The organism is Dyadobacter luteus (genome assembly GCF_003383615.1).
Taxonomy (GTDB): domain Bacteria; phylum Bacteroidota; class Bacteroidia; order Cytophagales; family Spirosomataceae; genus Dyadobacter; species Dyadobacter luteus.
This window is the reverse complement of sequence record NZ_QNUL01000001.1, coordinates 115,343-173,013: the sequence shown is the minus strand read 5'-3', so window position 1 is coordinate 173,013 and position 57,671 is coordinate 115,343. Positions and strand designations below refer to the sequence as shown.

The window sequence follows — 57,671 nt, the reverse complement described above, 5'->3', positions numbered from 1 at the left end:
ATTAATAATACATTTCCAATGTAGAATTTATTTTTACTATATATCGTATTAATGCAATTCCCTTCCTCGAAAAAATAGTTAACAAAAATCGAGAAATCTGATTTTTTTTCGGAGTTAACTGGACAATTTTACTGATATTCACAGAAATTTTCGCCCGATTACACTACCATAGTAGCGATATTCTCAACGTTATGCGTCTTTCCTTTCAGCAACAGGTCCTGGCCGGGATCTCATTTTCTATTATTCTGGTAATCATAGTAGGGGTTACTTCCTACGAAGCACTGGTTCTGCAGCAACAAAACGGAGCTTTGGTGAATCATACCAGAGAGGTAATGAATTCTTCGACTTCTGTCAAAAACCTGCTACTTACAGCCGAATCAAATATTCGAGGTTATGCATTAACCAAGACAAATACCTTTGAGAATTCATACCAGATGGCCGTTGAAAGCATTTGGGATGAAGTAGACGATCTGAGGACGCTTGTCAATAACAATCCCGAACAAACAGTGAGAATTGATTCTCTCAGCCTTGTCTTAACCGGGAAGCTTGACGTGATGAACAAGCAGCTGGATATGATCAGCAGTAACAATTTCGATAGAGATTCACTAAGGTCATTCATCCTGCAGGGCAAAATGCTTACGACCAGAATTGACTTCCTGTTCAACAGGATCAGCAATACGGAGCAGGCACTATTGATAGAGCGGGAGGAAAAGGCGCGTGAAAGTGCCTCTTATGCCAAACTGTTTATTATCTGCGGAACGGGCATATTCATGTTGGTGATCTTCGTGATGTTTTATTTTATAAGACGGACCTACAACGCACAGATTCTTTCAGAAAAGAAGACCAGTGATCTGAATACACAGCTTGAAATAATTTCTGTTCAGGATAAAGAGAAAAACTGGATTTTGAGTGCTGCAGCTGAAGCGGGTGTTGCAATCCAGGGGCAACCTTCCACGGTTGGGCTGGCGGCTAGTCTGATCAGGAAAGTAGTGGAGCTGACTGATGCACAGGTTGCCGTTATGTATCTGCGTTCTCCCGAAGGAGACTTTTATGAATTGCTGGTATGCCATGGAATTCAAAATCAGGAAATTGTACCATCTGTTATACAATCAGGTCAGGGAATTCTTGGTCAGATGGCTGTGGATAAGACCGCTTTCAAAGAGCTGGATGTAGCGCCGGAATACCTATCAGTACGTACTGGTTCAGGAAGTGGTGAGCCAGGCAAGGTGATGATCAAATCGTTGATGTTTGAGGGAGGAGTAATAGGGTTTATTGAACTGGCCTTTTTACAAAAACCTGCTAATAATATAGTTGAGTTGCTACATATTGTCGGAGAAAATGCTGCTGTAGCGTTGGTAGCTGCCAAAGCCAGGGAAATCATGCAGGAATTGCTGGAAAAAACCCAGAAACAGGCAGAAGAACTGGAGACCCAACAGGAAGAATTGAGCGTTACAAATGAAGAATTGACACGCCAGACTTCTCTGTTACAGGTTTCAGAGGAAGAATTAAGAGTACAGCAGGAGGAACTCAGACAGCTCAATACAGAGCTTGAAGAAAAGGCGGTTTTTCTTGAAGAGCAGAAAAGTACGTTGGAAGAAGCGCGCAATCAGCTTCAGACCAAAGCCGATGAGCTTGAAAAAAGTGGTAGATTCAAAAGCGAGTTTCTGGCCAATATGAGCCACGAACTCCGCACGCCTCTCAACAGCATACTCATCCTTTCTAGGATTCTGCAGGAAAATAAGGCGGCGCGACTGAGTGATGAAGAGCAACGGTACGCATCAGTAATCCACAATTCCGGTAGTGATTTGCTTACGCTGATCAATGATATTCTGGATCTGGCAAAGGTTGAATCAGGTAAAATTGATCTGCACCTCGAAAAGGTTTCAACTGAGGTAATTATGCTGGAAGTAAAAAATACCTTCCAGAAAATAGCTGAAAATAAAGGTCTCGTTCTTAAAATTGGTAAAGCTGCGGATGCTCCTTCCGACTTATTTACGGATCAGGTACGTTTGCTGCAAATACTACGAAATCTGCTTTCGAATGCTGTGAAGTTTACAGCTGCTCCGGGCGAAGTAGCGCTTCATATTGCTCAGCGTAAAGACTCATGGATTTTCACTGTCAGCGATACCGGCATCGGTATTCCGCTTGAAAAACAGCAAACCATTTTCGAAGCTTTTCAGCAGGCCGACGGTTCTACCAGTCGCAAATACGGAGGTACCGGACTTGGATTATCTATCACAAGAGAACTTACTCATCTGTTCGGAGGCTCGGTTTCACTGGAAAGTCAGCCTAATAAAGGATCAGTATTTACCCTGACAATCCCGGTGGTAACAGAAGAAGAGAAAGCGTTCAGTAATGAGACTGAGCAGCGTACAGTCTTCATTAATCAACCTGAAAATGACACCACAGAACACCGCCTGTTGCTTATAGAAGACGATTCACTATTTGCTACTGATATGGCGCACCGTGCCAAAAACAGCGGTTTCGAAGTAGTGGTGGCAGAAAATGGGGCACAGGCATTAGAACTGGTTACCAGCTTCAAACCAACAGCTATTATCCTGGATATGCATCTTCCTGATATGGATGGTGCGGAAATTCTGAGAATTTTAAAATCCAATGTTAAAACCAGTTTGATTCCGGTACATACGGTCTCTGCGGGAGAAGAAAGTGACTTTAATGCGGAAGGGGCAATCGGTTTTATACAGAAGCCAGTTGACAGAAAGTCAGCGGAAGGCATTTTTTCACTTTTAAAAATGGAAGGAAAAGATCTGAATAAGCAAAGGTTATTGCTCGTGGAAGACGATGCGTACCAAAGCAAATATCTTGGTGATTTCCTGACAGACAACAATATTTTTGTTTTGTATGCCTATTCAGCTGCTGAAGCCAAGAATGTTTTGGCCACAGAATCGGTCGATGGAATTATTCTGGATATCCGCCTTACTGACGCAAACGGGCTGGACTTTCTGGATGAGATTAAGCTGGAGCCAGCTTATCGGAATATCCCCGTCGTTGTGAATACTGCGGAAGATCTCTCTCAAAATGATCTGACGCGCGTGATGAAGTATGCACACCCCGTGGTAATGAAAACCCGCAAGTCAAATGAAAGGCTACTGGACGAGGTGAAATTATTCCTGAAACAGATTAAGCCTGAACCAATTGCAACACCTGTATTTGAAAAAGAAGCCGTACACGTCCCGGCAGCTACACCTGTACTTTCGGTAGGAGAGAAGATATTGCTCGCCGACGATGATATGCGTAATATTTTTGCGCTTAGCGTGGTTCTTGAAGAGGCTGGTTTCTCTGTGATTATTGCTTCCAACGGTCGTGAGGCTATTGAGAAACTGGAAGAAACGAATGATATCTCCCTGGTGCTGATGGACGTAATGATGCCTGAAATGGATGGAATTCAGGCAACAAAACAGATCAGAAAAGAGCCAAAGTGGGCTGATCTGCCCATTATAGCAGTTACGGCGAAAGCCATGCGCGGGGACAGGGAGGAATGTATGGAAGCAGGAGCCAACGACTATATATCAAAGCCTGTCGATATTGATAAGCTTCTTTCACTTATCAAAGTCTGGATTCATGCTTCCTGATATGATGACATTGGATAATTCCGTTATAGAAGAGTTGATTGTGCGTATTCGTGAGAATTCAGGTTTTGACTTCTCCGGATATAGCCGTCCTTCGCTATTAAGACGGACCGAGTCTTATTTGCATAAGCATGGGATCGGCCTGGAGGAGCTGATTAGTTATGTCGGTCAGGGGAGCAGGGAAGCGTCTGGTTTCGCTCAGGATCTTACAGTCAATTATACAGAAATGTTCCGGGATCCTGATTTCTATAAATTGTTAAAATCTGCTGTTTTTAGCTATTTGGAATCCTATGCAGAACTACGCTTCTGGGTTGCAGGATGTGCCTCGGGAGAAGAGGCGTTTTCATTGGCCATTATGCTCAGAGAGTGTAGCCTGAAAGACCGCAGCCTTATTTATGGGACAGATATCAACCAAAAGGTACTTGCGATAGCGAGGGATGGAGCCTACCACGTTTCTGCTATGCGCAGTTTTTCCGAAAACTATTTGCAGGCAGGTGGGAAAACTTCATTATCAGATTATTATCATGTATCCTACGGAAAGGCGGCGATAGATCCGGAGATCAGAAAACAAATCATATTTGCCAGTCATGATTTGACTGGCGACGGTATTTTTAACGAATTTCAATTTATCAGCTGCCGTAACGTATTGATTTATTTTACCCTTGAACAGCGCAAAAAAATATTCAGAAAGCTGTATGACAGTCTCGCACCTCTTGGTTTTTTGTGCCTGGGTAAAAGAGAAACATTACGCGACTCAGGTTTACAGGATTGTTTCAGAGTAGTGAGTGAACCTTTGAATATCTATCAACGAATAGTGTAAGGCCAGAGGAGAATTTTTAATCGAGCTCAAACAAAGGGGTTGTCCGCAATTCCGAATCTAAATAAATGGATAAAACAAAAATATTACTTCTGGATGATCGGGAAGAAAACCTTCTTTCATTAAAGGCCATTCTCGACAGGGATGATATTGCGATATATGAAACTACCTCGCCCAATGAGGCACTCAGAATCGTATGGGATAACGATATTGCGGTGGCTTTGGTTGATGTTCAAATGCCCGGTATGGATGGATTTGAATTTGCAGAAACCCTGGCCTCCAATCCTAAGACCAAAGAAATCCTTATCATTTTTGTTACAGCAATATCCAAAGAGACTACCTACGCGGTTCGCGGGTTGAAATCAGGTGCAATAGATTATCTGTACAAACCACTTGATCCCTACATCACGAACGCAAAGGTTGATGCGCTTATCAGGCTGTCAAGAAGTCAGCGCGAGGTAAGAGATAAGAACCGGCTTCTGGAAAACTATGCAACAGTGGTCACCAATTCTCCTGATATTATTGCCACAATAGAACCGGAAACAGGGAGAATCAAATCTATCAATCCGTCCGTGAATACGATTCTGGGTCTTTCACCTGCAGACCTGATCAATACTTCTATGCTGGATCTTCTTGTTGAGCCCAGGTCATCCAATTTGCAGGAAGTACTCGTAAAACGGTCGTATACTGAGGGTAATACCATTGTGATCGAAGACCGCTTTGTGGGAATGCTGCGGCAGCCCGTTTGGCTGGAGTTGCGTTTGATGTATAAAAACAGACTCCTGTTCGTCAACCTGCATGATATTGGTAAACGAAAAGCGTACGAAAGAGACCTGGTAGATGCGCAACAAGTGGCGGAAAGGGCAAGAAAAACTAAAGAATCGTTTTTGGCCAATATGAGCCATGAAATACGGACGCCTTTGAATGGAATTATCGGTATAGCGAATGTATTGGAAGCGACTGAGCTGGATTTTTCTCAACGGAATCTGCTGGAAATGCTCACCCAGTCTTCAGCGTCATTGCTGAATATTCTCAATGATATACTCGATATTTCGAAGATAGATGAAGGTAAATTTTCCATCGTTCTCCAGTCAGTTGATCTTAGAAATCTGATTAAGGGAATACTTGATTTGCTGAAGTTTAAAGCAGATGAAAAACAAATCGCGCTACGCAGTTATGTCGATCCCAATGTACCTGAATGTGTCATGGCAGATGGATTGAGGCTTAATCAGATATTGATGAATCTTGCTGGTAATGCGCTCAAATTCACGGCATCAGGTTCGGTGGAAGTTCGTGTTGAGAATACAGGAAGTGTAGGTCAGTTTCATCAGATCCGGTTTTCCGTGGTTGATACGGGAATAGGAATTTCTCAGGATGCGATGGCCAATATATTTTCGGAGTATGGACAGGCGACTGATAAAACAGCTCATTTGTACGGAGGAACAGGCCTGGGACTCACTATTTCAAAAAAACTGGTTGGGTTGATGAATGGTGAGCTGAAAGTGGAAAGTGAGATCAATAAAGGAAGTGAATTTTACTTTACATTTAACCTCGCAGAAGAGAAAAGGGTTGTTGCCAGCAAGGAAAGTGTACCATTTAATGAACTGGCACCGTTTACCGGCAAAAAAGTGTTGGTGGCGGAAGATAATAAAGTGAATGCGCTATTGATCAGAAAGTATCTGACCAGCTGGAATGTGGATCTGACAATGGTTGAAAACGGACAGGAGGTTATCGATGCGCTCAGCGATGGGAAGTTCGATATACTTATTCTTGATACGCGGATGCCCGTCATGGATGGTTTTGAAGCGGCACGCTTTATCAGGCAAAATATGAAACTGGACATCCCCATTTTGTCACTTTCAGCAACTGTCTTGGCCGAGGAGGTGCAAGAGGCGCTTTCTGCAGGGATGAACGACACATTAGCAAAGCCCTTCCAACCGGCAAAACTTCACGAAAAAATTGAAGCATTAATCTGAATTCGCAACTGTTCGGCAGTACCCGGCGCAACGATTTAGTCGCTGCTCTCGTACTGTAATCTGTAGCATTTACGTTAGAATACCAGTTGTTTAATATTAAGATTTGCTCTGTCAGATGAAAAATAGAAGTAAAGCACTTGTGCTTGTATTGTTTGCCGCATTAGGTGGGTGTAGCTCCTCAAAAACGGTACCTTACGAATCAAAATGGAATGCGCCATTTTCGTATGTAGATGAAATTAAACCAGATCAGCAGGATCAGAAATCCCGGCTTCGTTATGGGATTATAAATGATGATCAGTATGTGTACATCACATTAAAAACCAAAGATCCGGTTACAATCCAAAAAATAGTTACCAACGGACTTAAAGTGGGATTTAGTCCTGAGGGGCAGAAAAAAAACGCTTATTACCTGTTGTTCCCGGTGGTTTTGAAAGAAGATCGCAAGGCTTTGAAACGCATTGATACAGACATGCCCAATAGTTTGGGACTGAATTTGCTACTTGATTCATACAATAAGGAAGCAGTTTGGAAGGACAAAGCAGGGCAGCATTCGATCAATCTGGTGATCGGTGACGGCAGTATCAAGTCCCGCATTTCCATGGATCAAAACGGAGAGCTTACCGAGCAGATCGCGATACCGCTGGGATTGATGGCGGTAACCCCTGGAAAACAATCTACACTGGGAGTTAACATCTCCATCGAAGGCCAGTCTTCTCAATCCGGTTTCTCTCCGAGCATTGGCATCGGCATGGGCGGAGGAATAGGAATGGGCGGAGGTATGGGTGTTGGCATAGGCACGGGCAGGAATCGCTATGGCAACGACGACAGAGGTGTTGACATACGCCTGGAAGTTAAGCTTGCCAGTGCGCACTGAAATAGTTGTTATCACCTAAATGCCATAAGCGCCTGTTGGTTTTGAGCCGGCAGGCGTTTATGATTTCGAGATTACCATAACTAGTAACTGTGTGCTTATTTGTTTGCGTATCCTCCCTCTATTTATTTTCTTGCATGTCCTTTCAATTTGGAATGATATTTACAACGATTTCTATTCATAGAAAATCACTCAAAACGCATTGGTGTGAAGAAAGACACAATCCGGAAATTTTATAGCTTTCTCCGCTTCAGGCGCAATTTTTCAAGATATAGCCTCGAAAAGGCAAGGAGCTTTGAGATTGTTATTTTCTGGCTGAAAAGTGTATTGTCGCGGTCTCAGTTCCTGATTCTGTCGGGTATTCTGGTAGGTTTTACGTGTGGATTTGCCGGGGTGGTTCTTAAATCACTTGTCCATAAAATTCACTATCTGATCACACACAAAGTGTATTTTGAAGACCAGGTTTTTTTCTATCTGATCTTTCCTTTTCTGGGTATTGTCATTACGAGTTTATTGGTTGTTGTGATTTTTAATGGCCAGGATAAAAAGGGAATCCCGGTTATTCTGTATGAAATCGCGAAGAATTCCAGTGTGGTTTCTTCTGTGAAAATGTATTCTCAAATTATTCAAAGTGCAGTGACAGTTGGTTTGGGAGGGTCGGCCGGATTGGAGAGTCCTATTGCTGTAACAGGTGCTGCAATTGGATCAAACTTTGCACAAACGTATAAGTTGAAATATAAAGAGCGCACTTTGTTACTGGCAGCAGGTGCAACCGCAGGTATTGCTTCAGCATTTAATGCACCTATTGCAGGTGTTATGTTTGCCTTTGAAATTTTACTTGTCGGTGTTGTTTTTTCAGATTTTATTCCGCTCGTGGTTGCGGCAGTTTGTGGCAGTCTTGTTTCTAAAATATTACTTCAGGAGACCGTATTATTTCAGTTTACAAGCCGCTCTGCATTTGATTATCGCAACCTTGGATTCTACTTTTTGCTGGCAATTTTATGTGGACTCTACGCGCGCTATTTTGTTTTGATAACTAAATATGTAGAGGAATTTTTCAAAGAATTGAAATGGCACAGACTACAAAAAGCAGTACTAGGTGGGGCAGTGTTGTCTCTGTTGTGCGTACTTTATCCACCCTTATTTGGAGAAGGCTATGAGACAATAAAGTCGCTCACAAATGGAAATGTCAGAGAAGTGATGGAGAATAGCTTCTTTCGTTTTATTGGCTACCGCGATTGGGTAGTGCTGGTATTTCTTGCAGTGATTTGTCTGCTCAAAGCTTTTGCAAGTTCCATAACTATTTACAGCGGAGGTAATGGAGGAAACTTTGCACCTTCTCTTTTTTCAGGTGGTACTTTGGGTTTTGTATTTGCACTGTTTTGTCAGCAAATCGGACTGGAACATGTACCTGTTGAAAACCTTGTATTGGTAGGTATGGCAGGAGTAATGAGTGGTGTTTTATATGCACCTCTGACTGCTATTTTTCTTATTGCTGAATCAAGCTCAGGATACGATCTTTTTATTCCGTTAATGCTGGTAAGTGTGATGTCATTTCTGATTGCAAAATGGTTCTCTCCCAACTCCCCTGACCTTCAAAAACTGGCTGATGAAGGTAAGATTTTTACCCGTGAGCACGACAGGAATTTGTTATCTATGCTGCACACTTTGGACCTGATAGATCAGGACGTGCAGGTACTTTCTATAAATAGTACTTTTCCTGATTTGCTGAATTTACTGAAATGTGGGAAGCGTAATATTATCGCTGTAACCCGAGAGGATGGGGGCTTGTCCGGGATTATCACAATTGATGATTTGAGGCCTTATCTTTTTGATAAAGATGCCTTGGATTCACTCACAGTTTCAGGACTCATCAAAGAGCCCAAAGCGCTCATCTACGAGTTTGACGACGTGGCGTCTGCTGTTCGCAAATTCGACGAAGCAGGCGTGTGGAATCTTCCTGTTGTGAAGGCCGACGGCACCTATGTAGGCTTCATTTCCAAATCCGGAATCCTTAATCGCTACCGTGAATTGCTCCGCGCTTATTCTGAATAAAAGAGCCCTGAGTGGCCATCAGGCGTTATTCAAATAAATTCTTGTGATAAGCACCATAGGGATAGTGCTATTTTCTTTTCTGTATCCGGTTCACACTCTGCAACGGTACTTGTACAGCCAATTCTCAGCGGCATCCTGCGGCAATGTTTATCTACTATCTGTTTTATAGATTTTGTATCAATGCTCTGTTTCAAAATTTCTAAATAATTTATTAACAGACACTTGCATCAGTAATTTATTTGATATATATTTGAACAGTCAAGTATATATCAAATAATAATCAAATATATGTCAAGTTTATCTTCTACTTTAAAGTTCTTTTTGAACCTGAATGTTGTGCAGTCTGTTGCTTCCAAACGCTTTGATACAAAGCTGCATAGCCATGGAATCAGCCTGAATGATTTCCTTATCCTTTATCATATCGCCAACGAGCCGGACGAGAAGTTACGCCGCACAGATTTGGCGGAGAAAATCGGATTGACTGCGTCGGGCGTTACGAGAATCTTATCGCCACTGGAGAAACTGGGCTTTGTGAAAAAGGAAGTGAATGCACGGGATGCGAGAGTGAGCTATGTTAAATTATCTTCCGCAGGGAAGCGTATTCTTAATGAAGCACTTGCCACCGCAGAAGCCACAGCTGAACAAATATTGCCAGAGTCGAAAGCAAAAAAAATGGAAGAGTTTGTGAAGTTTCTGAATGAACTTGGGGGTACGGTTCAGTGACATGAACGGAAGTATGCTGGTGTCAGTTTGCTACCTGAGATGTGGATCAGTGATAAATTTTAATTGTACTTTACTGTTATTTTCCAACATCGGCTCATAGGTGTGGATCGCTTTCTTACTTCAGTAACTGTTGAGAGAATTGTCTGTAAGAAAAAATTTCAGGCTCAGCATAAACAGTTGCACAGGTAACGGATTCAGGAATTTAGCAGCTCTCATATTGAAGCTTTTTTTGCAAGGCTGAAAGGTGTATTTTCATTCATATTCACAGCCATATTTATCTGACTTTGCGCGGATGTTTTTTGGAAAAATAATCGGGTTGTCAAATGTTAAACTAAGCAATCACATCATGCGAAGAATATAATCTGGTCTAATTTGACATTACCACGAATAGAATTATATGAGGATATTTGCTACCGGCTGTCAGCTATCGGCTATCAAACCTATCCAGAAAACCACTTTTTAGCCGATTGCCAGCAGCCGAAAGCCAATTGCAAAATACGCTTGCAAATTGATTCGTGATAATGTTTAATTGGCTAATTTTGCCGGTCAGTTTTAAATTGGGAAATGCCCGATATTTCGGGAAATAATATTTATTTAATCAACACACTTCAATAAGTATCCAGTCAATGCATGCTAATAATTTTCACTTTCTAAGATTTCTTGCTGCTGTTTTTGTGATTTATGGTCACTGCTTTCCTTTGTCGGGACGGAGCAATTTTGACGACTTGCAAATACTCACAGGTGGGCTCTTTCCAACAGCGCACATGGGAGTATGTATTTTCTTTTCTATCAGCGGATATTTAATTGCAACCAGTCTGGTCAGAAGCACCGGATATATCCGTTTTATCTGGAAGCGGTTTATCCGAATAATGCCGGGACTTATTGCAGCTACTATTTTTACAATTCTGATTGTTGGTCCGCTGGCAACAACACTTGGTTTGAAGGAATATTTTACTTCCATGGAAACCTACCGTTATCTGAAATGCCTCAAACTTTTTCCACCATATCCCGACGCGCTTCCCGGAGCGTTTACAGAATTACCTGCAAGTGCGACAAACGGATCTTTATGGACATTAGCTTATGAAGTGACCTGCTATGGTCTTTTATTAGGCGGCTACGCGATTTTTGGCAAAAAACTAAAGTATGTATCGCTGGTATTATTTGTGCTCCTGTGGGGTTCTTTTTTATATTGGCAATCCGCATTAGATGCAAATCCAGTAACGATTCGTTTCATACATCTGGACCTTGGGCATCTGATTAATTTTGGAATGTATTTTCTGTTGGGGAGTGTGATATTTTTCTTTCAGGATCAAATTCCTTACAAAGGTAGTATTGCAATTGCTCTGCTGGCATTATTGCTGGCTGTCTATTATTGCGCTTCGGTTCTGGGACTTTTCCCGCTTGCCGCTATTGGGATGATCAGATATTTGCTGGTTCCTTATGTAGTTTTATATCTGGGATTCAAGAAAGGCCCTTTGAACAAATTCGGTGACATAGGGGATTTGTCATATGGTCTTTATATCTACGCCTTTCCTGTACAGCAACTCATTGTTCAGTACTTTTGGCCACAGGAGATATCAATTACAGAAATGTTCATCTATTCTTTATTACTAACTTTACCCCTCAGCTGGCTCTCCTGGAAGTTTGTAGAGGAGCCAACTTTAAAGCTTAAAACACTGTAAAATGAAATTGAGAGGAATCGCATTGCTGTTCACTACAATCACTATTTTTTCTTTTTGGCAATGCAGAAATGAACCTCATCCGGTACAAATGGGCGTGGACACATGCACAAGCGTAGCACTTTCGGATCCGGGAATATTTATTAGCAAAATGCCGCAGCCGTCTTTTTCGCTGGCATCGGGGAAAGTACCTTACGGTTCAAAGATAGTGCTGCATGCAGATAGCCTTCCGGCTCCGGGAATCTATGAGATCAGTGTGGATGAAGGAAAAAACTGGAAGGCTGCCGAATGTTTTGCCGTAACGGATACGATGAATGTATGGGGGAGGACCAGATACAAAAATATTCTTTCGCCGGTATCAAAAGCTTCTTTTACTATCTTTTACCAAAGGGTGCTTATCGTCGGCAACAGCATTACTCTTCATGGTCCTCTGCCTGATCGTGGATGGTTCGGAAACTGGGGAATGGCAGCTAGTGCTCCGGACAAAGACTATGTGTATCAGATCTCCGCAAAGCTCAAAGCATTAAATCCGGCGGTGGATATCAGGTTGCTGATTGCGGTAGATTTTGAGCAAAATTACCGCACCTACGATTATGCCGCGGTGAAACCTTTTACCGATTTCGCTCCGGATTTGATTGTCATGCGTATCGCGGAAAACACAAAAATGACGACCATTAACGACTATGAAAATCGTTATGACAGGCTTATTACGGAGTTGAGGTTAAAGAATGCATCATCGAAAGTAATCTGTACCACGAGCTTTTGGGCAAATATGGAAGAAGCAAGCTATCGCATCAGAAATGTGGCCCGAAACCGGGGTTATGAAATTGCGGACTTTGCTGAAATGTTTGAAGACGCTTCTCTGACGGCCATTGATAAATTTCAGGAACGTGACATTGGAATACATCCATCTGACAAAGGCATGAAAGCCATTGCAGATAACATCAGCAAGCATTTCTGAACCGGACAATAGCTAAAAATCCCCTCAATACCTGAAATTTCAGTGAATTGAGGGGATTTTTGTTTTGAACTATGAGCAACAATTTCGGATTTAAAACCAGAATCCAATCTGAAATGCGATTCTGGGTTTTTCTTCCTGTTTTTCTTTTGGTATAAACGCTCCAACGGCCAATGTCAGAATATCAACCGGTGCCAGCCAAATCCCACCCCCGTAATTGAAATGCCATTGATTTGAATAGTAATCTTCCATCCACACTCTCCCGTGATCGAAACTTCCAAACAGCCCGTAGGTAAGCGGCAGGGCGGGGTTGTAGCTGCTACCCAGTCGAATACGCAGATCTGTATCGTGCCATAGGCTGCTTTTGCCATAAAATCGCTCCGTGCGATATCCTCTCAAACCTTGCTTTCCGCCAAGTGTAGGCATTTGAAAAAATTCATAACCTCCGCCAAAGTTAATTCCTGTACCCACTTGTGTCGCCAGAATCACATTCTCCTTCGTGTCAAGCGCTTTGTACAATGAAAAGCTGGCGCGCCATGCCGCAAAATTGTAATGGGTTTGCAGGTTGGTGGTCCAGCTCAGGTCTGAATTAAAACGGATTCCCGAATGAGGCGCAAAGATGTTGTCGACACTGTTGAAGCCAAACTGCAGTTTTGCCCCCGAATAGTACTTCGTTCCCCAAATCTCGTCATCCAGACCGTTTTCCGGAGAGGTGATAAACCTCTCTGCTGTCTTCTGAATTTTATTTGTTTCGAAGTAGGGTCCCAGCGCCACGAATCCGCTATTACCTGCAAATCGTTTTTTTATGGCAGGAAACACGTGCAGTGCCCCTTGTCTGACCCTGTAATAGTTGGGGTCGTCCACAGGTCGTTCGCTCTCGTTACCAATACCCGCGTAGTTGAACGCGTAAGTGGGACCATGGTAATAAGTGTCCAGGAAGAAATCGAAATTTTTGAAGGCGTTCACGAAGTCTCCCCGGTAATTGACTTTAAATGCTCGGGTATGGAAAGCATAGCTTCCGCCGAATGTCTGCACAGAAGCATAAGGCTCTTTTTTAAATCCGTATCTGGTGATGTTGACATTTCCTCCCAGCAAGACTCCATCATCAGGATTAAAACCTAAAATCGGTAGCGGCAGTGTAATGTCGTAATTGCTGTCGCTGCTTCTGCGATCGTAAATGTTGTAGCGGTAAGCAGAGGAGCGTTTGTCACGCGTTTCCGGGCCTGCTGCCAGAGTATTCTTTTTCAAGTCATCGTAGACAATGGTTTTTTTTGAACCTGAAGCAACTCTTGAACTATCCGTAAAAACATCTTTTCCCAAGCCGCCTATCGCACGGACCTTTGTACCTTTTGACACATTGCCTGTAATGATGAACTCGTCATCGTCGCCATTGCCGTAAAGGTTGATTTCTTTTGTAACGTCAGCTTCGAATATGCGGTGGTAAACCTGTTGTTTCTGACGTCCGTTTTTTCCGGTCTCGAAAACCGTGACACTGGTGTTCCCATTCTCCAGCCGCTCCACTATGAACCGCTCTTTTTCTTCGGTGCCTATAACATTCACCGATTTGCTCACAAACTCATAATGTTTCCTGGCAATTTGCATCAGACTCTCTCTGCGACTTTTGATACTTGCAGAAATCGACGCAGAGGACATTTTCCTTGCTTCGGCGGGCCAATCCCTGAAAGAGGCTTCGATCGCGTCGTCAGTGAGATTTTTCTGTATAAAAACAACTTGTTCCTGCCATTGTTCCCAGGATAAACTGTTCAGGAATGTCCGGTCTATGAGTCTTGCGCTCCATGTGGTCCATTTCACACTGCTGATTTCAGGATTGAAACTCTGCAACTGTCGAAGAAAGGGTAGGGTGAGGCGTGCAATTCCGGTTACTGCCCCATCATACAGTGAAAATGCCTGATCACGGTCTCGGGGGATAGGTCTGTAAATGTGAGCGCCATCTCCTTGTTTTATAGATGCCCATGCCCACTGATCATCATGCCGGTCCCAGTCTCCGATCAGAAAATCGAAAAGCCTTGTTCTGACCATCCATTTCTCATCAACTTTGTTTTTGTTATTTTCAAGAATGTTTTCTACCACTTCCGGCGTACTCAGAATGGCGTCAGCATTGCCGAAAAAGGGAGCATTCTTCCATTTCTTTCCGTTGGGGCGTTCTTCAAAAAGATTCATCGTACCTCCGAAAACAGTATTGTAGGTGTCAAGGCCGGGTTGGGCGGGAACGTAATACAATTTAGGGTTGGTATGGTAAACCTGAATTGCATCTGCCAGAGCTGGCATTGATAAGGGTGCAAACGGATTGGTTGAAAGGAAATTATCCTCAACTAAAAACTTAGCTGCCACCATCTTGTTGAACGGAGCAGGCAGAAATCGGGTCACATCCTTGGTGAGCCCGCGCAGTACGTATTCTTTGCCATCAGCACTTTTAAGTCGTAAAGAGTTGGTTTGGTTACCTCCACCTTGTTTCACCGGAGTAAGTCCTCCTTTGGCAGTACTCAGATCCAGTACGGGAAATCTATATTTTTGTAAGTAAAGGTCCCGGTTATGTTTGCCGAATACTTTGTTATGAAATTGCCCAACAGGTTTAATCTCGGTCTTACTGACGAGTTGATCGACTGAATCAAGTTTCATCGCGTACTCGGGGAACGTGGTTGTGGAATCGATTGTGGCTACCGTATTTGCTGATTTGACTTTTTTCTGGTAGATGACCCGGGCATCCTTACCGTCAGTACTGACCTCCCAATATTTTACCCAGGTTTCGCCTCCGTCGTAGAAGTTGAGTGTGCTGAATCCCAGTGACGTCGTGGCAAACTGAGAACCTTTTCCCATCCCAACGGGACTGTTTTTAGAACCGCTACCGCTTACTATAAATTGTTGTCCCTCATTTTCAATGAATTGCAAGGTGTGTTCATGTCCACTTGCAAAAATGAAATTACCGTTTTTCTTGGCGCCTGCCAGCATCGCTGCTCTCAAATCTCTGTAATGCTTGTTGGCCATATCTTGTCGTGAACCAATGGTGGCTCTGAAAAGAGCGCTTAGCGTTCCGAGTCCGGGAAGTGGAATGTAAAGCTTTGGATTCATTTCCGTAAGCGGAAACAAATGCTGTTTAAGCGTAAACTTCCCTCCATGCGGACCATAGGTATACAACGGATGATGCATGGCGATCACAACATTTTTGCTGCGATATTTTCTGAGTACGTTTTCAAAAACGAATTTGAAATGTTCCCGATTTTTGATTTCACAACCGTCGTTTATCCCGGAATCCTTATCCCAGTCGGTGAGCCACCATTGTGAATCCACCACGATGATTACAACATTATCATTCAATTCTACAACCTCCGGTCCCGAACAGCCGTCCAATGGTAGAAAGTAATCTTCGTAATCGTCTTTGTTTGTCTTACCACGGCGCTGGTTTAGGTATTTCTGGATGTATTTTTCCTGTCGCTTTAAGCCTTTAACACCCCAGCCACGCCAATCATGATTGCCGGGTAGAAAAATAGGGCGTCCTTTGAAGTTGTGCAATGTTTCCAGCTGCGAATCAATTCTGTACTCGGCGACTTTACGATTTAATGAATCCTCGGAAGGCGGCATACCATATTCATAAATGTTATCGCCCATAAAAAGAGCCGAACTTTGCTTCGATTCCTTCGCCAGTTTTGTTTTCAGATATTCCAGCACGGGTGCGGGATGTTCAGGAGAATCGTTTCCGGCGTCACCTATCAGATACATGGTATGTTTTAATCGGATTTCCGGGGGCGGGGCTTCGGATTGCCATTGCCTGGCAGCAGGTGCATACTGTGTTTTATAACTGGCACAGGATGCCATAAATGCAAGAAAAATCGGAATGGAGATATAACGAATTGTCTGTTTCATTGTGGTGGGGGACATGTCTCCGGATATTCCGGATTATCAAATTCTGCAATGCAGAGGGACTTGCTTTGGAAAGGTGTGAATCCGGATCAGATGCTTTAGTTGCCGTTGCGTTTGAATTTAAGAATGTTTCCGTCTGCAAGGTCATCACCTTCATTGGAGATATACATATTGCCATTTTTGTCGAAAGCAATTCCTTCCGGTTGGGTGAATGTGTTTGAACTGAGAGCAACTACATTCTTTACATTCCATTTATCATCGGTGATTACCAGCATTTTATTAACAGCCGAGACAATGTACCAATTGTTGTTCATTGGGTTGCGTGCCAATGCCGACGGGCGAAAACCTCTTTCCACTTTGCCCGTTATTGCTTTGATCTGATCGACTTCAATGCCAAAAGTTTGCACACGATCAGGTGTGTTTAGATTGATGATATAGCCCGGAACTTTAATTTTTGAATCGGTATCAGCACAGTTTTTGCAGAGCACGTAAATGTTGCCCGTCTGTTCATCGGCATACATGCCTTCGTATTCACCTTTGGGAAGTAGTTTTTTGAACTCCTGCACATTTTCAGCTTCTTCAAATGCAGTTTCGGAGAGTGGAAAGGAGTAGAGCACTCCATTGCTTTTTAGAACAACAACCTTGTCGTTGACAATGGAGATATCTTCAAAATCTCCCTTTTTCGCAAATTTGGTATGCTTCTGAACTTTCACTCCCCAGGCAAGCCTGAACACTTTGCCATCTTCGTCCTGAATGGCGTAAATGGTATCAGCATTTCCTTTATTAAAGCTGATGCCCGATATTTCGAAGAGGCTTTCGGGCATGTTAAACTTTTCCGGTTTATGTAAATCGTATTCAGTGTAGGTTTCCTTAGGTTTATCAGCAGGTGTACAGCCCGTGGTCGAAGCTGTCAATAACGCAGTAAAAATGGGATATAAAAATTTATTCATAGTCTGTAAAAAGGTTTGTTGGTCAGTGTAAGCAACATAGTATATCTGACTACTCAGGATGGACGTCCATAAACGACTGAGGCGATTACAAAGGCAATAACCGATACCACAATGCCGAACATGAACACATTATAGGCTACCCGCAGTAAACGGTATTTCCTGCCGAGAACCATTCCCTGAGAATACACATCTTTGGTAAGGCTGCCGTACAAAAATTCACGGTCGTTCATCATCTTTTGCATTCCCTGGGAGTAGTCGTTGTAGGACATGCGGTAGAAATTACCGAAAAACAGCAGGTTGACGTTTTTCGTGTCTATGTCTTCCTGGGTAAATGTGCCGTGAGGAATTGTCGGTCGTGTTGCAAGGATAGAAAAAACCATGGTGATTACACATATTGTCAACAGAATCATGGTCGGGAGGATCAGGTAGGTATTGTCTTCCAGTTTTCTGATCAGTACACTGAGTAGTACAGAGATGATAATTGAAGTCGTTGTGATCATGATATGGGCTTTATTGTCAGCCATGTCGCTCAGTCTCTGGTGGTTGTTGGAGCTGATCCTGAACATGGTTTCAATACCTTTATCCGGCCTGTCCGACTTCTGTTTTTTACCCTCTGCGGCATCACTCACTGTAGCAGCTTCGTGAGATTTTGGCTCAGTTGTTTCAATCTGTTTCGGTTCCGGCAGCTCTTCATTACTTTTCTCTTTCAGCTTAGCCAGATTTTTGCTTTTCTGTTTAGTGAGAAGTTCCCGACAATAAGCAGTCTTAAAGCTGTGATTTTCCATCAGTTCGATGGTGCTTTTTCGCCATGCGGCCTTGTCAATCTTCTCACTTGAACGCTGTTCAGCTTCTTTGCGCATGAGTTTGTTCCTATCAGCAAAGTCAGTTGTGCCAAGATGGAATAAATCGGCGTCGCACACGATCTCTTCAAGTAAGCTGTTCGCCTTTTGCGGAACAATAGTAGCCAGTATGCAGCCCTTCACCTGAGCTATGGTATCATCAGGGATGCTACATTCTTTCAGAAAATTTGCGGCCAATTCAGCTCCACGTTGCTCATGCCCCTTAGCTTCTCCTGAATAATAACCAGTGTCATGAAACCAGGCAGCTACAGTTACAATAAAGGTATCTTTTTCATCGAGCTGGTAATGGTCAGCAATTCTGTTGGCATTGGCTACTACCGACTCTGTGTGTACCAGATTGTGGTACAGCAGCCGCGCGGTTGCCTCCTGGTTCAGAAATTGATTAACATAGTGCCTTACTTTGACGAGCTGCTGATCGTAATTCATAATTGGAATCAAAATTGGGTTCAGGTCTGCTTGAATGATATTGTTAAAGTCCTTAATTTTTATTTGAAAATTCACTGCTGAGCAATCTCTACTCAAACATTCTCATCGTCCCATTCCGAAAGCATGTTTACTCCGACTCTGAGTGCTTTGAGACCATTAACTCCCTGTAGCTCCTCCAGATCCAGGAATTCGAGATCATCCAGCAACGTATTTTTTTCCTGCAGATAGCGAATATAATCGACGTATTCTTCAGCTGATTTACTATTGAAATACACCATAGCTATTTTGCCAGGTTGCGTTAAGCGTTCACCCGTATCTTTCACATGCACCTTATCAATCCTCTTTTTGATAACCTGATACCGAATGTTATATGCCCCTTCCACATCAAAGCGCTTTTCATCATCACGGAAACTGATATCAATAGTTCCTGAGTTTATAAAAATAAGCTGTGTTGTAAGAAGCGGTTTAGGGAGACTTGGTAGCAGTGAATGCGTAATACGTGCTATGGCTGCCATGGATGTGAGCTGCCATAACCGAATGTTTTTCAGGTAAAGGTTGCTGAAAGTTCTTTCCGGTTCAAGGGACTGACCAATGTAAATGTCGTATTCTATTCCGTCCGTCCTGAATTTTTCAAAATACGTAGGATAGGATTGCTGAATCTCCGTTTTGAAAAGATCCAGATATAAATTCACTGACGAATTAATGGTTTGCATTGAGGTTTCCAACGCACGGCGATGCGCATAGGCTTCACCATTTGTTTCATCTGTCAGCGCAAAATACCTGTCGATGGCAGCAGCCGTGACATCATCATTTTCATTTGGCTCATCTATCCCCGCCAAAACAGGAATGTTGAGCTTCTTGCCAGTGTAATTTTCTCTGAAATGGGTTAAAAACGGATGAACTTCATTTTCCAGAAACTCCCTGATTTTCATTTCATCGTTGTCGGTACTGTCATCAACGATCCAGTCCAGCATTTTTTTGCATTTGAAGGCCATTTCATCAGCCAGACCGAATCCTTTCTTTTGCTTCAGAACAGCGAATGTTTCTATCAGCACGGAGAACTGTAAACGAAGGTCTTCACGCAAAGCAATATTTCGCTCATGAGTAGAATTCCTGATATCGATGGCACCATACAGAGGGTTCACATCTTTAAACGCGATACTTTCTATCAGATTTCCTCCCGACTTTTCTGTTTTATCACGGAGATAGTGCCAGGCTGCATCTCTGAACTTCCACTGAACGGCGGGTTGTAGTGAAGTGAATTTCTCACGGATCACATTTTCGATACTTGCGTTAAATTCAGTGATGTTGTTCTGAAAAACCTGAGCTATGAGAGAAAGAGCGGGATCAATGCGGGACAAAACCCTTTCATCAATAACGCCTTCCTTGCCGGAAAACAATTCGAGTACACCCACCACTTTATTATCAAAATAAACGGGCAGGATAGAATAGGACTCGACGCCATCATCTTTTAGAATTTTGATGAGCTGAAATTTCTCATCCTCTTCTGTAATGCTCCGCATAAAGACTACTTTGGGGTTCCTGAAGTAGTTTTCAGCCAGAGAAATGTAAAGTTCTTCTGGTACATGGCTTTCCGTAGCCGCATTGATCAGCTTACTATGGAGAATTGTGTTTCGGTTGAAAATCAGTTTGTTATTGACCCTGATAAGCGGCATCAACCCAAAATCGATATCAGGATCGTCAACCAACGTTCTTAAAGTTTCAGCTATACGCCGGTAGTAAGTTTGTGAATCAAAATTGTTACGGTCGAGAATCGTGTTTTTGAGATTTTCGAGTGCATGCTCCTCTGTTACGTCTGTGAGGGTAAGCACTGAAATGCCTTCAAAACGGAAAAGAGATAGAGGAAGCAGGGAAAATAACTCCGAAATATCGGCACTTTCCTGTATTTGTCTGCGAATGGTATTCGCGTCAAGATCAGGAAGTTCTCCTTTGAGAACCACGTCAATAAATCGCGTATCAATATTAATCCTGTAGTATTTTACAAGTCCGGTTTTATTGTCGGGCAGGGAAATGAGCATACCAGTGTGATCGGATGCAGGAAAATTGTAAAACTTCCTGAAAATCATGCCGTACATCGTCAATGCTTTCTGTCTCACAGATCCCTGATTTACACTTTCCAGATCACACCGTAATTCTCCCGTGAAACGGTCGGTAAGGAGATCATAGAAAGTGTCGGTTCCGAAAAATATCTGAGGATTGATAGGGCCACTCAGTCCCCAAAGTACATTTTTTTCTTCAGCGATAGGGGGCACCAGCATTCCATAAACAAGATCCAGCTGGGTTCTGTAACGATCGGCCATATTTCCCGGAAACGGCTCCAGAAAAGTAGGATCGGCAAGCAGTTTATCAAGTACTATCTGAAAAAATGCTTTACGTGCAGTGGTTTCGTTTTGAACCCTTTCTTCCAGATGTTGTATATATTTTTTGAAGGATATAACAGAATCGATCTGCATTACATCCAGAGGAGAATTTTTACTAAAGTCTATGATGGAAGATTTCATTGTTTTTATTGTCTTCGAATGGACGGATCATATCCGGTTCTATATTGTTTATTTGTGATCCTGATACTGAAAATGAGATGCTCATGATACAGTGCATATTCAACAACTTTTCTGGTTATAGAATTCACTGTAAATATGTCATTATCAGAGGAATTTATTGCAACAAAGTCTTTAAATACTCAGTCTGAGGTGTTTTTTGTAAGTTTTCAGTTTTTCAAAAATAGTTACAATCGATCAGATGATAGATTTCAGCAACATTGAATACCTAAAATCCGGAAACAAAAGGCAACGCGATGCATACGATCTACTTACGGATAACGAGATATTACTACATCTGAAAGAGTTTGATCCGCTTCTTGCTGGTACCATTCCTATTGAAATTGATCTGGAGCATAGTGATTTGGATATAATCTGTTGTTCCGATGATATTGACTACTTCTTTCAAAAAATCAGGCAGTATTTTAGCCATTTGGAAAATTTTACGATTAACATCCGGTCTGATGGACAATCTGTGGTAGCTAGTTTCCGGGTGGATGCCTTTGAAATTGAAATTTTCGGACAGTCTGTACCTTCCAGAGAACAATTCGCTTACCGGCACATGCTCGTTGAACACCAGTTACTGCAGGCTTTCGGAGAGGCTTTCCGAAAAGAGATCATCCGGCTGAAATCTGTGGAATATAAAACGGAGCCGGCTTTTGCCAGAGCATTAGGCCTAACCGGTAACCCTTATGAAGCATTACTGGCGTGCAATGTGGACGAAATAATCGAAGTCGGATGGTTCGGTCAGGAAAGCGGAAATCAGGATTTTGAAGGAAAATAATTACTTTGTGACCTCATTTAGCCTTTGAGCGAACCAACTCTTTATCATCTATCTGTCCATGGATTACTTTCTGGTTTCCTTTTTTCTGCTTGAACATATCCGGAAAACGCTGCATACCAAGGAGAAAATGCCTTATTGGCATCAACGAATCGAGTATGCCAAGTACATAAGTTACATCATGGTCGCCGCTTTTTTTATCAGCGATTCGGCGTCGTGGTTTAGTTGGATAGGAAATGCTTTTCTGGCGTTACTGGTTTTTACTGCTTATAAAAATGATGATTTTTATGACGTACGGGGTATAGTATTGTCAATCATTCCATTTATCGTAGTATCGTTTGTCAGGGATTTGGCAAGAATTGTCACCCCGTCATTTTACGACGACTATTCCAATTATTTTTCTGCGATTCGGTCGTTCGCTTTTGTACTGTGTTTTATTATCTGGTTGTTTGCTCAACGTCAGCTGAAAGAACTTCAGAAAGAACGTGAAGAACGACAGAGAGAGGAGCGTGAGATAAAGGCGCAAAAGGAGTCTCTTGAATACCTGGTAGCTGAAAGAACGCATGAGCTGACATTGCAAAAGGAAGAGCTTCAAAAGGCAATTGAAGAGCTTAAGTCTACTCAAAATCAGCTGATTCAAAGTGAAAAAATGGCATCGTTGGGAGAACTGACAGCCGGTATTGCACACGAAATCCAGAATCCGCTCAACTTTGTAAATAACTTCTCCGAAGTGTCAGTTGAGCTATGTCAGGAACTGGAAGAAGAGATTGAGAAAACAGAAATCAGCAGCGAGGATAAAGAGTATATCAGAGGCATTATCAGTGACCTGAGTCAAAATCAAGAGAAGATTACGCATCACGGTAAACGTGCGGATTCCATTGTAAAAGGGATGTTGCAACATTCGCGTGCGTCGTCCGGAAATAAGGAGGAAGTGGATGTAAACGCTCTGGCAGACGAGTACATGCGATTGGCCTATCATGGCTTACGGGCTAAAAATAAAGAATTCAATGCCGCCCTGACTACCGATTTCGATGAGACAATAGGAAAGGTGAATGTGTTGCCACAGGATCTTGGCCGTGTTTTTCTGAATCTTTTTACCAACGCATTTTACGCTGTTGCGGAAAAGAAGAAGACATTATCCGAAAGTAATCAGGAAACAGACTACCGACCGGAGGTTAAAATATCCACCAAAAAATTTGCTGATAAATTGTATATCCGCGTCAGCGACAATGGTACAGGGATGCCGGAACATGTTAAAGCAAAGATTTTCCAACCGTTTTTTACCACCAAGCCTACGGGTCAAGGTACAGGTTTGGGGCTTTCGATGAGCTATGATATCATTACGAATGGTCATGGAGGAACGCTGGATGTAGACACAGTACCCGGTGAAAAAACAGAATTCCGCATTACCATTCCTGTTTAAAAATTAAAATGCAGTTGAGATGAAAATATTGGTAGTTGATGATGAAATGGACGTGAAATCGCTTTTTGAACAGAAGTTCAGAAAGGAGATCAGAGGTGGCGTTTTTGAGTTTTCCTTTGCTTTTTCAGGCGAGGAGGCACTCGGGTATCTGGCTGAGCATTCCTCTGAAGTGGTTATGATATTGTCTGATATCAATATGCCGGGCATGAGTGGCATTGAGCTTCTCAAATCAATTCGTGCAGATTTTCCCTCTGCGCCGCCACAGGTCATGATGATTACTGCTTATGGTGACAGCCAAAACCATGATCAGGCGATGCAACTCGGTGCGGACGATTTTTTGACCAAACCTGTGAATTTCATAGAGTTGAAGGAAAAGCTGTTGCTTGTTAAATGATTTCAATGAAGACAGATTTGAGGTCTGTGCATCAATATTATAAATGTTATGAAGGCTAAAATACTGGTAGTTGACGACGAAGCAGATCTTCAGTTATTGATCAAACAAAAATTCAGACGTCAGATCCGTGAACAGCAATATGAGTTCATTTTTGCAGAAAACGGTGTAAAAGCCTTGGAAACGTTGGAAGAACATGCGGATGTAGACATGGTTCTCAGTGACATCAACATGCCTGAGATGGATGGGCTTACACTACTTGTGCGTTTAGGCGAAACCAGTCCCTTGCTCAAATCCGTAATTGTTTCAGCCTATGGTGATATGGACAATATCCGTACTGCCATGAACAGAGGTGCGTATGACTTTCTGACCAAACCTATTGATTTTAAGGATCTGGAGGTGACAATGGAGAAAACCCTCAGATATGTAAGTCAGCTGAAAGAAACGCTTAAAGCGGTGAGAGAAAATGATATTTTGCGTATGTACGTCGACTCGTCAGTATTGCAGTTTATGACGCAGGATACCTTTGGTAAATCGCTGATGCTTAGCGAAAACATAGAAGCGACGGTTGTTTTTATGGACATGTGTGGTTTTACCTCTATATCAGAGCGTGAACCTGCAGATACGGTTGTAAAGCTGATTAACAAATACTTTGATGTGATGGTAAAAGAAATCATCGCTCAGGGAGGATTGGTCGACAAGTTTATGGGAGATGCCGTAATGGCCGTTTTTCGCGGAGATTATCACCTCGACAGGGCTGTTGAATGCAGTCTGGCAGTGCGCAACCAGATCAACGGATTCAAGGAAGAATTGTCCGATCAGTCGGATTATTACCCGAAGGTGTCTATCGGGATTAACTCCGGAGAAATGGTGTCCGGAAATATTGGTTCAGCAGCCTTGAAAAGACTTGACTACACTGTAATCGGAGACGTTGTGAATGTGGCTCAGCGCCTGCAGGCAACTGCACAGCCAGGGCAAGTCGTGGTATCGGAGTCGGGCTACGAACAAATCAAAGAAGCATTTAAATGTGCTCTTGTAAGTGAAGTTAAGCTGAAAAATAAGGCAAATCCGGTAAGGATTTATGAAGTACTGGAATAGTGTGATTGAAAATGATGCAAATTGAAGCCGCCCAAAAATATATCCTGTCAAAATTGGAGCAGGAATTAGCACCGAATCTGTATTATCATGGTATTCATCATACTCTTGACGTGGTGAATGTAGCCTTACAGATTGCGGAGGAGGAAAATGTAAAAGATTCTGAGTTTTTGGCTTTGCTTAAAACTGCTGCCACTTATCATGATTCGGGTTTTCTGATGGCTTATTCGGGGCATGAAGCGGAAGGCTGCGGGATTGTTCGCGATGTGCTGCCGGGATTCGGTTATTCACAAGGTCATATTGAGATCATTTGTGGAATGATCATGTCTACTAAGGTGCCCCAAAGTGCAGCCACGGATCTCGAAAAGATACTGTGTGACGCGGATTTGGACTATCTGGGGCGGGATGATTTCAAAAGTATAGGGGAGACGCTTTATGCAGAACTTTCAGCAAGGAGCCTGATTGGGAACAGGCAGGATTGGAATCAGTTGCAGATACGTTTTCTGGAGAGCCATCAGTATCATACAAAGCGATCACGTTTGCTGCGGGAGCCTCAGAAGCAGGCTCACCTGAACGAGCTCAGAGAAACAGTTTAAAGCTTTCTCTGAGCTCTTCGCAGTCATTTTATATCGTTCCGGACGAAAGGCGCATTTTTTCGTTTTGAACCCGTATCCTCTGACACAGAATTCTCAATACATTTTTCAAAATTTCATCGCGTTCTTCCATCAGTTCGAAGAAATCTTCCTGGTCTATCCGGAATAGCAACACATCTGTTTCCGCAACTGTTGTGGCAGATCTCGGCTCGGTATCCAGCAAAGCAAGCTCTCCGAAAATTTCTCCTTTGTCAAAACGGGCCAGCTGTTTGGTCCCATCGTAAATGCCGATTTCGCCCGCATAGATGACGTACATACTGTCGCCGACATCGCCTTTCGCAAATATTTGCTGACCTTCCTGATACTCCACTTCCTTCATAATGGGTGCTATAGAGCTAAGCACATTTTCAGGTGTGTGGGAGAAAAGCTGCGTGTTTTTCAGAACAATGATCCGTTCTATTTCTGAGACTTTAACCGGGTTATGAGATGCTTTCATTGTTGTTTGTAATGCTGCTTCGCGTATCAGATTATTGGAATGACCAAGTATTGAGTTATCAAATATAGTTCCGTGAGGTTGTTTACGAATGGCGAGAGCGATAGTCCATGGTGTAAACTGGCGCTCCTGCACCTGCAGTATGGTTTGCTGTAGTGGCTGCTGATCAGGTTGATTTCCCAGATATTGTCTGAGTACTTCCAATTTATTGGCGGCATTGCTGTCTTCAAAAAGCGCACGTAAAACCGGATAAAGTGACCGAGGTATCAGGTTCTCAATCATTTCGAGGGAATTGGCTCTTTTTTCTTTTGAACTATGCCGAATTCCCTTCCAGGCATTCACTACAGAATCTCTTTCGTAGCGCATCATAAAGATGTAAAAAAGGCGTTGCTGACAAAGTGCCAGTTCATATTGCAGTGCATCTTGCCAGGTTCGGTCGTCCTCAGCACTATCCGACTCCTTAAATAACTGAAATGCAAACGCTATTTCTTTATGAATAAAACTTTCGGTAACGGCCTGCTGATCAATATTAACTGAGTAATAAGAGAGCGATTTGAGTACAGATAAATGTAAGGAAAGGGTTATATTTTCTTTAAGTTTATTACTTTCTAAAAGGTATATTCTTTTTAAAAGTTCGAAAAGTATAGATTGTATGAAATCACTTTTATTTTTTTCTGCTGTTTTGACAAGGGCGAATAAATTCCTGTCGGAAGTATCATCGTTAAGCCATTGCGTCAACGCTTCTTCACCGGCAGCACCTGCATTGATTAATGCAGCTATTACCTTCCGGGAAATACTTTTGGGAGCGTTGAAATTCAATGCTGCAATTTGCCCGGAGGTACCGTGCAAAATGACTGTTATCATGGCCGCCTCGTGAACAGCAGGCGTACCGCCGGCAATCAGTTTTTTAAGGTGATCATCGTAAGTCTGTAGTCCTATCACATTCAGACAAGAGATAGCAGTCAGCTGATCATTTTCGTTTTCTGACGCAAGCAAACGACGAAGCGTACCATGAACGAGCGGGAGGGACTTCCCGACTTCCCAGCAGCCGATGATAGCTCCTCTTACAATATCCGCATCGGCATGAGCCAGATACCGGGATAATCTCTCTCCTGAAAGCTTGGGAGATTTGCATGCAATCCGGACAGCGAGTGTCTGACAAGGTGTGTCCGTTTCCGTTTCAATGTAAAGGAAAAAGAACGGTGACAGCTCCGGTTCCTCGATAAGGGCCAAGGACTGCAAGGTTTTCAGCCTCACCTGAACTGCAGGATTTTTCAGTAAAAAATCAATATTGTTCTTCAATGCCTCCACATCATTGCGGGCAAGCCATTCTATGGCATTGATGACTTCCTCTTTCCTGCTGCTTTTTATATTTTCCTTGATAATCGGAAGTGCTTCGGCCTGAGAAGGAAGCTCGCCACTGCGGATAAAACGTTTACTTATGGCATTTTTTAGCTCAACAATATAGGCGCTGTATGCTTTTCGGAAAACGAATAATGCTGCTACCGCAAAGAGCAATGAAAGATCGAAGGTAAGGCTGATATTGGAAATGTGATTCCTGTAAATCAGCCACAGAATAAGACCTGCAATCAGCATGCCGAGCGGTTCATAAAATCCTTTTGCCAGTGTATGCCCTTTCAGCCTGTTTTTAGTGGATAGTGGCTGGAATAAAACCAGGAACACTGAGTCGAAAATCGTTCGCCGTACTATTTCAAAGAGCAAATAAGCGGCACAGTAATAGACAAGCAAAGATGGCTCGTCCTTACGGAAATAAGAGGAGATCAATAAACCGAGAGATACCACAACCGTTGTAAGTGGCAGAAGATACAGGGCATACTTTACGCCGAAACGCTCCACAACTTTGCCGGAAAGAAGCACTTTAACGAGCGTACTGATCAGGTATGTTGCAGTAAGTAATGTCCCGACAAAGACGATGACATCGTGCTGGCTGTGAAATTTATACTTCACATTGACAAAAAAATGATATTCAATCCAGGTTGCTGCCGCAGCTACAGCCACCATGCCAATACATAACGCTGAGAGCAACTTATTCCCTTCAAAATATTTCTGAATCACCTTGGATCCGTCATGGCTTGTTTTTCTTGGCCGTGCATGATGCGGATTGGGAATATCGGTATGTCTGAAAGTGAGTATCTGCGTATAAAGCGCAAGGGCGAAGAATACAATGGAGATAACAAGCAGGATCATCAGCACAGATGGGGAATGGATCAGTACTGCCAAAACCGCACCCAGCGCCTTTGCAGGCATATCGCCTGAGCCAATCACGCCAAATACTCTTTTACTTTGTCTTACATCAAAAACAAGCGCAGAGAGCCCCCAGAATTCCAGGTTGATAAGCAGATAGATTACCCTGTAGCCCACCATAATGGCAATTGCAGTAGCTATGCCATGTCCTATGCTTAGCAGTACCATCACTACCGCAACCATAAACAAGGCGGCGGACATAGTTCCCAGACTAAGTTTCCTCAATGCGAGATGATGCTCGTAGTGCTCGTAAATTCTACCAGCCAGCATGACCGTGAGAGCGGCGGCTATATAAGCAAATGGCAATGAGTATTCGGGATGATTTTCCAGCAACAATACATTGGCCGATACATATACCAGGGTAGTACCAACATTGATGAAGAAGTTATGCAGGAAAAAAAGTAAAGTCTGTTTATTGATTTTGTTTAAAACGTTTGTTCCGATGGCTGATGTCATAAATGAGTATTCGATGCTGTCTTTGATGTAAAATAAACATTAATTCTCCCCTTTAAAAACTGACTGGTGGATGCCAAGGGGAAAATTTGTGAAGTTACTTCCTGATCACCAGTACAGACGGAGAAAATGAAAGCCATAAACTATGCGATTCTACGGCCTGTTTCCAGCTGCTGTAGCTGATGATCATCAGGTCATGCTGCTGCAGAAAATCCTTTTCCAGAGCATTTTCAGTATGTAGCTTTAATTTGTTCTGAGCAGAGGTTTCGATGACTTCTATAGATTGACGGGCCTGCCAGTTGCTGTCGAGTAACCCTGAAGGATCAATGATCGTGATTTGAATATCCGCGTTTGCAGACATTCTTAGAGCAAAATCCAATAAAAATACGTCCCCTGCATTGAACAAGGGTATGAATACCTGTTGAACCTTCGTCAGATTTTTGTCAATCAGCAGAGCAACCGGGATTTTTACCGACCTGATGATGTGGCTTGTACGTTCGTCAAATATATCCTGATGGAAGAGCTTGTCTTTTCCTGTAATGGTATCCAGGAGCCTCACCGGGCTAATGATTTTTGTGGTGATACCCAGTACTTTGCCAATCAATGTCCCTTCAAATACACTATGGCCAATTCCCATCAGTAACAGATCGTAGTTACCATGGTTAGCTGTCTGTATCAGATCATGTTCAATGTCCTGGGAGGGCTTGAAAAGGGTGGTAACGGGTAATTGAAGATTTCGGGCTTCGTCCAAAACAGGATGGAAGGTTTCCTGCTCATATTCTTCCGTATTGGTGTGGTTGAGATAGCTGCTGGGCGTGAGGTGAAGTGCCGTTACTTGCTGTTCTGCCTCCGGAGCAAGTAACGCCTTTGTCACTTTCAGCATTTTTCTCGCTCCGAGCGGACTTGCGAATGCCATAGCGACAGAGAATCCTGAGTTCTTGTTTTGATCTTCTTTGGCTTCCAATTCAACCGGCATAAATCTGTCAATCAAATCCAGAGCAGGGCCGGTCATACAGGTTGTAGCCAATGCCATAATGACCATCATTGCAAAAATTTCAGGAGAAAGGACACCTATGTCATAGCCGATGTTCAGCACAACCAGCTCCATCAGTCCGCGCGTATTCATCAACGAACCAATAATGAGGCTATCGCGCCAGCTTTGTTTCACAAACCGGGCAGCCATAGCACTTCCAATAAATTTACCCACCACGGCTGCTGCTATAATCCAGCCGGTGATTTGCCAAAGATAGGGATCATTGATCAGCCCGATTTGCGTACGAAGACCTGTAAAGACAAAGAACAAGGGTAGGAGTAGGACCATTGATACATCTTCGACTTTTTCAATAAAAATATTGCGGAAATTGATGTTGTCCGGCATGATAACGCCTGCCATAAAGGCGCCGAATAATGCATGTATACCAATCACCTCCGTGCAATAAGCGGAACCTATCAACATTAAGAAAAACACGCCAACCACGGGTTTGGTAAGTCCTTCTTTGTAATTGTAATGATCACCAATTTTTTTCAGTACAGGTTTTATTGCGTACACCATAAACAGGACATAGGTGATAGCAAGGATCATAGTGTATATAGAGCTGACGAAGGAGCCGGCCTTTACAATTGCAATCACCGCTGCCAGTATGCACCATGCAGTAATGTCGTCTGTAGCAGCGCAGGTAATCACCATCATACCTAGCCGCGTTTTAGACAAACCTCTTTCCTGGACGATACGGGCAAGCACAGGAAATGCCGTAATACTCAGTGCAATACCGATGAAAAGAGCAAAGGACAGAAAGTTGATATTATCAGGAGCAAAGTCCTGGTAGATAAATAACGCCAGACCTACACCCAACGAAAACGGCAATACTATACTGGCATGACTGATCACTATTGCTTCCTGCGCTTTAGTTTTCAGCACTTTCAGGTCAAGTTCCATCCCGATTATAAACATAAACAGGATGAGGCCTATCTGGCTCAGGAATTGTAAGTTTCCAAGTGATTTGGCTGGAAACAGAAAACCCGAAAATTCTGGAAAAAACATGCCGACTACAGACGGCCCCAGAAAGATACCAGCAGCGATTTCACCAATCACTGACGGCTGCCCTATCTTTCTGCAAAACCAACCGAATATTCGGGCTGTCAGGATTATGGTGATAATCTGTAGAAGCAGTATGGCAAGCGGGTTGGTAAGGTCGTGAAGTAGCGTCTCTGTGAACTGATCGAACGATGACAGGTTCTGGCTTTTTTGTGCGGATGCGAGCACCGGATTTTCGAGCAATTGTCCCTGGATCATAAACCAGTAAAGTAGTGCCGAAAGTGCTCCGATGGTAATTGTGTAGAATAGTACGTTGCGTATGTTCTTCATAAATTAGTGGGGAGTGAAGATTGCAAAATACTAAAATTATGCGATTACAGCAGTTTTTTGCTGTTTATGCTTTGATGAAGAATGTCGTATGGTACTTGGGAAACAGAATGTAGGGTGTCAGTTTAGTTGATGTTCAACCCTTACCAGGGTTGCTGTTGAGCTAGCTTTGGCTGTGTCTCCGGGTTTCACCCGGCGTTATTCGTATTCAAGTCCTCCGGACTTGTTTTGTTGTATGCATAGAAGTGTGGAGCATACAGAATGTATTTGGCGAGGAGAAAGAATCACAGAAGGATTCAATTTGAATATTTCCGGGCGAAACCCGGGGAAGATGGTCGATCTGCACGGTAAGCCTTACCAGGGGTGCTGTACTTGTTTTGTTGTATGCATAAAGTGCGGTAGCATACATAGAGCGTATTAGGTGAGGAGAAAGAATTCCAGAGGGATTCAATTGGAATATTTTCGGGCGAAATCCTGGGGGAGGAAAGATGGTCGATCTGTACGGTAATCCTTACCAGAGTTGCTGTACTTGTTTTTTGTATGCATAAAGTGCGGTAGCATACAGAATGTATCTGGCAAGGAGAAAGAATCCCAGAGGGATTCAATTTGAATAGCTCCGGGTAAAACCCGGGGAGAGGAAAGGTGTATCTGTCTGAACGGCAACCCCGTAGGTGTTGAATATGAAATAGTCAGTATTTCGTTTTACCAAGCCATCCATCAAAACGAAACCCCGGCTTCCAACCAGAAAATTGATTCGAAACCGGGGTCGATACTATGCAATTACTGCTTATTTGGTAACTTTTAATTTCCCTTGCATCAGTGAATAATGTCCGGGGAAGGTACAAACGTACTGGTAAGTACCTGTTTGTTTCGGTGCTACAAAGTACAGCGACTCCGATTTTTCCGGTTCTACGATATTGCTATGGAACAGAACATCGGCACTATTGGGTACGTAATGCATCTCCGAACCTTTCAAACCGAGATTCAGACCTGCTTCACCCACTGCATTGGCTGTTCCCGGTTTTGTAATCACCAGATTATGAAGCATATCGTCGTTGTTGTTAAAAACAATTTTCACTTTGCTGCCTGCTTTCACCTGTATTTCAGAGATATCGAATTTCAATCCCGGAACGGTTCCGATGATAATCACCTGGTCAGGCTTAGTCCAGCTTGCAGGCATTTCAGCTGTACGTTTTGCAGTCACAGCGGTAGTGTTTGTTTCCGAGGCCGGCATAGTATGGGCACTGTGGTCAACGGCTGCTTTCACTGTCGTTGTGAACTGAGCGCTACTCGCTGGTGCACCACCGGCAATTTCATTCAAAGTATAATATCCTGTGTTATGCAATAGCGCATTTCCTTCCGTACCACGCACACCATCTGCCTTAATTTCATGCACATAGCCTTTACGAAGTACAGCAGGATCTACAACCAGTCTCACTTTCAGACCATCCTCTGAGACGATGATTCCTTTCAGTGGCACTTCATTGGTGTTCACAATCGGGCTACCGTAGGTGTGGTGGTACTTGTAGGTGAAGCTGCTCAATTTATAAGCATCCTGTGCTGCAGCGGCTGCCTTGTCAACCGGACTTGTGAATGTAATTTCAAAACCGTCTGGCATAGAACGCACATTCTTCATTTCAAACGGCATTTTTCCCGTCCACACAAGTCTCTGGATGCCAAACTCAGATTTCCCTGTAGCTGACCATCCACGGCTTGTCTGCCCCACAAAAATAGAGCCATCCAATCCCCATTCCAGTCTTAGAATACCAGACATAAAACCTTCGCGGAAAGGAAAAACTGCTCCCTGCCATACGCCATTCACTTTTTCAAGGTCTACGCGTGAGATAATGCTATGTCCCTGATCACCCACAAACATTTGCCCTGCAAAAGGACCAAATGCGCCATTGGTTGCATCTTCAACAAAACCAGCAGTAGAAATACCTATGATCGTGTGAGGAAACCAGATTGCAGGTGCTTTAAGACCCGGAGTTCTTTTGGCAACGTCATAAAGCGGCTCGCCAGTATCGGGAATATCCTCTGGTTTCAGTTTCACAGGGGAACCTTCTTCTCCGCTCCATCTCAATCCGGCAGGGTTTCCTGCAAAGTCGCCTTTTTCAAGATGGGTCATACGTCCTGAACCAACCCAGTCTCCCTGGTTTTCAGTGTAGAATATATCTCCTTTGTAAGATCCGAAAGCAGATGGAGAGCGAAGACCAGTTGCGTAAGGCGTAAGTTTGCCATCTTCCCCCAGTTTAAGCATCCAGCCTCTCCATTTGGACTGACTCGCTCCTTTACCAACCCAATCAAGGTTCAGGGTAACGATCATTTCTCCGTTTGGTAATTTCACCGGTCCGTATGAATATTGGTGGTAGTTACCGGAAAGAGGCCATTTGGCAAAAGATTCGTAAACGTCAGCTTCGCCATCGTTATTGGTGTCCTCCAGGCGTGTTACCTCTCCACGTTGAGAAATCAGGAAGTCCTTGCCTCTGTACAGGAGTCCGAGAGGTTCATGCAGTCCGGAGGCAAACCGCTTGAAAGAAGGGCGTCCGTCACCTTTCAGATAGGGATTTGATATCAACCATACTTCACCACGACGGGTCGATGCTGCCAGACGGCCATCTGGTAATGACTGTAGTCCACCCACTTCCATTTTGATATTTTCCGGAATCGGGATGGTAATAATGCGGTAGTAATCATCCTCCTTTTTCTGGGCTGACTGCGCCTGTGCGCCAACATAGCCAAAAGTGATGAGGGTTGTCAAAAGTATATTTTTCATTGATCAGAAATCGTAATTGAGTCAAAGTTTAATTTATCGCGATTTACCAGAACATGGTGTAGCCAGTATTTCCTGTAACAGGCAACACAAGTTCATTCCTTCCATCGGAAGGCCGGATTGTAGCGGTGGATTTTTTGTCTATCTGGATAAAATAGCGGTTATCTACCTGATAAAGCCCTTTTTCTATCATTACGATATTTTTACCACTTGCGGCGAGAGCATACACAGGTTGCGATGGCTTTCCTTCCAGTTGAAAAGTCCGGTTTATGCCGTTGCCAGTTGGTGTCAGTTTATCAACTACTACTGCCGAGCTGATTGCATACCGGAATGCGGGATTTCCGTTTCCGTCAAGATTGTAACCCAAAAAGTTGATGTCTGAGGAATCAGGCCACGCTGCAGTTTGCTGAGACAAGGTAGCAATACTGCTCTTTCCTGATACCGAAGCACGAAGGCCGGCCGGGAATAGGAGTTGAGGTTCGCCACGTTCGTACCACATCTCCGTCACATTGGCAAACTGACCTCTCCATGCTTGCAGCAATGCTCCACGGTTCAAATCAACAGTATAGTTCCAGCCTTGCGGAGTGCCTACAGAGATACAATGGGTACGTTTGGCTGTCTCACCATCCAGCTGAACAAATGATCGTACCGTTTCCGTCTTTTGCTCAGGCTGCACCGCGATGTATGGTTTCGGTTCAGGTTCGGGCAGAGAAGAAAGTGCATGCAAATCGTAAGGTCTTATGCCTGCTTTTTCGACACGCAACCCTAAAGCCGGCTGTCTCCATGGAAAACGGGAATAATGAATTCTGAATTTGTGTTTACCCTGACTTAGGTTAACCGCACCGGAGTGACTTTCCTGAGAAGAGCTTTCTGTTTTGTCAATGATCGTTTTTCCATCTACGTCAAGCGAAAACATGTTGCCCTGATAAATGGTTGTAAAAATATATTCGCCGGCTTCTGTGGCATCAATATCGCCTTCATAAACCAAGTGAAATTCACGCATACCGTTTGTTACCTCCTGCGTCAGGAAAGGCGACGCCCCTTCATGATCCAGTTTAGTGTAAGTTTTGCTATCCCACTTGTCGGAATACACTTTGTATTTTAGGTTTTCAAGTGCCAATGGCTTACGGCTTGCCAAAAGCTGGTAACCAATGTTACGGAATGCTATAGTTCCCTTTGTTACTTCAAGTCCGATGGGCTGGGCGGTTGTAACAGGGCTATGAACGGGAAGATACACTGTCTCTAAAACTGTTAAATCATTCAGCGTAAGCTGGTTAAGCCGCGCAGAGCTGGTTTGCAAAGGCACGGATACATCATAGGCAAGATCCAGATGCTGCCACAGTCCCGGAGACTTTGCTGCATTTTGGGTGGGAAACTGACCCAGGTAGCCGGTTGTTGAGGAATTGGTTTCAGTTTGTTTTGAACTATCGCCAATTCTGACTTTCTGGTTACCAGGCAGGATCAGATACCCTTCAGCACCAGGTGATACCATAAATTCCAGCGATAATCTCAGGTCGGATGCTTTCACTACCGACGTAATAGGAGAGCCGGGCGTACCAATCAGAATACCATCGCCGGAAGTCAGCTTAGGTTTAGAGGCAGATATCGGGTTGATAATGATACCGGATTGAAGAGACCAGTTAGAGGCTGGTTTTTCAAATCCACTCAGATCTTTAAGGGTTAGCGGGGTGTAGTTACCTTTTCCACTTTGAGCCATAACCGCTAACGGACAGGCAGCAAGGAGCAGGGAAAACTTCTGAATCAAACTTTGCATTGAGCTTTATTAAGTGTAAGGTTCACAATTAAAGACCGAATATCGTACTTTTTTTACGAATATACCGTGATTTTTTAGGAAGTTTTAGCAGGGGATGAAGACAGATACGGAAAGAAAACGTGCGTATCAGGTTTGTCTGGCTTTATAAATAGAAAAGACCGCTACGCTGCGGTCCTTTCGTATATTCATCTCCAAATTGTGCAAATTAGTGCGCTTCCAGCCAGTTGGCTCCGATTCCTATTCCCGTCTCCATTTTTACAGGTAGGATAATGGCATTTTGCATCAGCTCATCCACTTTTTCCTTTAAGAAAGTTATTTCATCACGGTGTGCATCAAAAACCAGTTCATCATGTACCTGTAGTATCATCCGCGATTTCAGTTTCTCTTTTTCAATGAAATCGTGAATATTGATCATGGCTACTTTGATCATGTCGGCAGCAGAACCTTGTATGGGCGCGTTAATAGCATTTCGCTCAGCATAGCCACGATTGGTCTGATTACGTGAATTGATATCCGGTACGTATCTTCTGCGGCCCAATATGGTTTCTACGTATTCTTTTTCACGCGCTTCATTTATCACCTGATCCATATAACCTTTCACAGCAGGGAATTCTTCAAAATACGCCTTGATAATTTCCGCAGCTTCACCTCTTGGTATAGACAGGCGCTGACTCAAACCAAACGCTGAAATACCATAAATGATACCAAAATTGACCATTTTAGATTTGCGGCGCATGTCAGAAGTCACTTCTTCCAGAGGTACCTTAAATACTTTGCTGGCTGTGGTGGCATGGATGTCGCGTCCCTGATTAAACGCCTCGATCATACTTTCATCCTTGCTGAATGCCGCCATAATCCGCAGCTCAATTTGGGAGTAGTCAGCAGAAAGTATCTGAAAATCTTCATTGTCAGGTACAAAAGCTTTCCGGATTTCCCGTCCGCGCGGAGTACGAATTGGTATATTCTGAAGGTTAGGATTCGTGGAACTAAGTCTTCCCGTTGCCGCTACTGCCTGATTGTAAGAAGTATGGATCCGACCTGTACGAGGGCTCACCAGTGTTGGCAGTGCATCCACATAAGTCGATTTTAGCTTCTGCAATTCTCTGTAATCCAAAATTTTGCGGGCAATGGCATGGTCGTTTTCCAATTCCGACAGAATCTCTTCACCGGTTGCATATTGGCCCGTTTTGGTTTTTTTAGGCTTTGCAATCAGTTTCATCTGGTCGAAGAGAATTTCGCCAAGCTGTTTTGGAGAACTGATGTTGAAAGGTTGTCCGGCAATCTCAAAAATCTCGGATTCAGTTTGTCTGATGTCGCTCTCTAGCACCACAGACATTTCATTCAAAGCACTAATGTTCAGCCTCACACCAGTACTTTCCATATCTGCAAGCACCTTCACCAATGGCATCTCCACATTTCGAAAGAGTGTTTCAGCCTGTGCTTTTGGGAGTTGTTTACTGAAAATGTGGTGAAGTTGGAGCGTAATATCCGCATCTTCGCCCGCGTACTGAGTGATTTCTGGTATGCCCACATCCCTCATTGTACTTTGTTTGACCCCTTTTTTGCCAATGAGCGAAGTGATTGATACCGGTTCGTAGTTCAGGTAAGAAGCTGAAAGGATGTCCATTCCATGCCTCTTGTCTGGTTGCAGCAGATAATGAGCAAGCATTGTATCGCTGAGTTTCCCTTTTACATCGATGCCATAATTCTTCAGTACCAGCAGGTCGTACTTAATGTTTTGCCCGATTTTTTCAATGGATTCGTTTTCAAATACAGGACGGAAACGTTCTACAATTTCCTGAGCCAAAGCCTGGTCTGCCGGTACAGGAATGTAAAATGCCTCGCCAGCTGTGTAAGCAAACGAAATGCCTACAAGCTCTGCATCTACGGCATCTAACGAGGTAGTCTCGGTATCGAAACAAATTGCATCCTGTAAGCTCAGATAATGAACGAGACTGTCCACCAGCTCCGGTGTATCCACCGTATGGTAACGGTGAAAAGTGTTATCGATGGTTCGTTTGGTAACTGGCAATGCAGTTTCAGCATCTCCATCATAGGTTGCGCCGTCCGGATCGGCAATGTTTTCACTTACAATGGCAGGCTGATGTCCAATTTCTTCTGTTGGATTTCCAAAGAGATCCATTTGCCCTGTTTTAGGTGCAACTTTGGTTTTAACAGCCGGTGCCGGAGCGGCCACTGTCCCGGGAGCGGAAGTTCCCAGTACGCGCTGACGAAGCGTTTTAAATTCCAGCTCATCAAACAGTGCGATGATTTTCTCGGTATTCGGTGCGCAAACGGTAAGATCTTCTGCATCAAATGGGACTGGTACTTTGATGTCTATTGTTGCCAGTTGCTTGCTGAGAATCGCCTGGTGACCAAATTCACGTACTTTTTCCCCTAACTTTCCTTTGATCTCAGCTCCGTGTTCAAGGAGGTTTTCGATTGTATCGTATTCTGCGATGAGTTTTTGCGCGGTTTTTTCTCCCACACCTGGTATTCCCGGAATGTTATCTACTGCATCACCCATCAGTCCGAGTATGTCAATGACCTGATCAATGCGCTGTATTTGCCAGCGATCAAGTATTTGCTGTACGCCCAATACTTCGGCGCCCTTGCCCATAAATGCAGGTTTGTATATATGTACATACTGCTCCACGAGCTGACCGTAGTCTTTGTCCGGCGTCATCATATATACTTCGAAACCTTCCCGCGATGCTTCCTTTGCAATTGTGCCAATAATATCATCCGCCTCAAAACCGTCGAGTACCAGGATGGGGATACACATGGCTTCAAGTAATTTTTTCACCAATGGAATGGCTACCGTTATGTCTTCGGGTTGGGCTTCGCGCTGGGCCTTGTAGGCTTCATATTGCACATGTCTGAAAGTGGGCGCCGATGTATCAAAGGCCACGCCGATATGTGTAGGTTTTTCTTTCTGTAATACTTCCAGCAACGTATTGGTGAAACCAAAAACGGCACTGGTGTTTAAGCCTTTCGAGGTGATTCTCGGTGCCTTGATAAAAGCAAAATGAGCACGATAGATCAACGCCATAGCGTCGAGCAGGAAAAGCTTGTGAACCGGTTTATCCATAAGAACTGTTAATTTCGAAATTCAAATATAATGTATGTGCAGGAGGATTATGGAAAGATGCACTACATTTTGTAAATCAACTTTTTATATATTTTATACTTATTAAAAGTATTATTAAATATTATATGTATTAAAATATTTATACTAATAAATATTACTTAATTTTTTAATAGGTAAATATGTAGAATAAGTATTTAACTTTTAGTACATATAAAACTTAAAGTATTATATAAAATATTAATACTTATAATATTATTAATACAATTTATATTTATTAAAAATATTAAATGATTGTAAAGTAATGTACTTATATGAAATATAATATGTATTATTATTAAATACTTAATTGTTTGAAAATAAGATTTTTATAAAAATGAATTTAGATAAAATTAACTTAAAAACCACAGAATAAGTGAAACAAGCATATCAATGGCCGGTTTTAAATCCACCGGTAGCGGAAGAAAAACCATTCGAAACTGGGCGTCATGGAGATTTGAGAAATGATGAATACTACTGGATGGGCGATTTTTTCAGAGAAGGACCGGATAGTGATCAGGTCGTTTCCTACCTGAATTCCGAAAATGACTACACAAATTCTATGATGGCGGGTACCGATCAGTTGCAATCCGAGCTCTATCAAGAGATGAAATCACGGATAAAAGAGACAGATGAGTCGGTGCCGGTCTATAGCAACGGTTACTTTTATTATACCAGAAGTGAGGAGGGAGAGCAGTATTTTAAGTACTGTCGCAAGAAAGAATCGCTGGAAGCGGAGGAAGAAATCCTGCTTGATGTAGACCGGATGGCAGAGGGGCATGCCTACTATTCTGTGGCTGGATTTAATATCAGTCCGGATAACAAACTACTGGCGTATGGAGTGGATACAGTTTCCCGTCGCCAGTATACGTTACATGTGAAAAATCTGGTAACAGGCGAACTACTTTCAGACTCTATTTTTCCAACCAGCGGAGGTTCTGAATGGGGGAACGATAACAAGACATTGTTTTATACCGCGACGAATCCTCAGACGCTACTCAGCGAGAAAATCAAACGTCACACGCTCGGTACAAGTGAAGAGCAGGATGTGGTTGTTTATACGGAAACAGATAACAGTAATTACATTGGCGTAGGGAAAACCAAATCAGAACAGTTTATCGTCATCGCTTCTTCGGCGACTATGTCATCTGAGTACCTGATTCTGAATGCTGATAATCCTGAAGGAGCGTTTGAGGTATTTCAGCCTCGTATGAAGGATGTACTTTATGACATTGAACACCATAACAACCGTTTTTTAGTTGTTACCAATAAAGATGCATTGAATTTCAGGCTGATGGAAACACCTTTGGATAACACGGGTGTAGAGCACTGGAAAGAGGTGATAGCGCACAGGGAAGACGTTTTGCTGGAAGGTATTGATGTTTTTAAAGATTTCCTTGTTGTTACAGAACGTAAAAACGGACTGATCCAGCTGAGAATCAGAAATGAAAACAATGCAGAAGAGCATCATGTAGATTTCGGTGAACCAGCCTACGCTGCTTATACAGGCTCAAATCCTGAGTATAACAGTTCGTCTTTAAGATATATCTACACATCGCTTACAACTCCCAATTCGGTATACGACTACGATATGATCAGTCGCGGGAAAGTACTGAAAAAGCGCCAGGAGGTGGTGGGTGGATATGAACCGGATGAGTATGTTACAGAAAGGCTGTATGCCAGTTCGCACGATGGCACAAGTGTTCCTGTTTCATTGGTCTACAAAAAAGGCTTCACAAGAAATGCGCAGGCACCTTTGCTGCTCTATGCGTATGGTTCCTATGGTAATAGTATGGATGCAGGCTTCAGTTCGGGGAGATTAAGTCTGTTGAACCGTGGATTTGTATTTGCCATTGCCCACGTGCGTGGAGGGCAGGAAATGGGACGTCACTGGTATGAAGATGGGAAGCTTTTCAATAAAAAGAATACGTTTGCCGACTTCATTGCGTGCGGAGAGTATCTGATTGCCGGGCAGTATACAAGTCGGGAGCATTTGTATGCGGAAGGAGGTAGTGCTGGCGGGCTTCTGATGGGAGCAATTGCGAATATGCGTCCCGATCTTTGGAATGGAATTATCGCCGATGTCCCGTTTGTTGATGTTGTTACTACGATGTTGGACGAATCTATTCCTTTGACAACCAATGAGTTTGATGAGTGGGGGAATCCGGTTGAAAAAGAGTATTACGACTATATGAAATCGTATTCTCCCTACGATAATGTGGAAGCTAAAGCATATCCTAATATGCTTGTTACAACGGGCTTACATGATAGTCAGGTGCAATATTTTGAGCCTGCAAAATGGGTTGCCAGACTCAGGAGACTGAAGACGGACAACCGTGTACTTCTTTTGAAAACCAATATGGAGGCTGGTCATGGAGGAGCCTCAGGAAGATTTGAGTATTTGAAAGAGGTGGCCTTGCAATATGCATTTCTGTTTGCTTTGGAAGGCATTACTGAGTAGGAGAGGTGATATCAAAACGGGATCTGTTCAGGATCCCGTTTTGATTAGAAAGCTCTTAGTTCAACGCTTTTTCAATATCCGCAATAATATCGTCAATGTGTTCAATACCAACAGATAATCTCAGCTGCGTTGGCAGCACACCAGCCGCCAGCTGCTCCTGGTCGGATAGCTGTGAGTGGGTGGTGGATGCCGGGTGGATGATCAACGTTTTCGCATCACCGACATTGGCAAGATTACTGATCAGTTCCAGTTTGTCTACAAAATTCTCGGCGGTTTTCTTGTCTCCTTTCAGGGTGAATGAAAGTACACCTCCGAAGCCTCTTGTAAGGTATTTTTTTGCCAGATGATGGTATTTGTTGCCTTCCAGACCGAGGTAGTTCACACTCTCTACTTTGGGATGCTGCTCCAGCCATTTCGCCACTTTTAAAGCATTTTCAGCGATTCTTTCTACACGTAGCGTAAGTGTTTCAACGCCTTGCAGGAAAAGGAATGAGTTAAAAGGTGATAACGACGGCCCCCAGTCACGCAATCCTTCTACGCGCGCCCTGATGATGAACTGGATATTACCAAATGGCCCTCCAATCCCGAAAACGTCATTGAATACCAAACCGTGATAACTTGGAGAAGGCTCTGTGAATTGAGGATATTTTCCATTACCCCAGTTAAAAGTTCCTGCATCTACGATGACACCACCGATGGATGTTCCATGTCCGCCGATCCATTTTGTTGCAGACTGCACCACCACGTGCGCACCATGTTTAATAGGCTGCGATATCGCTCCTGCCGCGCCAAATGTATTGTCAACGATGATGGGGAGATCATATTTAGCGGCCAAGGCAGCAAAAGCCTCAAAATCAGGAATACTGTAACTCGGGTTTCCGATAGTTTCCAGATAAATCGCCTTGGTCTTATCATCAATCAGCTTTTCGAAGCTGGATACATCGTCACCATCAGCGAACCGCGCTTCAACTCCTATATTTTTGAAGGAATTTTTAAACTGATTATAAGATCCGCCGTAAAGAAAAGACGTTGTAACAAAGTTGTCGCCAACGGTGGTAATATTATTGATCGCCAAAAACTGCGCAGAATGTCCGGATGCTGTTGCCAAAGCTGCCACACCACCTTCAAGTGCCGCTATTCTTTTTTCAAAAACATCGTTAGTAGGATTCATAATCCTGGTGTAGATGTTTCCGAATTCTTTAAGTGCAAAAAGATTGGCTGCATGTTCAGCATTGTTGAACACATAGGAAGTAGTCTGATAAATAGGTACTGCACGCGAGTTGGTTACAGGGTCGGGCTGCTGTCCCGCATGTAGTTGCAAGGTTTCGAATTTCATTACGATTCAAAGGTTTAATGGGAAATGATTCAAAAGTAATAGATAATACTATAAAGAATATAGATTATATAGTCTTTTATTTTAAATATAATTTATTAAATTTTATCAATATTAAGAATCATTTCTTTCACAGCCATGGAAGCTGAGAACTTTTAATCATGAAGTTGATCAGTAATACCGGCAATGAGGTCGGCAACGTGGGTTTTCAGGATATCAGGTTGGACGATCCTCGAATTAGGAGCCAACATCAGGTACCAACGTGCAAAACTGTTCATATGGCCTGTCAAAAATGACATTTCACAATAATCGCCCACCACTTTTTCTGAAATGAATCCGTAGTAATATTTTTGATTACCAATATAATTGACGATAGATCTATCTATTTGTAATACAATGAGTTGTAAATTGTGATCATCGCGAACTTGATTCAGGAACTGATCCAGCGGAGCATGCTGATGCTGAAATGATCGCGCTGAGAGTTCAATATTCATGATTCTGTCCGAGCGAAAGTTCCTGTACGCATTTCTCAGGTGGCAAAAAGCCACTGTATACCAGAAGTTTGACTCGTGATAAATACCTACAGGTTCGATATACCGATCACCCGCCTCAGTCAACCCCATGGCCGTATAGCTTATTCTGGCGATTTTTTTTTCGGTAATACTTTTCAATAAAGCGTCTAGTGTATTATTATTGGAAGGGCTGAACGCGAAATTACTTTTACGGATTTGTATGTGATTTTCGAGGTTCTCGACCATCGTCTTCTCATTACTTCGTAATACCGCTTTCACCTTATACATCGCCGACCGATACAAATCAATTGATGCCTGATCTGTATATTTCTCCATCAATTTCTCTGCTGTGATGAAGGTACGCGCTTCTTCTCTAGTGAACATGATAGGAGGCAGGCGGTAGCCCTCCATTAATGAATAGCCTACACCTGCCTCGCCACTGATGGGTACGCCTGCCTCGGCAAGCGTGTTAATATCTCTGTAAATGGTACGCAGACTGATTTCGAACCGATCCGCCAAATCCTGCGCTCTGACTATTTTCCGTGACTGGAGTTGAATAAGAATAGCGATAATCCGGTCGAAACGATTCGCAGGCATAGTTTTCAGGTTTAGCCGGAAGCCGATGTGCTTCTTAACCGCAAAAATAGAACTAAGCCGCAGATTTTTTCAAGCCAAATTCTTCTGCAATCAATTCAAACGAACGGAAACGGTCTTCAGCAGTTGCGGCCATGGTAGATATGATGATCTCATCAACATCAAACCTGGCCGCCAGATTGGTCAGTTGCTCTTTTACTGATTCCGCTGTACCTGAGATAATTCTGCCACTATTATATCTGATACGCTCCAGTTCGCCGGGATTGAACTGGTATTTTTGAACTGTTTCCATATCAGGGAAGGGACCAAATTTTCCTCTTTCGAATTCCACCAATATATAATCCATCATTTTACGCATCGCAGCAGCTTTTTCTTCAGTTTCGCCACACAAAACAAATACGGAAAGAATAGCATGAGGATTTGCATATTGATCGGAGGGACGGAAATTACGCCTGTAGGTTTCAACTACTTCCGGCGTTACGAATCCGTTAATAAACTTCGCGACAGCCAGTCCCATACCGAATCGTGCTGCGATGTTACTGCTCCCGCCACTGGAGCTCAGAATCCATTGCATAGGTATAGTCGGAGATTGAGGAGTGGCATAAATAAATCCCCGTTCTGTTCCTGCTGTATCTCGGAAAAAGTGTTGAAGATGTTCCAGTTGTCTGAGGTAACTGCTCTCACTAAAATCGTTGGAGGGATTTAGAATGGATGAGGTAACTCTGTCAGTACCTGGTGCTCTGCCCATTCCAAGGTCGATGCGCCCCGGGAACAAAGTTTCCAGCATCCGGAAATTCTCCGCTACTTTGAGAGCACTGTGATTAGGAAGCATAATCCCACCCGAGCCAATACGGATATGTGAGGTTGCATCGCCTAACTTAACCATCAAAACCTCGGGAGTAGAGCCGGCAATAAATGCGGAATTGTGGTGTTCGGATACCCATAAGCGGCTGTATCCAAGGTTTTCTGCAAGTATGGCAGTTTGTACTGTTTCCTGAATTGCTTCTGTAACCGTAGATCCTTGTCTGACAACGGATTGGTCAAGAATTCCTATTTTTATATTTGTCATAAGCTGTATTGTCTGTGGGAAAACAACACACTATGACAGCTTTGTATTACTGGAAACACTTAAAACTCCACTATCGTTTAGTATAGCGATGACGTTTAAAGGTGTGGCTTATTACTCCAGCCGTTCCCAAAATGTACTTTTACCAAACAGCGAAACACCTACATAGCTGCGTATTTCCAGTTTGTTGTTTTTCATTTTAATGGTACAGCTATAGGTTTTGCCGCTTCTGAAATCATAGAAAGTACCGTTATCCCAGATTCCATTGACAAACACAAAATCATGAAGTAGAGGACTGTCAATCAGATTACGACCGCGAAGTTTCTCATCATGATTTTTAGTATCCTTCCTGGATGTTTGCCCATCTGCTTCCAGTAGCTCAGTCGCCCATATCACCTTCCCAAAGTAAGCCGTGCCATTTTTGTATATCTCAATTTTAGCGTCTTTATCTTCGTTCAACCATTCACCGATGATTTGGTCTCCCTGACTGTTCTGTGAAATAGCTGAGAAGGAAAAAAGGATAAAATGAATAAAGAGTACAAACTTTTGCATGACGGGGTAAAGATGAGTCAGGTTTCTTGGCTAACTTAAATATTTGAAAATTTATGTTTTTATAAATCAGGACAATTGTATCTATTCAATCTCGATTTATCAACTTTCTCTTAAATTCAGCAATCAAATTCCATTTCTAACAGCTTTAGAAAACTTTACAAGTGTTAAAAATGTAATTTTTTGAAGTATTCTCTTGCAGTATCGAGAGCTGATACTTCAATTAATTCAAACTGATACTGCAATGTAAGTCGCAATATACAACAGATGTTCTGATAATACTAAAACAGAATTATTTCAAGATAAAGCAAATGTAAAACTGCCGTTAAATTCTAATGCTGTTGTAAGAACTTTCTCAGGAAGTCACCTCAGGAGAACAATGTGAATACAATTGTGAGAGGCAGTTTTTACATGCCGTTTAAACTGATTTAGTGTTGATTGTCATCTGTTTCAACTTGATAATGAATTTATAAAAAGTATGCCTTTGAAGGATTTGAATACATTTTCTCAACTTGGAGGAATTTTTGGCGACCTTTGTTATTAAAAGGTTTTTAGAAAATAATCATTAAAACATACATTGAAGCTATATAAAGGGCTGTCAGAAGCTGTAGTAGTCAGTCTGACAGATATATTTGTAAAAGACAAGCAGGCCGACCGGGTTGTGGAGCAGGTTCTGAAATCTAACAAGAAATGGGGCGCAAGAGACAGAGCCTTCATTGCGGAGAACGTATATGAAATGGTGCGGTGGTGGAGATTAGTCAAATACGTATCTGGCATTACGCGGGCTACCGAACGAGAAGAGTTTTGGGTTCTTTTTGGTTGCTGGCAGATTATCAAGCCACTCAGACTTCAGTTACCCCCTTCAGGCGATCTACCTGAATGGGAGGAATTTGCGTCCATCAACAAGGAGCACGTATTGGATTTGTACGCCCAGGGAATGGCTGTCCGCAAAATAGCCGAATCAATCCCCGACTGGCTAGATGAGATTGGAGAGAAGGAACTTGGTAATGCCTGGGACGCTGAATTGCAGGCATTGAATAAGCAGGCGCCACTTGTTTTGCGTATAAATACGCTGAAAACCGATAAAGGTGAAGTCACTGAAATTTTTGGTAAAGAAAATGTAGAGGAGCTTTTCGATGTCTCCGATGCGCTGGTACTGACGAAACGCCGGAATATTGGTGGAATGGATGTGTATAAAAACGGATTTATAGAGGTACAGGATGCCGGCTCGCAGCTCATTGCCCCTTACCTGGACGTTAAGCCTGATATGAGTGTCATTGATGCATGTGCCGGAGCAGGAGGGAAAACGCTTCATCTGGCCGCACTGATGAAAAATTCAGGCTCCATTTTATCTATGGACATCGAATCATATAAGCTATCTGAGCTGAAAAGAAGGGCTTCTCGCAACGGCGTTAAGAACCTTGACACTATGGTCATCGATTCTGACCGAGTGATTGAGAAGCTCGCGGAAACAGCCGACAGACTACTATTAGATGTGCCCTGTTCCGGTCTTGGTGTACTCAGAAGGAATCCGGACAGTAAGTGGAAGTTGAAGCCGGCTTTCCTGGAATCAATACGAAATGTTCAGTGGCACATTCTCAGCACCTATTCGCAAATGGTGAAGCCGGGAGGAAAGATGGTGTATGCCACATGCAGCGTCTTGCCATCAGAGTCCGAAGAGCAGGTGAAGCGCTTTATGAGGAAGTTCGGTTCTCAATGGAAATTCATATCCGATCATCGCACTTCGGTAGCCAGGGACGGATATGATGGGTTTTACATGGCGCTCTTGCAAAGAAAGAACGTTAACTAATGTCCTATGACAGAATTTACTATTGTTAGCTTATTTTACATCGATTGATATTGATTGAATTCACTGGTTATATAATTGATTATCAATATTTAATATGTCATTTTGTCTGAATTATTTCAGACCATATACTTTAGAACATGAATTACATTCTTATCGCACAACAAGCCTCAGTTTCTGAAAAACAGGCTCGAAATACGATACAACTCTTTGAAGAGGGTGCTACATTACCATTCATCGCCAGATATCGGAAGGAAGTTACAGGTGGCTTGGATGAGGTTCAAATAAGTGCAATCAAGGATGCCTGGCAAAGACAGCAGGAGGTTGAAAAACGGAGGGAGGCAATTTTAAAGAGTATTACCGAACAAGGTAAATTAACCCCTGAGCTTCAAAAAAAGATCGAAGCTGTGTTTTCGCTGGTAGAGCTGGAAGACATCTATTTGCCTTACAAGCAGAAAAGAAAAACACGTGCATCTATCGCCATCGAAAAGGGATTGGAACCTCTTGCTCAGGTTATCTTTACAGGTAGGGAAGCCGATCCTGAGCGTGGGGCAAAAGCGTTTGTAAAGGGAGATGTGGCTTCATCAGATGAAGCATTGCAAGGGGCCAGAGATATTATTGCGGAATGGATTAATGAAAACCAGGATGCACGCGTACGCATGCGCGGCCTGTTTCAGCGAAACGCGATAATTACTTCTAAGGTTAAGAAAAAGAAAGAGGAAGAAGGGGCTAAATACCGTGATTATTTTGAATTCACTGAAGCACTTTCCCGGATTCCTTCACACCGGCTGCTGGCTTTGAGACGAGGGGAAGAGGAGGGAATTTTAAGTATCGATATCGCTCCCGATGAAGACGACGCTCTGGAGAGCCTGGACCGACTGTTTGTAAGGGGCAGTGATGCCTGCAAGGATCAGCTGGTACTTGCTGTTGAGGATTGTTACAAAAGGTTGCTGAAGCCTTCTATAGAAAATGAGTTTTCTAACCTTTCAAAGGAGAAGGCCGATGTTGCAGCGATATTGATTTTTAGCGAGAATTTAAGACAATTGTTACTGGCATCGCCGCTAGGTCAGAAAAATGTAATTGCTATTGATCCAGGGTATCGTACGGGGTGCAAAGCGGTTGTGCTGGATAACCAGGGCAATTTAATTGCTGACAAAGTCATTTTTCCTTTTGATCGCGGGCAGGAAGCGTCAGGTGTTATCGCTTCTTTTATTGATAAGTACAAGATTGAAGCGATTGCGGTCGGTAACGGAACTGCAGGACGTGAGACGGAAGATTTTGTAAAAAAGCTTTTGAACAGTCTGAAGTTAACTGATCAGATCGGACTTTTTATGGTTAGTGAACAGGGAGCTTCCATATACTCAGCATCGGAAGTAGCACGGGATGAGTTTCCTGATAAGGATGTAACAGTGAGAGGCTCGGTTTCAATTGGACGAAGATTGATGGATCCTTTGGCCGAGTTGGTGAAAATTGACCCCAAGTCAATTGGAGTGGGGCAGTACCAGCATGATGTAGACCAGAGTTTATTGCGAAATGCTTTGGATACAGTCGTGGAAAGCTGCGTGAATTCCGTAGGCGTAAATCTCAATACGGCCAGCAAGCACTTACTTCGGTATGTATCGGGGCTCGGACCTGCTTTGGCGCAGAATATCGTCGATTTTAGGGCAAAGAACGGGAATTTTAAATCGAGGCAGCAATTATTAAAAGTACCTCGGTTGGGCGCCAAAGCTTTTGAGCAGGCGGCAGGTTTTCTGCGTATTGAAAATGGAACTAATCCGTTGGATAACAGCGCAGTTCACCCCGAACGTTACGCTTTGGTAGAGAAAATGGCAAAAGATGTGAATGCGGGAGTAAAAGATTTGCTTCAAAAGCCCGAGTTACGTAAGCAGTTGACGCCTTCTAAATATGTCACAGATTCTGTTGGACTTCCTACGCTGCAGGATATCCTTAAGGAGCTCGAAAAACCATCCAGAGATCCGAGAGAGACATTTAAGAAATTTGAGTTTGATAGTGCGGTTCGTAAACCTGAAGATTTGAAAGTTGGCATGGTTTTGCAGGGAATTGTCACGAACATAACTGCTTTTGGTGCATTTGTTGATGTTGGGGTGAAGCAGGATGGACTTGTGCACCTTTCCCAACTGGCAGATAAGTTTATAAAAGATCCGAATGAAGTGGTCAGGCTGCAGCAAGTGGTTCAGGTGAAAGTGACAGAGGTGGATCTTGGAAGGAAGAGAATTGGATTAAGCATGAAGGGTTTGTCGTAAACAGTCAGGAAACCATAAATTAATATCACAGTGGAGGAGTTATATTTTAGGCAGGAGCTATCGGTATCATTGGAAGAGGCCTGGGCATTCTTTTCTGATCCGTCTAATCTGAAAGAGATAACGCCACCCCACATGGATTTTAAGGTAACCTCCAGTCACCACGGAAATCATATTTATGCCGGACAAATTATTCGTTACACAGTTCGGCCGATTTTAGGAATACCTCTGAAGTGGTGTACTGAAATTACGCACGTAGAGCCATTGAAATATTTCATTGATGAGCAACGATCCGGACCCTACGCATTCTGGCATCATCAGCACCATTTTAAACAAATTGAGAACGGTGTGCTGATGGAAGATATCCTGACCTACAAAGTTCCGTTCGGTATATTAGGCGATATTGCCAATGCCATCATGGTGAGAAAAGAAGTGAATGAGATTTTTACCTATCGAAAGCGAATTCTTTCGGAGAAGTTTGGTTGACAAAAAAGGAAAAACAAAGTCTGCTAGCTATCTGAGCTGTCAGACTTTGTTTTTTAATGAGTGGAATGCGTCGATTTCTCTGTAAGCGATTTTATTTTTCCCGCTACAATCATCCAGTTTTCTTCAGCCTTTACCACATCTTCATCTGTTTCCAGATTGTCCTGCGTGATTGTTAGCGTAGATTCGTCGTCATAGTGCGAAATATGATACGTGACGTGCGCATAATTGTCTTCGTAGTCGTCGGTACCGGACATGGAGCTCCAGTAGCTATAACTTAATACCCGTTCCGGATTGATTTCAAGAATCGTCCCTTTGTCAATATAAGACTTGCCCTGCCATTCGCTGGTGAATGTAATCGGACTTCCTACTTTCCATTCCGATTCAGCATGTGTTCCATGTAAATACTGACTAATCATTGAAGGTTCTACAAGCGCCTGCCATATGTCTGCCGGGCTGGCATGAATGGCTGTAGAGGTGGTGGCAACGAGTTTTCTGTTCATAGTATTTCAGTTGATGGTTATACCTTATAAGATAGAAAAATCGTGCCATATTATAGCATATACCATTACGTATCAAGTCAGTTCTTTCATGTTGAAACACTTCTTCTTTCGTATCTACTGCTTCGTACCGACACTTTTCTGAATCTGATTATTATTTGTTTAATACAATATTGATTATAACTGTAAACAAGGAAAATTAGAAGTATACACCGGCTTTGATTCGTGCCCAAACATGTACATTCACGGACCACAAGTTTTTGGAGAATTTTCAGAGAAATGCAGAATCGCTATCAGATGACTAATACACGGAATAAATATCGATGACAGCTAGATTAGAATAAAAGATTCTGCTGCTCACGACGATCAGGTTTGGTGGCTAGCTGAGAAGGGGTTTTATCTGAGAGTAAATCAATGGAGCTTAGTTTCTCAGAAATAAGCAGATACGCTGTTTAAAGAATATAGATGATGGTTGTTTTTGCGTTTAACTTATTGATAATTAATATTTTATAAAATATACTATTTATATGTTAAATACTAAATAAAAGTATTAAAAGTAATTAGTGTATAATAAGTTAAGTATGTATTTGTATGTTTTTCTTATTATATTAATTTTATGTCTAGTATGTTGTGAAAGTATAAAAAGTATTAAACTTAATGAATGCTAAATACATTTTTAATGTATTTAGCATTCATACAATATGATTAGTAAGATACAGTAAAGCGCTTTTGAACGAACTGAGGCTTCTCGATTTCGTCAGCAATAGCTACTGCCAGATCCTCGACAGAAATAACACTTTTTCCCTTTTCATCTACCACAGGGTTGTCAAGACCTGTACGGTAAACACCTTTTCGGACGCCTGATGTTCCCGGGTGCATTTCAATAGCCGGACTTAAAAAAGTCCAATCGAGATCCTTTTCTTCTTTAAGTATATTGAGGTAGTCTCTCGCTGAAGAAGCGCCTGCTTTGTAGGCTTCGGGAAAATGAGGCGTATCTACAAGCTGAACCCCCGGAGCTACTTCCAGGCTTCCTGCTCCACCCACTACCAAAAGACGTTTTACACCGGATGATTTTACTGCAGCCTGAATCGTTTTAGATCCTTTCAGAAATGCGTTGTAGAGGTCGGGATTTGTCCATCCGGCATTGTAGGTGCTTACCACAGCATCGTGCCCTTTCAGCAGTTCAGCTAAAGCATTTTCGTCTGCGATATCCGCCTCCACAGCGTTGATAAGGTCGCTGCCGGCATCGATTTTGGATACATTGCGGGCAATAGCCGTTACAATGTGTCCGCGGCTGGTTAATTCAGTTAATACGTGGGCCCCAACGAAACCGGTGGCTCCGATAATTGCAATTTTCATTTTACGATTATTTATGTGATTTGAATGATTAATTAAATTTTTCAGAGAATTCAGCAAGTGTCATTTGTGCCAGACTTTCGGTCAGCGCTTTCTCAGCACTTTCATAAAGTGCATTCAGGTGCTGATTGATCTGCCTGCCAACGGGGCAATCAGGATTGGGTTGGTTGACAGCCTTGCCAAGTAAGTCAGTTTGCCGTACGGAAGCATATACATCTGCCATCCGGATTGCCGTCGCATTCAGAGCCAGACGTGATCCACCAGCTTTTCCCTCCTTGCTAAGAACAAAGCCTTTTTCGCGAAGGTTACTCAGTTCTTTTCGCACCAGCACCGGGTTGATATTGATACTGCCAGACAGAAATTCTGATGAAAGCCACTCCTCGGGAAACTTTGCAAGAAGTGTCAGGATATGTACTGAAATGGCAAACCTTCCATTACTCATACTGTAATTATTTTTGTTACAGTATGAATACATTCTGAATAAAAATTAAGTTCTGCTTAACAGGATTTTTTTGCGAAGGCTACTTATTGCTGCTCTCTGCGCATTAGAAACAGAAGCCAATGTTTAGGGGGCAAGGGAACTAAAAGGCAGCTCCGTTAAGGAAATGTTGCTTAGGCTGCCAGTCAGTAAATTGATTTTAGATTGCAGAAACGCCGCGAACGGCTATTGTTTTGGATGCTGAGAGAAGGTTGAAATTTGGCAAACATGGGATAATATTCAATACCGGTAGTTGATATTGAATTCATTTTTTGCTCGTAAATTATTGAGTGAGTGGGTTGTCGACGAACTTTAACAGTAGGATATGTTTTTTATATGTCTGTAAAACAGAAAGTTATAACTTAAATAATATAATACTATTAATACATTTTATACTTTTAATTATTATTCTTTGTATAAAACATAATAATTGTATGCATTTATATGGGATATTATACTTTTAATAAGCTAATACAATTAATATGTATAAAAAGTATTTAAAGGTGTATACTTTAAAACCTGTTATATAGTACTGTAATTTTAATACTATTTAACAGGTTCATATGTATTTTAAGTACGTATCTTATTATACTTTTTTCTTGCTGTCCAGAGATATTAGATTGTGAGAATCGGTAAAGCAAAGTAGCGTACAGAAGAAGGCTGTGTGTAACATTTGAGAGGGTATGGCGCCCCAGTCTTCCTGCATGGACGAACCAAAGATCAGCAGTATCATTATAAAAGCGCCGGCTATAAGGGCTTGCCTTGTGAGTAGTCCGACCAGGAGCAAAATGCCTGTTAAAAATTCTGCAATGGGCAGTGCATAACTGAAAGGAATAACCAATGAGGCGGGAAGCATTGTATTCTCAAATTTGGAAAGCATCCAGTTGCTGAATCCTGCCAGTTTGGGTAACCTGACAAGTCCATGTCCGAACATGCTCATGGCTACAGCTGTACGGGCGAGAAAAAACGCCCAATGGGCCGAAGAAAAAGACATAATAGAGATGTTTGAGTAAAATGTTATTTGATGATCGTAAGTCCGCCTTTAAAGGTTTTGGCGGTATACTCGATAAGATAATAATACTGCCCTGCATTTAAGTCGGTAGGACACCAGTTCTGACCCGGTTGATCGGTAAAATAAACCTGCTTTCCCCAACGGTTATAGACAACAATCTGTTTGAATTGATTATCACAGTTGCCAACCGGCAGGTTTCTGAGGACAAGACAATCATTTTTGCCATCGTTATTGGGCGTAATCACGTTCGGTATTTCCGGCATTTCAAAAGTATCGTCTGTGATAACGGTAAGCTCTACCGTGGTGGTATCTGTTGCTGATGCACAGTTCTTATCCTGTGCGATAAAATCTATCAAGAATACCCGGCTGTTTTCTCCCTGCATCACCCGGCATTCGGGCGACCAGCTGTATGGGCTCGTAAGTGATCTTGTACCTGAGATGTTGTCGAAAGCCATTCCTGCATCATGCAGGTCAAATCCCCGGCCTGTCGCCGTTAAACTGATCGCGTTGGTATCAACGTCCATAGCCGTTACATTGAATTGAATTGTGCCCGATTTACCAATATGGTATGAAATGTTTTGCGACGAAAGATCTGTGGAAATGGACGGAGGGGTATTTGGCGATTCCTGAACGATAAAATAAACAGGTCTTGACACAGGGAGTGGATTGCCCTCGCATCGCATGTCTTCAAGTATAAAATCGACAGCGAGTGTGTCTCCTTTACGTGCGTGGCAGGGGGGCGTCCACGAAAAATTTTGCTGTACAGTTTCCTTTCCGGACGCTTTTTGAAAGCGCATACCCTGGCTGGTAAGCGCAAAACCCGCACCACGTGCGTAGAGCTCCAGCTCATCTTTGTCAATGTCTTTCCCGTATACCGTGAAATTGACCGGCTCGCCCGCGGTGACATTCACATAGTCTGAGGGTAAAGAAGTAGTAATGGCCGGCGGATTATTGTTGCTGTTTTCCCGGCGAATGTAAATTGTAAGCGTATCTGTAAGCGGGGTAGGGCAACTGGCATCCTCCGCTACAAGTTCGAGACGGATCGGCCGATTGCCATAGGTTACGAAACAGTCGTCCAGACATACTTCAAAGCGCATAGTATCTTTTGAAGTAGTGGTGGCAAATTCGGCAGGAAGCAGGCTGAAATAGTCTCTGGTATTATTTACCGCACTTCCATAGACCCTGATTTTGTCGTTGAGTGAAGGATCTACAACCATGACTTCGAAGCAATTCGGGTCATTTTTTGTCAAAGTAATGATCTCATTTTCTTTATACAAGATGTTTTTACCGGCTGGTCTGTATAGTACTGTGGGAGCCTCCATTTTGGGGCAGTCCACGACCTTAAGCTGGAAATCTCTGGTAAGCGAACCGATTCTCACTTTATTTCTGTATTCATCTACCTGAACTGCAAATACATATAGTCCTGTTGCGCCGGGCGTGACCGAAAGCATTCCTGTTCTGCTATTTACGGTAAGGGGCTTTGGACCGGGGATTACGTTGGATATGGAAATCCCATCTACGAAAGTTAATCTGGGGAAATTGGAGGATCCACGTCCCGGAGCACTTGGTTGCTCTTTCGTTGAAAATCCCTGCATGGGCGTGATGAGAGTATACACCAGACTGTCGCCGTCAGCATCTGTGCCGCCGAAATTGAAATTGAACGGCGTGTTGATACAGGCATAATCACCCTCAATCAAAGGAAATACCGGCGATGAATTATTGAATTTTACATTGTTTCTTGACAGCGCTGGAAATTCAAGATAAAACAGGCTTCCTGCGTCTCCCGGATCTTTGATATTTGTAATTGTGCCATTTCTGCAACATCTGTCCCAGGTCATGTAGTAACCCTGGGGATCGGAAAAACTTTCGGTATTTACAATTGCATCCAGTGCATATGTGATACTATATGTCTGCAAATCTGATATTACACAGGATGGATTGGTGTAACTGACCAATTTTCGTTCTATTTTTGGAGCCTGAAAATAAGCAACAGGCACGTTGTCACGTTTTCGGAATATGTAAATGACAACTACCGAATCTTCGGCTGCGGGATTCCCATTCCTGGAGTCGAAGTACATCGTTAGCCCCATGCGGTAATTATACATGGAATTCCTGTTTTCGGTAATAAACAATTGACCGCCAACAATATGGGTTGCCTGTGCATATAATGAGGAAAGGAGAATCAGAAAAAGGAGAGTAAACTGATTTTTCATGGCCGCTAAGAAGGAGTAAAGGTTTTCCGGATAACTATTCGGTTTAGGTTATATTAATAAAAAGGATGTCTAAGAATAATAAGTATGAGCACGTTGAAATTACTGATTTCGCGGCAGAAGGCAAATGTATATTCAAATCTGAGGACGGTGTTATTTTTGTAGAAGGCAATGTTGCTCCCGGTGACATTGTAGATCTGGAAGTCGTCAGAACAAAAAAGAAACTGAAAGAGGCGATTGTAACCAAAGTCCATTCCAAATCATCACTACGTACAGATCCGTATTGCCTGCATCATCTTGTGTGTGGTGGTTGTAAGTGGCAGCATATTGGCTATGAACACCAGCTGCGTTTCAAGCGGCAGCAGGTGGTTGACCATTTTGAAAGGATAGGTCATATCAAAAATGTGACGATTAATGAGATCAAGGCTGCTCCATCCACAGAGTATTATCGTAACAAGTTGGAATTTACGTTTTCGAACTGGCGCTGGCTGACGAAGGACGAAATGAATTCTGGTGAGCAGTTTACAAAAAATGCGCTGGGCTTTCACGTTCCTAAAAGATTCGACAAGATTTTTACAGTTAATCATTGCCATCTTCAGCCTGATCCTTCCAACACAATCAGGAACTCGTTGCACCATTTTGGAGAGCTTCATGGCATTCCTTACTACGACGTACGTTTTAATGTAGGTACACTCCGTAACGTGATTATCCGTACAGCCAATTCTGGCGACATCATGGTGATTGTCCAGTTCGGAGCACAGGACGACGAAGCGATTGAAAAAGTGATGGAATATATGCTTAAAACCCATCCTGAAATCACTTCCCTCAACTATATCGTAAATCTGAAAGGAAATGATTCCTACCAGGATCAGGAAGTGATTCATTACGCGGGAGAAAAGGCGATCCGTGAAACAATGGAGGATCTGACGTTTTTGGTTGGCCCTAAATCTTTTTATCAGACAAACTCGGCACAAGCTTACACTTTGTTTGATATTACCCGCGAGTATGCGGGACTGACTGGCAACGAGTCGGTGTATGATTTATATACTGGAACAGGAACCATCGCTAACTTCGTGGCAAGAAGAGCTAAGAAGGTAGTAGGTGTGGAATATGTGGAAGCTGCTGTTGCAGATGCGCGTATTAACTCGCAGATCAATGGTATTACCAATACTTCATTTTATGCCGGTGATATGCGTCATATTATGAATGAAAGCTTTTTGAAAAAGCATGGCAGACCTGATGTGATTATCACTGACCCTCCGCGTGCAGGGATGGATCAGCCGGTTGTAGAAACAATATTGAAAGCAGCTCCTGACCGTATCGTATATGTGAGCTGTAATACCGCAACGCAAGCGCGGGATTTAGCTTTAATGGCGAACGATTATGCAGTTGTAAAAGTGCAACCTGTAGACATGTTCCCGAATACGCACCACGTAGAGAACATTGCACTGCTGGAGAAAAGGAACTGATTACCAGCATGGGGAGAAGGGCAGGGGCATTGCTTAAACCCCATGCCTCTCTCTCTCTGCCCTTTACCCAAAGCCCATCAAAACGGAGGCTCGTCGTTAGGGCCTTTATAATCGAAGTTACTGAGGTCGTTCGCACGGCTTCTCAGCGTTCCACTTGCCGCGGGCGATGCGCTTTCAAAGGATGCAATCGGATTGTTTGTCACGATGGGCCTGTCAACTGCATAAGGTGCGGGCGCAAACTGCGCATCGAGATCTGCGAATTTGGTATACTTACCAATAAATCTCAACTGAATTGTATCCAGAGAACCAGCCCGGTTTTTAGCAAGAATTACCTCACCAACACCAGCTACCGAATTTCCTGCTTCATCTTCCGTAATGCCATAATATTCAGGCCTGTACAGGAATATTACCATATCGGCATCCTGCTCAATAGAACCTGATTCCCTCAAATCTGATAGCTGAGGTCTTTTTTCTCCACCGCGCGTTTCCACTGCACGACTCAACTGAGACAGGGCAATTACCGGCACGTCAAGTTCTTTGGCAAGGTTTTTCAGAGAGCGTGAGATCATCGCAATTTCCTGTTCACGGTTACCTGCACCTTTACCCCCTGTATCCCCGGTCATCAGCTGGAGGTAGTCAATCACGATCATTTGTATATCGTGCTGAGCTTTTAACCTTCTGCATTTGGCACGCAGTTCCAAAATACTA

37 protein-coding genes (1 of these 37 cut by a window edge) are annotated in these 57,671 nt (G+C 43.0%); 18 read left to right on the top strand and 19 right to left on the bottom strand.

Annotated elements, in window-relative coordinates; translation table 11 throughout:
- Positions 1–191: 191 nt before the first annotated feature.
- From DSL64_RS00690 to DSL64_RS00655, 8 genes are all read left to right on the top strand, one after another.
- On the top strand, positions 192–3,593 hold the full coding sequence (locus DSL64_RS00690; protein ID WP_115828714.1) for a response regulator: 3,402 nt from the start codon (positions 192–194) through the stop codon (positions 3,591–3,593).
- Positions 3,583–4,410 (top strand): CheR family methyltransferase, encoded by an 828-nt coding sequence (locus tag DSL64_RS00685; protein WP_229216906.1) that lies wholly within the window; start codon positions 3,583–3,585, stop codon positions 4,408–4,410. Before DSL64_RS00690 ends, DSL64_RS00685 begins: the two co-directional genes overlap by 11 nt.
- A 65-nt stretch (positions 4,411–4,475) precedes the next feature.
- Positions 4,476–6,383 (top strand): hybrid sensor histidine kinase/response regulator, encoded by a 1,908-nt coding sequence (locus tag DSL64_RS00680; protein WP_115828713.1) that lies wholly within the window; start codon positions 4,476–4,478, stop codon positions 6,381–6,383.
- A 115-nt stretch (positions 6,384–6,498) separates the two neighbouring features.
- Positions 6,499–7,257, top strand: a complete 759-nt coding sequence (locus DSL64_RS00675; protein ID WP_115828712.1) for a hypothetical protein — start codon at positions 6,499–6,501, stop codon at positions 7,255–7,257.
- Positions 7,258–7,461: 204 nt separating this feature from the next.
- The gene (locus DSL64_RS00670; RefSeq protein ID WP_115828711.1) at positions 7,462–9,309 is read left to right on the top strand and encodes a chloride channel protein; all 1,848 of its coding nucleotides are present in this window, start codon (positions 7,462–7,464) and stop codon (positions 9,307–9,309) included.
- A 288-nt stretch (positions 9,310–9,597) separates the two neighbouring features.
- Positions 9,598–10,032 carry a MarR family winged helix-turn-helix transcriptional regulator gene (locus DSL64_RS00665; RefSeq protein WP_115828710.1) on the top strand — a complete coding sequence of 145 codons (435 nt, stop codon included), beginning with the start codon at positions 9,598–9,600 and terminating at the stop codon, positions 10,030–10,032.
- A gap of 626 nt (positions 10,033–10,658) precedes the next feature.
- Entirely contained in the window at positions 10,659–11,714 is a 1,056-nt protein-coding gene (locus DSL64_RS00660) for an acyltransferase family protein (protein ID WP_115828709.1), read from the top strand.
- A gap of 1 nt (position 11,715) precedes the next feature.
- Positions 11,716–12,672 (top strand): SGNH/GDSL hydrolase family protein, encoded by a 957-nt coding sequence (locus tag DSL64_RS00655; protein WP_115828708.1) that lies wholly within the window; start codon positions 11,716–11,718, stop codon positions 12,670–12,672.
- A 90-nt stretch (positions 12,673–12,762) separates the two neighbouring features.
- Here DSL64_RS00655 and DSL64_RS00650 read toward each other — a convergent pair whose 3' ends face one another.
- The 4 genes from DSL64_RS00650 to DSL64_RS00635 all read right to left on the bottom strand — a co-directional run bounded on the left by DSL64_RS00650 (position 12,763) and on the right by DSL64_RS00635 (position 21,306).
- Positions 12,763–16,551 carry a metallophosphoesterase gene (locus tag DSL64_RS00650; RefSeq protein WP_115829127.1) on the bottom strand — a complete coding sequence of 1,263 codons (3,789 nt, stop codon included), beginning with the start codon at positions 16,549–16,551 and terminating at the stop codon, positions 12,763–12,765.
- Positions 16,552–16,646: 95 nt separating this feature from the next.
- Positions 16,647–17,498, bottom strand: a complete 852-nt coding sequence (locus tag DSL64_RS00645) for an SdiA-regulated domain-containing protein (protein ID WP_199539309.1) — start codon at positions 17,496–17,498, stop codon at positions 16,647–16,649.
- Positions 17,499–17,551: 53 nt separating this feature from the next.
- Positions 17,552–18,784 (bottom strand): Pycsar system effector family protein, encoded by a 1,233-nt coding sequence (locus DSL64_RS00640; RefSeq protein WP_115829125.1) that lies wholly within the window; start codon positions 18,782–18,784, stop codon positions 17,552–17,554.
- Between the two features lie 92 nt (positions 18,785–18,876).
- Positions 18,877–21,306 carry a GAF domain-containing protein gene (locus DSL64_RS00635; protein ID WP_115828707.1) on the bottom strand — a complete coding sequence of 810 codons (2,430 nt, stop codon included), beginning with the start codon at positions 21,304–21,306 and terminating at the stop codon, positions 18,877–18,879.
- 238 nt (positions 21,307–21,544) lie between these two features.
- Between DSL64_RS00635 and DSL64_RS00630 the strand changes: the two genes are divergently transcribed.
- The 5 genes from DSL64_RS00630 to DSL64_RS00610 are packed head-to-tail and all read left to right on the top strand — an operon-like array spanning position 21,545 to position 25,628.
- A complete protein-coding gene (locus tag DSL64_RS00630; protein ID WP_115828706.1) occupies positions 21,545–22,126 on the top strand; it encodes a DUF4269 domain-containing protein in 582 nt (193 codons plus the stop codon).
- Positions 22,127–22,184: 58 nt separating this feature from the next.
- Entirely contained in the window at positions 22,185–23,546 is a 1,362-nt protein-coding gene (locus tag DSL64_RS00625) for a sensor histidine kinase (protein ID WP_115828705.1), read from the top strand.
- A gap of 19 nt (positions 23,547–23,565) precedes the next feature.
- On the top strand, positions 23,566–23,940 hold the full coding sequence (locus tag DSL64_RS00620) for a response regulator (RefSeq protein WP_115828704.1): 375 nt from the start codon (positions 23,566–23,568) through the stop codon (positions 23,938–23,940).
- Positions 23,941–23,988: 48 nt separating this feature from the next.
- The gene (locus DSL64_RS00615) at positions 23,989–25,035 is read left to right on the top strand and encodes an adenylate/guanylate cyclase domain-containing protein (RefSeq protein ID WP_115828703.1); all 1,047 of its coding nucleotides are present in this window, start codon (positions 23,989–23,991) and stop codon (positions 25,033–25,035) included.
- 11 nt (positions 25,036–25,046) lie between these two features.
- Positions 25,047–25,628, top strand: coding sequence for an HD domain-containing protein (locus tag DSL64_RS00610; RefSeq protein ID WP_229216905.1), 582 nt, complete (start codon positions 25,047–25,049; stop codon positions 25,626–25,628).
- A 28-nt stretch (positions 25,629–25,656) separates the two neighbouring features.
- On the opposite strand, the gene DSL64_RS00605 is transcribed toward DSL64_RS00610, so the two are convergent.
- The 5 genes from DSL64_RS00605 to polA all read right to left on the bottom strand — a co-directional run bounded on the left by DSL64_RS00605 (position 25,657) and on the right by polA (position 38,836).
- Positions 25,657–28,839: a cyclic nucleotide-binding domain-containing protein gene (locus DSL64_RS00605; protein ID WP_115828702.1), complete on the bottom strand. Its 3,183-nt coding sequence runs from the start codon at positions 28,837–28,839 to the stop codon at positions 25,657–25,659.
- 94 nt (positions 28,840–28,933) lie between these two features.
- On the bottom strand, positions 28,934–31,201 hold the full coding sequence (locus tag DSL64_RS00600; RefSeq protein ID WP_115828701.1) for a cation:proton antiporter domain-containing protein: 2,268 nt from the start codon (positions 31,199–31,201) through the stop codon (positions 28,934–28,936).
- Between the two features lie 784 nt (positions 31,202–31,985).
- On the bottom strand, positions 31,986–33,974 hold the full coding sequence (locus DSL64_RS00595) for a plastocyanin/azurin family copper-binding protein (protein WP_115828700.1): 1,989 nt from the start codon (positions 33,972–33,974) through the stop codon (positions 31,986–31,988).
- Positions 33,975–34,017: 43 nt separating this feature from the next.
- On the bottom strand, positions 34,018–35,745 hold the full coding sequence (locus DSL64_RS00590; RefSeq protein ID WP_229216904.1) for a 3-keto-alpha-glucoside-1,2-lyase-like domain-containing protein: 1,728 nt from the start codon (positions 35,743–35,745) through the stop codon (positions 34,018–34,020).
- Between the two features lie 205 nt (positions 35,746–35,950).
- Positions 35,951–38,836 (bottom strand): DNA polymerase I, encoded by a 2,886-nt coding sequence (gene polA / locus DSL64_RS00585; RefSeq protein WP_115828699.1) that lies wholly within the window; start codon positions 38,834–38,836, stop codon positions 35,951–35,953.
- A 412-nt stretch (positions 38,837–39,248) separates the two neighbouring features.
- Here polA and DSL64_RS00580 point away from each other — a divergent pair, with 412 nt between their 5' ends.
- On the top strand, positions 39,249–41,333 hold the full coding sequence (locus tag DSL64_RS00580; protein ID WP_115828698.1) for a S9 family peptidase: 2,085 nt from the start codon (positions 39,249–39,251) through the stop codon (positions 41,331–41,333).
- A 55-nt stretch (positions 41,334–41,388) separates the two neighbouring features.
- On the opposite strand, the gene DSL64_RS00575 is transcribed toward DSL64_RS00580, so the two are convergent.
- The 4 genes from DSL64_RS00575 to DSL64_RS00560 all read right to left on the bottom strand — a co-directional run bounded on the left by DSL64_RS00575 (position 41,389) and on the right by DSL64_RS00560 (position 45,390).
- On the bottom strand, positions 41,389–42,669 hold the full coding sequence (locus DSL64_RS00575) for an O-acetylhomoserine aminocarboxypropyltransferase/cysteine synthase family protein (RefSeq protein ID WP_115828697.1): 1,281 nt from the start codon (positions 42,667–42,669) through the stop codon (positions 41,389–41,391).
- Between the two features lie 152 nt (positions 42,670–42,821).
- Positions 42,822–43,775: a helix-turn-helix transcriptional regulator gene (locus DSL64_RS00570; RefSeq protein ID WP_115828696.1), complete on the bottom strand. Its 954-nt coding sequence runs from the start codon at positions 43,773–43,775 to the stop codon at positions 42,822–42,824.
- A 52-nt stretch (positions 43,776–43,827) separates the two neighbouring features.
- Entirely contained in the window at positions 43,828–44,841 is a 1,014-nt protein-coding gene (locus DSL64_RS00565) for an LLM class flavin-dependent oxidoreductase (protein ID WP_115828695.1), read from the bottom strand.
- Positions 44,842–44,952: 111 nt separating this feature from the next.
- The gene (locus tag DSL64_RS00560) at positions 44,953–45,390 is read right to left on the bottom strand and encodes a DUF2147 domain-containing protein (RefSeq protein ID WP_115828694.1); all 438 of its coding nucleotides are present in this window, start codon (positions 45,388–45,390) and stop codon (positions 44,953–44,955) included.
- Between the two features lie 574 nt (positions 45,391–45,964).
- Here DSL64_RS00560 and DSL64_RS00555 point away from each other — a divergent pair.
- The 3 genes from DSL64_RS00555 (at position 45,965) to DSL64_RS00545 (ending at position 49,941) form a co-directional block, all read left to right on the top strand.
- Positions 45,965–47,197 (top strand): RsmB/NOP family class I SAM-dependent RNA methyltransferase, encoded by a 1,233-nt coding sequence (locus tag DSL64_RS00555; protein ID WP_115828693.1) that lies wholly within the window; start codon positions 45,965–45,967, stop codon positions 47,195–47,197.
- 137 nt (positions 47,198–47,334) lie between these two features.
- A complete protein-coding gene (locus DSL64_RS00550; protein WP_115828692.1) occupies positions 47,335–49,458 on the top strand; it encodes a Tex family protein in 2,124 nt (707 codons plus the stop codon).
- A 30-nt stretch (positions 49,459–49,488) separates the two neighbouring features.
- A complete protein-coding gene (locus tag DSL64_RS00545; protein ID WP_115828691.1) occupies positions 49,489–49,941 on the top strand; it encodes an SRPBCC family protein in 453 nt (150 codons plus the stop codon).
- Positions 49,942–49,994: 53 nt separating this feature from the next.
- On the opposite strand, the gene DSL64_RS00540 is transcribed toward DSL64_RS00545, so the two are convergent.
- The 5 genes from DSL64_RS00540 to DSL64_RS00520 form a co-directional block, all read right to left on the bottom strand.
- Positions 49,995–50,441, bottom strand: a complete 447-nt coding sequence (locus DSL64_RS00540) for an SRPBCC domain-containing protein (RefSeq protein ID WP_115828690.1) — start codon at positions 50,439–50,441, stop codon at positions 49,995–49,997.
- Positions 50,442–51,143: 702 nt separating this feature from the next.
- Positions 51,144–51,797 (bottom strand): NAD(P)-dependent oxidoreductase, encoded by a 654-nt coding sequence (locus tag DSL64_RS00535; protein ID WP_115828689.1) that lies wholly within the window; start codon positions 51,795–51,797, stop codon positions 51,144–51,146.
- Positions 51,798–51,825: 28 nt separating this feature from the next.
- The gene (locus tag DSL64_RS00530; RefSeq protein WP_115829122.1) at positions 51,826–52,236 is read right to left on the bottom strand and encodes an Rrf2 family transcriptional regulator; all 411 of its coding nucleotides are present in this window, start codon (positions 52,234–52,236) and stop codon (positions 51,826–51,828) included.
- Between the two features lie 622 nt (positions 52,237–52,858).
- Positions 52,859–53,266 carry a DoxX family protein gene (locus tag DSL64_RS00525; protein ID WP_115828688.1) on the bottom strand — a complete coding sequence of 136 codons (408 nt, stop codon included), beginning with the start codon at positions 53,264–53,266 and terminating at the stop codon, positions 52,859–52,861.
- Between the two features lie 23 nt (positions 53,267–53,289).
- Positions 53,290–55,497, bottom strand: coding sequence for a T9SS type B sorting domain-containing protein (locus DSL64_RS00520; protein WP_115828687.1), 2,208 nt, complete (start codon positions 55,495–55,497; stop codon positions 53,290–53,292).
- 65 nt (positions 55,498–55,562) lie between these two features.
- Here DSL64_RS00520 and rlmD point away from each other — a divergent pair, with 65 nt between their 5' ends.
- Positions 55,563–56,963 carry a 23S rRNA (uracil(1939)-C(5))-methyltransferase RlmD gene (gene rlmD, locus DSL64_RS00515; protein ID WP_115828686.1) on the top strand — a complete coding sequence of 467 codons (1,401 nt, stop codon included), beginning with the start codon at positions 55,563–55,565 and terminating at the stop codon, positions 56,961–56,963.
- A gap of 77 nt (positions 56,964–57,040) precedes the next feature.
- Here the strand turns inward: rlmD and dnaB are convergent, their stop codons facing one another.
- On the bottom strand, positions 57,041–57,671 hold the final stretch of the coding sequence (gene dnaB, locus DSL64_RS00510; protein WP_229216903.1) for a replicative DNA helicase. 965 nt of this gene lie beyond the right edge of the window; the window shows 631 of its 1,596 coding nt (coding positions 966–1,596); its start codon lies beyond the right edge, outside the window; its stop codon occupies positions 57,041–57,043.

Excerpts from the sequence above, each read along its gene's own strand:
- DSL64_RS00690 (WP_115828714.1), top strand. The coding sequence starts at position 192 with ATGCGTCTTTCCTTTCAGCAACAGGTCCTGGCCGGGATCTCATTTTCT.
- DSL64_RS00685 (WP_229216906.1), top strand. The coding sequence starts at position 3,583 with ATGCTTCCTGATATGATGACATTGGATAATTCCGTTATAGAAGAGTTG.
- DSL64_RS00680 (WP_115828713.1), top strand. The coding sequence starts at position 4,476 with ATGGATAAAACAAAAATATTACTTCTGGATGATCGGGAAGAAAACCTT.
- DSL64_RS00675 (WP_115828712.1), top strand. The coding sequence starts at position 6,499 with ATGAAAAATAGAAGTAAAGCACTTGTGCTTGTATTGTTTGCCGCATTA.
- DSL64_RS00665 (WP_115828710.1), top strand. The coding sequence starts at position 9,598 with ATGTCAAGTTTATCTTCTACTTTAAAGTTCTTTTTGAACCTGAATGTT.
- DSL64_RS00660 (WP_115828709.1), top strand. The coding sequence starts at position 10,659 with ATGCATGCTAATAATTTTCACTTTCTAAGATTTCTTGCTGCTGTTTTT.
- DSL64_RS00655 (WP_115828708.1), top strand. The coding sequence starts at position 11,716 with ATGAAATTGAGAGGAATCGCATTGCTGTTCACTACAATCACTATTTTT.
- DSL64_RS00650 (WP_115829127.1), bottom strand. The coding sequence starts at position 16,551 with ATGAAACAGACAATTCGTTATATCTCCATTCCGATTTTTCTTGCATTT.
- DSL64_RS00645 (WP_199539309.1), bottom strand. The coding sequence starts at position 17,498 with ATGAATAAATTTTTATATCCCATTTTTACTGCGTTATTGACAGCTTCG.
- DSL64_RS00640 (WP_115829125.1), bottom strand. The coding sequence starts at position 18,784 with ATGAATTACGATCAGCAGCTCGTCAAAGTAAGGCACTATGTTAATCAA.
- DSL64_RS00635 (WP_115828707.1), bottom strand. The coding sequence starts at position 21,306 with ATGAAATCTTCCATCATAGACTTTAGTAAAAATTCTCCTCTGGATGTA.
- DSL64_RS00630 (WP_115828706.1), top strand. The coding sequence starts at position 21,545 with ATGATAGATTTCAGCAACATTGAATACCTAAAATCCGGAAACAAAAGG.
- DSL64_RS00625 (WP_115828705.1), top strand. The coding sequence starts at position 22,185 with ATGGATTACTTTCTGGTTTCCTTTTTTCTGCTTGAACATATCCGGAAA.
- DSL64_RS00620 (WP_115828704.1), top strand. The coding sequence starts at position 23,566 with ATGAAAATATTGGTAGTTGATGATGAAATGGACGTGAAATCGCTTTTT.
- DSL64_RS00615 (WP_115828703.1), top strand. The coding sequence starts at position 23,989 with ATGAAGGCTAAAATACTGGTAGTTGACGACGAAGCAGATCTTCAGTTA.
- DSL64_RS00610 (WP_229216905.1), top strand. The coding sequence starts at position 25,047 with ATGATGCAAATTGAAGCCGCCCAAAAATATATCCTGTCAAAATTGGAG.
- DSL64_RS00605 (WP_115828702.1), bottom strand. The coding sequence starts at position 28,839 with ATGACATCAGCCATCGGAACAAACGTTTTAAACAAAATCAATAAACAG.
- DSL64_RS00600 (WP_115828701.1), bottom strand. The coding sequence starts at position 31,201 with ATGAAGAACATACGCAACGTACTATTCTACACAATTACCATCGGAGCA.
- DSL64_RS00595 (WP_115828700.1), bottom strand. The coding sequence starts at position 33,974 with ATGAAAAATATACTTTTGACAACCCTCATCACTTTTGGCTATGTTGGC.
- DSL64_RS00590 (WP_229216904.1), bottom strand. The coding sequence starts at position 35,745 with ATGCAAAGTTTGATTCAGAAGTTTTCCCTGCTCCTTGCTGCCTGTCCG.
- polA (WP_115828699.1), bottom strand. The coding sequence starts at position 38,836 with ATGGATAAACCGGTTCACAAGCTTTTCCTGCTCGACGCTATGGCGTTG.
- DSL64_RS00575 (WP_115828697.1), bottom strand. The coding sequence starts at position 42,669 with ATGAAATTCGAAACCTTGCAACTACATGCGGGACAGCAGCCCGACCCT.
- DSL64_RS00570 (WP_115828696.1), bottom strand. The coding sequence starts at position 43,775 with ATGCCTGCGAATCGTTTCGACCGGATTATCGCTATTCTTATTCAACTC.
- DSL64_RS00565 (WP_115828695.1), bottom strand. The coding sequence starts at position 44,841 with ATGACAAATATAAAAATAGGAATTCTTGACCAATCCGTTGTCAGACAA.
- DSL64_RS00560 (WP_115828694.1), bottom strand. The coding sequence starts at position 45,390 with ATGCAAAAGTTTGTACTCTTTATTCATTTTATCCTTTTTTCCTTCTCA.
- DSL64_RS00550 (WP_115828692.1), top strand. The coding sequence starts at position 47,335 with ATGAATTACATTCTTATCGCACAACAAGCCTCAGTTTCTGAAAAACAG.
- DSL64_RS00540 (WP_115828690.1), bottom strand. The coding sequence starts at position 50,441 with ATGAACAGAAAACTCGTTGCCACCACCTCTACAGCCATTCATGCCAGC.
- DSL64_RS00535 (WP_115828689.1), bottom strand. The coding sequence starts at position 51,797 with ATGAAAATTGCAATTATCGGAGCCACCGGTTTCGTTGGGGCCCACGTA.
- DSL64_RS00530 (WP_115829122.1), bottom strand. The coding sequence starts at position 52,236 with ATGAGTAATGGAAGGTTTGCCATTTCAGTACATATCCTGACACTTCTT.
- DSL64_RS00525 (WP_115828688.1), bottom strand. The coding sequence starts at position 53,266 with ATGTCTTTTTCTTCGGCCCATTGGGCGTTTTTTCTCGCCCGTACAGCT.
- DSL64_RS00520 (WP_115828687.1), bottom strand. The coding sequence starts at position 55,497 with ATGAAAAATCAGTTTACTCTCCTTTTTCTGATTCTCCTTTCCTCATTA.
- rlmD (WP_115828686.1), top strand. The coding sequence starts at position 55,563 with ATGTCTAAGAATAATAAGTATGAGCACGTTGAAATTACTGATTTCGCG.